The organism is Sulfitobacter sp. TBRI5 (assembly GCF_051013555.1).
In the GTDB taxonomy this organism is placed as follows: domain Bacteria; phylum Pseudomonadota; class Alphaproteobacteria; order Rhodobacterales; family Rhodobacteraceae; genus JL08.
This window is the reverse complement of sequence record NZ_CP112884.1, coordinates 2,733,114-2,790,784: the sequence shown is the minus strand read 5'-3', so window position 1 is coordinate 2,790,784 and position 57,671 is coordinate 2,733,114. Positions and strand designations below refer to the sequence as shown.

General features: G+C 58.9%; 51 protein-coding genes (2 of these 51 cut by a window edge). 24 read left to right on the top strand and 27 right to left on the bottom strand.

All coding sequences use genetic code 11. From position 1 onward, the window contains the following. On the top strand, window positions 1-602 hold the 3' portion of the coding sequence (locus OLX72_RS14050) for an OmpW/AlkL family protein (RefSeq protein ID WP_114870696.1). It extends 16 nt beyond the left edge of the window; 602 of the gene's 618 nt are visible here — the last part of the coding sequence; its start codon lies beyond the left edge, outside the window; the stop codon is at window positions 600-602. Window positions 603-652: 50 nt separating this feature from the next. Here OLX72_RS14050 and OLX72_RS14045 read toward each other — a convergent pair whose 3' ends face one another. The 3 genes from OLX72_RS14045 to OLX72_RS14035 form a co-directional block, all read right to left on the bottom strand. Further along, a complete protein-coding gene (locus OLX72_RS14045; RefSeq protein WP_433988916.1) occupies window positions 653-1,816 on the bottom strand; it encodes an isovaleryl-CoA dehydrogenase in 1,164 nt (387 codons plus the stop codon). Window positions 1,817-1,990: 174 nt separating this feature from the next. Continuing rightward, window positions 1,991-3,190, bottom strand: a complete 1,200-nt coding sequence (locus tag OLX72_RS14040; protein WP_114870698.1) for a DegT/DnrJ/EryC1/StrS family aminotransferase — start codon at window positions 3,188-3,190, stop codon at window positions 1,991-1,993. Between the two features lie 113 nt (window positions 3,191-3,303). Further along, complete coding sequence (locus OLX72_RS14035) at window positions 3,304-3,969, bottom strand: HAD-IA family hydrolase (RefSeq protein ID WP_114870699.1); 666 nt, start codon at window positions 3,967-3,969, stop codon at window positions 3,304-3,306. Window positions 3,970-4,113: 144 nt separating this feature from the next. On the opposite strand from OLX72_RS14035, the gene glmU reads away from it, so the two are divergent. From glmU to OLX72_RS14020, 3 genes are read left to right on the top strand one after another with little or no spacing between them, the layout of a single operon-like run. Then, the gene (gene glmU / locus OLX72_RS14030; protein WP_433988915.1) at window positions 4,114-5,469 is read left to right on the top strand and encodes a bifunctional UDP-N-acetylglucosamine diphosphorylase/glucosamine-1-phosphate N-acetyltransferase GlmU; all 1,356 of its coding nucleotides are present in this window, start codon (window positions 4,114-4,116) and stop codon (window positions 5,467-5,469) included. Then, on the top strand, window positions 5,469-7,292 hold the full coding sequence (glmS, locus tag OLX72_RS14025) for a glutamine--fructose-6-phosphate transaminase (isomerizing) (RefSeq protein ID WP_433988914.1): 1,824 nt from the start codon (window positions 5,469-5,471) through the stop codon (window positions 7,290-7,292). The genes glmU and glmS overlap by 1 nt, the downstream gene beginning before the upstream one ends. Further along, window positions 7,289-7,990 carry a DNA alkylation repair protein gene (locus tag OLX72_RS14020; protein WP_114870702.1) on the top strand — a complete coding sequence of 234 codons (702 nt, stop codon included), beginning with the start codon at window positions 7,289-7,291 and terminating at the stop codon, window positions 7,988-7,990. The genes glmS and OLX72_RS14020 overlap by 4 nt, the downstream gene beginning before the upstream one ends. Here OLX72_RS14020 and OLX72_RS14015 read toward each other — a convergent pair. Continuing rightward, window positions 7,987-8,460: a hypothetical protein gene (locus OLX72_RS14015; protein WP_114872315.1), complete on the bottom strand. Its 474-nt coding sequence runs from the start codon at window positions 8,458-8,460 to the stop codon at window positions 7,987-7,989. The two genes, OLX72_RS14020 and OLX72_RS14015, sit on opposite strands and share 4 nt — an antisense overlap. Window positions 8,461-8,554: 94 nt before the next feature. Here OLX72_RS14015 and moaA point away from each other — a divergent pair, with 94 nt between their 5' ends. The 3 genes from moaA to OLX72_RS14000 are packed head-to-tail and all read left to right on the top strand — an operon-like array spanning window position 8,555 to window position 11,905. Beyond that, window positions 8,555-9,562 (top strand): GTP 3',8-cyclase MoaA, encoded by a 1,008-nt coding sequence (gene moaA / locus OLX72_RS14010; RefSeq protein WP_114870703.1) that lies wholly within the window; start codon window positions 8,555-8,557, stop codon window positions 9,560-9,562. A gap of 3 nt (window positions 9,563-9,565) precedes the next feature. Beyond that, entirely contained in the window at window positions 9,566-10,852 is a 1,287-nt protein-coding gene (locus tag OLX72_RS14005; RefSeq protein ID WP_433988913.1) for a 3-deoxy-D-manno-octulosonic acid transferase, read from the top strand. A 9-nt stretch (window positions 10,853-10,861) separates the two neighbouring features. Continuing rightward, window positions 10,862-11,905, top strand: coding sequence for a glycosyltransferase family 4 protein (locus OLX72_RS14000; RefSeq protein ID WP_433988912.1), 1,044 nt, complete (start codon window positions 10,862-10,864; stop codon window positions 11,903-11,905). A 30-nt stretch (window positions 11,906-11,935) separates the two neighbouring features. On the opposite strand, the gene OLX72_RS13995 is transcribed toward OLX72_RS14000, so the two are convergent. The 4 genes from OLX72_RS13995 to OLX72_RS13980 are packed head-to-tail and all read right to left on the bottom strand — an operon-like array spanning window position 11,936 to window position 17,305. Beyond that, a complete protein-coding gene (locus tag OLX72_RS13995; protein ID WP_114870706.1) occupies window positions 11,936-13,102 on the bottom strand; it encodes a M20 aminoacylase family protein in 1,167 nt (388 codons plus the stop codon). A gap of 29 nt (window positions 13,103-13,131) precedes the next feature. Further along, complete coding sequence (locus OLX72_RS13990) at window positions 13,132-14,298, bottom strand: M20 aminoacylase family protein (RefSeq protein WP_433988911.1); 1,167 nt, start codon at window positions 14,296-14,298, stop codon at window positions 13,132-13,134. Between the two features lie 3 nt (window positions 14,299-14,301). Beyond that, window positions 14,302-15,474 carry an acetylornithine deacetylase gene (gene argE, locus OLX72_RS13985; RefSeq protein ID WP_114870708.1) on the bottom strand — a complete coding sequence of 391 codons (1,173 nt, stop codon included), beginning with the start codon at window positions 15,472-15,474 and terminating at the stop codon, window positions 14,302-14,304. A 10-nt stretch (window positions 15,475-15,484) separates the two neighbouring features. Next, entirely contained in the window at window positions 15,485-17,305 is a 1,821-nt protein-coding gene (locus OLX72_RS13980; protein ID WP_433988910.1) for an ABC transporter ATP-binding protein, read from the bottom strand. Window positions 17,306-17,578: 273 nt separating this feature from the next. Between OLX72_RS13980 and OLX72_RS13975 the strand changes: the two genes are divergently transcribed. The 3 genes from OLX72_RS13975 (at window position 17,579) to OLX72_RS13965 (ending at window position 21,375) form a co-directional block, all read left to right on the top strand. After that, the gene (locus OLX72_RS13975) at window positions 17,579-19,282 is read left to right on the top strand and encodes a peptide ABC transporter substrate-binding protein (protein ID WP_433988909.1); all 1,704 of its coding nucleotides are present in this window, start codon (window positions 17,579-17,581) and stop codon (window positions 19,280-19,282) included. Window positions 19,283-19,400: 118 nt separating this feature from the next. Then, complete coding sequence (locus tag OLX72_RS13970) at window positions 19,401-20,408, top strand: ABC transporter permease (protein ID WP_114870710.1); 1,008 nt, start codon at window positions 19,401-19,403, stop codon at window positions 20,406-20,408. Further along, window positions 20,401-21,375, top strand: a complete 975-nt coding sequence (locus OLX72_RS13965) for an ABC transporter permease (RefSeq protein WP_433988908.1) — start codon at window positions 20,401-20,403, stop codon at window positions 21,373-21,375. Before OLX72_RS13970 ends, OLX72_RS13965 begins: the two co-directional genes overlap by 8 nt. Before the next feature lie 105 nt (window positions 21,376-21,480). On the opposite strand, the gene OLX72_RS13960 is transcribed toward OLX72_RS13965, so the two are convergent. The 5 genes from OLX72_RS13960 to OLX72_RS13940 form a co-directional block, all read right to left on the bottom strand. After that, entirely contained in the window at window positions 21,481-22,764 is a 1,284-nt protein-coding gene (locus OLX72_RS13960) for a DUF3422 family protein (protein ID WP_114870712.1), read from the bottom strand. 204 nt (window positions 22,765-22,968) lie between these two features. Next, a complete protein-coding gene (locus OLX72_RS13955; RefSeq protein ID WP_433988907.1) occupies window positions 22,969-24,402 on the bottom strand; it encodes an NAD(P)(+) transhydrogenase (Re/Si-specific) subunit beta in 1,434 nt (477 codons plus the stop codon). 13 nt (window positions 24,403-24,415) lie between these two features. After that, on the bottom strand, window positions 24,416-25,990 hold the full coding sequence (locus tag OLX72_RS13950) for a Re/Si-specific NAD(P)(+) transhydrogenase subunit alpha (protein ID WP_114870714.1): 1,575 nt from the start codon (window positions 25,988-25,990) through the stop codon (window positions 24,416-24,418). A 131-nt stretch (window positions 25,991-26,121) separates the two neighbouring features. Next, window positions 26,122-26,571 carry a methyltransferase family protein gene (locus OLX72_RS13945; protein ID WP_114870715.1) on the bottom strand — a complete coding sequence of 150 codons (450 nt, stop codon included), beginning with the start codon at window positions 26,569-26,571 and terminating at the stop codon, window positions 26,122-26,124. 58 nt (window positions 26,572-26,629) lie between these two features. After that, window positions 26,630-27,577: an MBL fold metallo-hydrolase gene (locus OLX72_RS13940; RefSeq protein WP_114870716.1), complete on the bottom strand. Its 948-nt coding sequence runs from the start codon at window positions 27,575-27,577 to the stop codon at window positions 26,630-26,632. A gap of 110 nt (window positions 27,578-27,687) precedes the next feature. Between OLX72_RS13940 and OLX72_RS13935 the strand changes: the two genes are divergently transcribed. The 4 genes from OLX72_RS13935 to kynA all read left to right on the top strand — a co-directional run bounded on the left by OLX72_RS13935 (window position 27,688) and on the right by kynA (window position 31,021). Beyond that, window positions 27,688-28,440: an SDR family NAD(P)-dependent oxidoreductase gene (locus tag OLX72_RS13935; RefSeq protein WP_433988906.1), complete on the top strand. Its 753-nt coding sequence runs from the start codon at window positions 27,688-27,690 to the stop codon at window positions 28,438-28,440. Window positions 28,441-28,518: 78 nt separating this feature from the next. Continuing rightward, window positions 28,519-29,712, top strand: coding sequence for a kynureninase (gene kynU, locus OLX72_RS13930; protein WP_114870718.1), 1,194 nt, complete (start codon window positions 28,519-28,521; stop codon window positions 29,710-29,712). Continuing rightward, window positions 29,709-30,191 (top strand): N-acetyltransferase family protein, encoded by a 483-nt coding sequence (locus tag OLX72_RS13925; protein ID WP_433988905.1) that lies wholly within the window; start codon window positions 29,709-29,711, stop codon window positions 30,189-30,191. The genes kynU and OLX72_RS13925 overlap by 4 nt, the downstream gene beginning before the upstream one ends. Further along, window positions 30,188-31,021 carry a tryptophan 2,3-dioxygenase gene (gene kynA, locus OLX72_RS13920; RefSeq protein ID WP_433988904.1) on the top strand — a complete coding sequence of 278 codons (834 nt, stop codon included), beginning with the start codon at window positions 30,188-30,190 and terminating at the stop codon, window positions 31,019-31,021. The genes OLX72_RS13925 and kynA overlap by 4 nt, the downstream gene beginning before the upstream one ends. Here kynA and OLX72_RS13915 read toward each other — a convergent pair. Continuing rightward, a complete protein-coding gene (locus OLX72_RS13915) occupies window positions 30,960-31,562 on the bottom strand; it encodes a flavodoxin domain-containing protein (protein ID WP_433988903.1) in 603 nt (200 codons plus the stop codon). The genes kynA and OLX72_RS13915 overlap by 62 nt on opposite strands. A gap of 44 nt (window positions 31,563-31,606) precedes the next feature. Then, window positions 31,607-32,410, bottom strand: a complete 804-nt coding sequence (locus tag OLX72_RS13910; protein ID WP_433988902.1) for a gamma-glutamyl-gamma-aminobutyrate hydrolase family protein — start codon at window positions 32,408-32,410, stop codon at window positions 31,607-31,609. A 194-nt stretch (window positions 32,411-32,604) separates the two neighbouring features. Here OLX72_RS13910 and pepN point away from each other — a divergent pair, with 194 nt between their 5' ends. Both pepN and OLX72_RS13900 read left to right on the top strand, forming a co-directional pair. Further along, window positions 32,605-35,157 carry an aminopeptidase N gene (pepN, locus tag OLX72_RS13905; RefSeq protein ID WP_433988901.1) on the top strand — a complete coding sequence of 851 codons (2,553 nt, stop codon included), beginning with the start codon at window positions 32,605-32,607 and terminating at the stop codon, window positions 35,155-35,157. Beyond that, entirely contained in the window at window positions 35,154-35,591 is a 438-nt protein-coding gene (locus tag OLX72_RS13900) for a hypothetical protein (RefSeq protein ID WP_254684601.1), read from the top strand. Before pepN ends, OLX72_RS13900 begins: the two co-directional genes overlap by 4 nt. A 12-nt stretch (window positions 35,592-35,603) precedes the next feature. On the opposite strand, the gene OLX72_RS13895 is transcribed toward OLX72_RS13900, so the two are convergent. Continuing rightward, window positions 35,604-36,275, bottom strand: coding sequence for a transglycosylase SLT domain-containing protein (locus OLX72_RS13895; protein ID WP_114872318.1), 672 nt, complete (start codon window positions 36,273-36,275; stop codon window positions 35,604-35,606). A 235-nt stretch (window positions 36,276-36,510) separates the two neighbouring features. Here OLX72_RS13895 and OLX72_RS13890 point away from each other — a divergent pair, with 235 nt between their 5' ends. From OLX72_RS13890 to OLX72_RS13880, 3 genes are all read left to right on the top strand, one after another. Beyond that, complete coding sequence (locus OLX72_RS13890) at window positions 36,511-37,761, top strand: hypothetical protein (protein WP_433988900.1); 1,251 nt, start codon at window positions 36,511-36,513, stop codon at window positions 37,759-37,761. Window positions 37,762-37,826: 65 nt separating this feature from the next. After that, complete coding sequence (gene gatB / locus OLX72_RS13885) at window positions 37,827-39,338, top strand: Asp-tRNA(Asn)/Glu-tRNA(Gln) amidotransferase subunit GatB (protein WP_114870725.1); 1,512 nt, start codon at window positions 37,827-37,829, stop codon at window positions 39,336-39,338. A 79-nt stretch (window positions 39,339-39,417) separates the two neighbouring features. Further along, complete coding sequence (locus OLX72_RS13880; RefSeq protein ID WP_114870726.1) at window positions 39,418-39,888, top strand: DUF4177 domain-containing protein; 471 nt, start codon at window positions 39,418-39,420, stop codon at window positions 39,886-39,888. 7 nt (window positions 39,889-39,895) lie between these two features. Here OLX72_RS13880 and OLX72_RS13875 read toward each other — a convergent pair whose 3' ends face one another. After that, window positions 39,896-40,189, bottom strand: coding sequence for a BolA family protein (locus OLX72_RS13875; protein WP_114870727.1), 294 nt, complete (start codon window positions 40,187-40,189; stop codon window positions 39,896-39,898). Window positions 40,190-40,266: 77 nt separating this feature from the next. On the opposite strand from OLX72_RS13875, the gene OLX72_RS13870 reads away from it, so the two are divergent. From OLX72_RS13870 to OLX72_RS13850, 5 genes are all read left to right on the top strand, one after another. Then, a complete protein-coding gene (locus OLX72_RS13870) occupies window positions 40,267-40,893 on the top strand; it encodes a DnaJ domain-containing protein (RefSeq protein WP_114870728.1) in 627 nt (208 codons plus the stop codon). 202 nt (window positions 40,894-41,095) lie between these two features. After that, window positions 41,096-42,082, top strand: a complete 987-nt coding sequence (cobS, locus tag OLX72_RS13865; RefSeq protein WP_433988899.1) for a cobaltochelatase subunit CobS — start codon at window positions 41,096-41,098, stop codon at window positions 42,080-42,082. A 97-nt stretch (window positions 42,083-42,179) separates the two neighbouring features. Beyond that, on the top strand, window positions 42,180-44,057 hold the full coding sequence (cobT, locus tag OLX72_RS13860) for a cobaltochelatase subunit CobT (protein WP_433988898.1): 1,878 nt from the start codon (window positions 42,180-42,182) through the stop codon (window positions 44,055-44,057). 51 nt (window positions 44,058-44,108) lie between these two features. Continuing rightward, window positions 44,109-45,908, top strand: a complete 1,800-nt coding sequence (locus tag OLX72_RS13855) for an aminopeptidase P family protein (RefSeq protein ID WP_433988897.1) — start codon at window positions 44,109-44,111, stop codon at window positions 45,906-45,908. Between the two features lie 68 nt (window positions 45,909-45,976). Next, a complete protein-coding gene (locus OLX72_RS13850) occupies window positions 45,977-46,321 on the top strand; it encodes a DUF427 domain-containing protein (RefSeq protein ID WP_114870732.1) in 345 nt (114 codons plus the stop codon). Window positions 46,322-46,345: 24 nt separating this feature from the next. Here the strand turns inward: OLX72_RS13850 and OLX72_RS13845 are convergent, their stop codons facing one another. The 10 genes from OLX72_RS13845 to murB form a co-directional block, all read right to left on the bottom strand. Continuing rightward, window positions 46,346-48,034, bottom strand: coding sequence for a chloride channel protein (locus tag OLX72_RS13845; protein ID WP_433988896.1), 1,689 nt, complete (start codon window positions 48,032-48,034; stop codon window positions 46,346-46,348). 133 nt (window positions 48,035-48,167) lie between these two features. Further along, window positions 48,168-48,440, bottom strand: coding sequence for a hypothetical protein (locus tag OLX72_RS13840; RefSeq protein WP_433988895.1), 273 nt, complete (start codon window positions 48,438-48,440; stop codon window positions 48,168-48,170). A gap of 211 nt (window positions 48,441-48,651) precedes the next feature. Continuing rightward, complete coding sequence (recN, locus tag OLX72_RS13835) at window positions 48,652-50,301, bottom strand: DNA repair protein RecN (protein WP_433988894.1); 1,650 nt, start codon at window positions 50,299-50,301, stop codon at window positions 48,652-48,654. A 37-nt stretch (window positions 50,302-50,338) separates the two neighbouring features. Then, entirely contained in the window at window positions 50,339-51,190 is an 852-nt protein-coding gene (locus OLX72_RS13830) for an outer membrane protein assembly factor BamD (protein WP_433988893.1), read from the bottom strand. Between the two features lie 165 nt (window positions 51,191-51,355). Further along, complete coding sequence (gene lpxC, locus OLX72_RS13825) at window positions 51,356-52,276, bottom strand: UDP-3-O-acyl-N-acetylglucosamine deacetylase (RefSeq protein WP_433988892.1); 921 nt, start codon at window positions 52,274-52,276, stop codon at window positions 51,356-51,358. 209 nt (window positions 52,277-52,485) lie between these two features. Then, window positions 52,486-54,138, bottom strand: coding sequence for a cell division protein FtsZ (gene ftsZ, locus OLX72_RS13820; protein WP_433988891.1), 1,653 nt, complete (start codon window positions 54,136-54,138; stop codon window positions 52,486-52,488). Between the two features lie 176 nt (window positions 54,139-54,314). Continuing rightward, window positions 54,315-55,652, bottom strand: a complete 1,338-nt coding sequence (gene ftsA / locus OLX72_RS13815) for a cell division protein FtsA (protein WP_114870739.1) — start codon at window positions 55,650-55,652, stop codon at window positions 54,315-54,317. Next, window positions 55,649-56,548 carry a cell division protein FtsQ/DivIB gene (locus OLX72_RS13810; RefSeq protein WP_114870740.1) on the bottom strand — a complete coding sequence of 300 codons (900 nt, stop codon included), beginning with the start codon at window positions 56,546-56,548 and terminating at the stop codon, window positions 55,649-55,651. Before OLX72_RS13810 ends, ftsA begins: the two co-directional genes overlap by 4 nt. Further along, window positions 56,536-57,414 (bottom strand): D-alanine--D-alanine ligase, encoded by an 879-nt coding sequence (locus tag OLX72_RS13805; RefSeq protein WP_254684801.1) that lies wholly within the window; start codon window positions 57,412-57,414, stop codon window positions 56,536-56,538. Before OLX72_RS13805 ends, OLX72_RS13810 begins: the two co-directional genes overlap by 13 nt. 99 nt (window positions 57,415-57,513) lie before the next feature. Further along, window positions 57,514-57,671, bottom strand: partial view of a UDP-N-acetylmuramate dehydrogenase gene (gene murB / locus OLX72_RS13800; RefSeq protein WP_433988890.1) — the end only. 781 nt of this gene lie beyond the right edge of the window; only the last 158 of its 939 coding nucleotides appear in the window; its start codon lies off the right edge, out of view — the gene reads right to left on this strand; it ends in the stop codon at window positions 57,514-57,516.

Below are 57,671 nucleotides of genomic sequence, written 5' to 3'. Positions count from 1 at the left end.
TTCCAGTCGCTTTGGCGGCCCTGATCGCCTGCTCGGGCAGTATGGTGGCTGCGCAATCTCAGGGGGATTGGTCGTTTGGCATTGGCTTGGCCAATGTGAACCCCAAATCCGGTAACGGCACGGCTGCGGGCGGCGAACTGTCGATTGACGACGACACCCAACTCAGCCTGACGGCCGAGTATTTCATCCGCGACAATCTGGGCATCGAATTGCTGGCGGCCACTCCGTTTGAACATACGATCAGCATTGCGGGGCTTGGCACTGTGGGTTCGACCAATCACCTGCCGCCCACCCTGTCGCTGCAATACCATTTCCCGACCAACAGCAAATTCACGCCGTTTATCGGTGCCGGTGTCAACTATACCAACTTCTTTGACGAAGAAACGACCGGTGCGATTGCGGGCGGCAACCTGACACTGAAAAACAGCTGGGGGCTTGCGCTGCATGCCGGTGTTGATTTCCAGATCAACGACAATTCCGCGGTCCGTCTTGATGCGCGCTATATCAACATCGAATCCGATGTGTATCTGAACGGCGCCAAGATCGGCAAAGCCGAAATCGACCCTGTTGTTCTGGGCATTTCCTACGTGTTCAGCTTCTAAGCCGGACACACGACCATAAGGCTTGATGCCTGAAGAGGCATCAGGCCGTTTCATTTCATCGCTCCCATCAGTTCGCGACCGATCAGCATGCGGCGGATTTCGGATGTTCCTGCACCGATTTCCATCAGCTTGGCATCGCGGAATATCCGGCCCACTGGCGCATCGTTCAAAAATCCGGCCCCGCCCAGCGCCTGCACGGCCTGATGCGCCTGTTTCATCGCCTCTTCGCTGGCATAAAGGCAACACGCGGCGGCATCCTGTCGGGTCACTGTGCCGCGGTCGCAGGCTTTGGCCACCTCGTACACATAGGCGCGTGCGGAATTCATCGCGGTGTACATATCGGCAATCTTGCCCTGCATCAGCTGGAAATCCCCGATCGGTTTGCCGAATTGCTTGCGGGTGGAAATATAGGGCATCACCTCGTCCAGACAGGCGGCCATGATGCCGGTGCCGATCCCCGCCAGCACCACGCGTTCGTAATCAAGCCCGGACATCAGAACGGCCACGCCGCGCCCTTCTTCGCCCAATACGTTTTCAAACGGCACTTCGACCTCGTCAAAGATCAGTTCGGCAGTGTTTGATCCCCGCATGCCCAGCTTGTCGAAATGCGGGCTGGTGGAAAACCCGGTCATCGACTTTTCGATCAGAAACGCCGTCATTCCCTTGGCACCTGCATCGGGATCGGTTTTGGCGTAGACAACCAGAGTATCCGCGTCCGGCCCGTTGGTGATCCAGTATTTGTTGCCACTCAAACGGTAATGATCATTGCGTTTTTCCGCCCGCAGCTTCATCGAAACCACGTCTGAGCCTGCACCAGCCTCGGACATGGCCAGCGCCCCGACATGGGTGCCGGAAATCAGGCCCGGCAGGTATTTGCGTTTTTGTGCCTCTGTGCCGTTCAGTTTGATCTGGTTCACACACAGGTTTGAATGCGCCCCGTAAGACAGCGATACAGATGCACTGGCCCGCGCGATTTCCTCGACCGCGATCACATGCGCCAGATAGGAAAGACCCGCGCCACCAAATTCTTCATCCACAGTGATGCCCAGCAGGCCCAACTCACCCATTTCCTGCCAAAGTTCGGCCGGAAAGACATTGTAGCGGTCAATCTGCGCCGCCATCGGTTTGATCCGTTCCTGCGCCCAGCGATGCACCATATCGCGCAGCGCATTGACGTCTTCACCCAGATCGAATTGCAAAACCGCGTTGAACATGTTCCGGCCTTCTCTGATTTTATTGAACACTTGTTCAAATAGTAGAGCGACGGCATCATTCGGTCAAGACAATCCTGTGATTGCCAAAGCGTCGGCGCGCACGCGCCGTTGAAACGAAAAACTGGAAAGAGCGAACGGAACACAGAAAACGGACAAATGTGCCCGGCGTTGCGCCTATGGGTTTTCGGCCTGAAACACCGCACCCACTTCGGCGCGGATGATGCGCGCGATCAGATCGCAATCTTCCAGCGAAAAGGTCAGCGGCACGCGCATGTCGATTATTCCTGCCAAAATCCTGTCGCTGTCGGGCATCTTGGCACTGGGGGCATAGCGCCAACTGTCATAACGCGATGTAAAGGCAACGGGTTCCGGCGCGCCGAACCATTTCATTTCAACCCCGCGCGCCGCACATCGGCGCAGCACATCGCCAATCGCATCCGCCGCCCAGTCCAGCAGCAGAAACTGGATCGAAGACCCGACAGGGCGGGCCCGTGGATCACGTTCGATGATCCGCAACCCGGGCGTGCCGCGCAAACCTTCTTCGATCCGATCGTAACGCGCATTCCATTTCCGGCATTGTCCCGCCAGCGCCCCAAGCTGCGGGCGCAGAATGGCGGCGCGCAGATTGTCCATGCGGCCAGAAATATTGGGCGTTTCGTATTTTATCGTTTCGAACACTTCGGGTTCGGGGGCGGCCAGATGCCGTTCATACAGCATATAAGACCCCGACAACATCACCGCCTTGGCCGCCAGAACCGGATCATCCGTCACCAGAAATCCGCCTTCGCCGGAATTGATATGTTTATAGGTCTGGCACGAATAGCACCCGATAACCCCGTGCCGCCCCGAAGGCACCCCGTCATAAGACGCCCCCATTGTGTGGGCACAATCTTCGATCACGGTGATATCGTGCGCGTTGCAAATGGCCATCAGCCGGTCCATGTCGCAGATGTGGCCGCGCATGTGGGATAACAACAAAACGCCGGCCTGATCTGCCTTGGCCGCAAGATCATCCAGATCAACCGTCAGGTTTTCTGTCACGCCGACAAAGACCGGAACTGCGCCCAGCGACGCGATTGCCCCCGGCACAGGGGCCAGCGTAAACGCGTTTGACAGCACAGGATCCCCTGCCTTGACACCACAAGCCCGCAAAGCGGTGGACATGGCATAACCACCAGAGGCCACCGCCAACGCATATTTCGCACCGGTCAGCGCTGCGAATTCCTGTTCAAGCTGCGCGGTTTCGCTGATTTCGCCCGGCGATACATTATAGCGATGCAGGCGCCCATGGCGCAATACGGCCAGCGCCGCCTCGATCCCCTGTTCGGAAATCGGTTCCTGCTGGGTGAAACTGCCTTTGAAAACCTCGCTCATGGCGCGAATGTGTTGCGTGTCCGCTGCTTCGTCAATGGCCGCTTTGGATATTTCGACTTCTCAAAGGCGGCCATTCGATTTGGCAGCGAAACATCTGGCGGCTTTCACCGGTGTCAGCCGATCAATCGCCGCACCACATCGGGCAGATCGGCAAAATCATCCAGCAACGCTTCGGGTTCCAGCGCAGCCATATCCCCGCCGGCCGGGCCGAATGTGACCAGAACAGATGGCACACCCGCCGCGCGCGCCGTATTGCGATCCGTATCGCTGTCGCCGATCAGAACACAATGATCCGGATGCCCGCCCGCGCGCCGCGCGGCTTCGCGCAGCGGTTCGGGATCGGGTTTGCGCACCGGCAATGTATCGGCCCCGATCATCGACTGGAACACATCGCGCACCCCCAGCTTTTGCAGCAGAATCTCGGCCAGCGCCTGTGGCTTGTTTGTGCAGATGCCCACACCGTAGCCGTCGGATTTCAGCCGTTCGACCGCATCCATGGCACCCGGGTACATCACCGTATGCACATCAATCGCGCCCTCATAGGCAGATAACAGCAGCGGATAATACCGGTCCAGCGTGGCCGTATCGTGGACGCGGCCAAGACGGGACAGGCCCAGCATCAGCATCGCGCGGCCACCGCGCAGGGCCGTGCCCGCATCAGCCACAGGATCAAGCATCGCCCCTGCCCCCATATCGACGAAACAACAATTCGCCGCCGCGATCAGATCGCCGCTTGTGTCGGCCAATGTACCGTCCAGATCAAAAATGACCGTTTTCATGTTTCGCCCCTTGCCTGCCTGTTATCGGCGCTTTCCTGCCGCGATGTGTTGCAGGCCGCAATGTAGTTTGAACCGGCGCGGCCTTGCGCGTCTGTCGCAACCGGATAAAACGGGCGCACCCTGATTACAAAGAGAAATCGCAATATGAGTATCGCACTGGTTATTCTGGCCGCCGGTCAAGGCACCCGAATGAATTCGGATCTGCCCAAGGTTCTGCACAAGGTTGCAGGCGCCCCGCTTCTGGCACATGCGATGCATGCCGGCGCCGCGCTGGAACCGGAAAAGATCGTGATTGTCGCCGGCCACGGTGCTGATCAGGTGGCGCAAGCCGCGCATGATCAGGACGAAACCGCCCAGATCGTCATTCAATCCGAACAGCTGGGCACCGCCCACGCAGTGGCACAGGCCAAATCCGCGCTGGCCGGTTTCTTCGGCGATGTCATCGTTCTTTATGGCGACACCCCGTTTATTCGCCCCGAAACACTGGACCGCATGATTGCGGCACGTGCGGACAATGCTGTCGTGGTGCTTGGTTTTCAGGCCAAGGAACCGGGCCGCTATGGCCGTCTGGTCATGGACGGTGACAGCCTGCGCCGCATTGTCGAATTCAAGGACGCCACCGAAGTCGAACGTGCGATTACCCTGTGCAACAGCGGCGTGATTGCCTGCGATGCGCAAACCCTGTTCGATCTGATCGACGCTGTGGGCAACGACAACGCCGCCGGCGAATATTATCTGACCGACATCGTTGCGCTGGCGCGCGCCAGAGGGTTAAGCGCCACCGTCGTAACCTGTGACGAGGCCGAAACGCTGGGTGTGAACGCCCGTGCCCAACTGGCCGAGGCCGAAGCCGCTTTTCAGATCAGGGCGCGCGCGGCATTGATGGAGGATGGCGTGACACTGGCCGTTCCGGGCACTGTGTACCTGTCCTTTGACACCGTGATAGGGCGCGACACGGTGGTTGAACCGAACGTGGTTTTCGGCCCCGGCGTTACCGTAGAGTACGGCGCGCAAATCCGTGCATTCAGCCATCTGGAAGGCTGTCATGTCTCGCGCGGTGCGGTTGTCGGCCCTTACGCGCGCCTGCGCCCCGGTGCCGAACTGGCCGAAGATGCGCGCGTTGGCAATTTTGTCGAAGTCAAGAACGCACAGATCGGCGAAGGCGCCAAGATCAACCACCTGTCTTATGTCGGCGACGCCACAGTCGGCGCCCGCACAAATGTCGGCGCGGGGACGATCACCTGCAACTATGATGGCGTGATGAAGCACCACACCGATATCGGCAGCGATGTCTTTATCGGATCGAATACCATGCTGGTGGCGCCGGTTTCTGTCGGTAACAACGCGATGACAGCCAGCGGATCGGTGATCACGACGAACGTCGAAAACGATGCGCTGGCGATCGCACGCGCCCCACAGGTGAACAAACCGGGGCTGGCGGTAAAATTGTTCGAAATGTTAAAGCGAAAAAAGAAATCCAATGAAAAGGGGCACAGTTAATGTGCGGTATTGTCGGGGTTCTGGGCACCCACGAAGTTGCCCCCATTCTGGTCGAGGCGCTGAAAAGGCTGGAATATCGCGGCTATGACAGCGCCGGTATCGCCACCGTGAACGCTGGCGTTCTGGACCGCCGCCGCGCTTTGGGAAAACTGGTCAACCTGTCGGATGAGCTGGTGCATAATCCGCTGGCGGGAAAATCCGGCATCGGGCACACCCGCTGGGCCACGCATGGCGCACCATCCGTGGCCAACGCGCACCCGCACAGGGCGGGGCGTGTCGCGGTTGTGCACAACGGGATCATCGAGAATTTTCGCGACCTGCGCGCGGAACTGGCCGATCTGGGCATTCAGTTCCAGACCGAAACAGATACCGAAACCGTGGCGCTGCTGACCCAGCATTTTCTTGAAACCGGATCAACCCCGGTGCAGGCCGCCAATCAGGCGCTGGACAAGCTGGAAGGTGCCTTTGCACTGGCCTTTCTATTTGAAGGCGAAGACGATCTTCTGGTCGTGGCGCGCAAGGGCTCACCGCTGGCCATCGGCCACGGCAAAGGCGAAATGTTTGTCGGATCAGACGCCATTGCCCTGGCCCCGTTAACCAGCGAAATCACCTATCTGGAAGAAGGCGACCGCGCGGTTCTGACCCGCACCAGCGTTGAAATCCGCGATGCCAACGGAAGTCTGGCAAACCGTGCAAAGAAATCTATCCAGATCGGATCAACCCAGATCGACAAGGGTGGCCACAAACACTTCATGGCCAAAGAGATCGAAGAACAGCCCATCGTTCTTGCGCAGGCGATCCAGCATTACCTGCAAGCGGGAACGGAAACGATCGCCCTGCCCGACGGCGGTATTGATTTTGCCGATTACGACCGCGTGACCATGGTGGCCTGCGGCACGGCCTATTATGCGTGCCTGACGGCCAAATACTGGCTGGAACAACTGGCGGGCCTGCCTGTCGAAGTTGATGTGGCATCCGAGTTCCGCTATCGCGAACCGCCCATTCCACCGCGAACACTGGCGATTTTTGTCAGCCAGTCCGGTGAAACCGCCGACACGCTGGCCGCCTTGCGCTATTGCGCCGGCAAAGCCGACAAGATCGTGTCTGTCGTCAACGTTCCCGAAAGTTCCATCGCGCGGGAAAGCGACCTTGTGCTGCCCATTCTGGCAGGTGTTGAAGTCGGCGTTGCCTCGACCAAGGCGTTCACCTGTCAATTGGTGGTGCTGTATATTCTGGCACTGAAAGCCGCCAGGGATCGCAAGGCAATCGCGCCAACGGCCCTGTCAGATCATCTGTCGGCGCTGCGCGGGTTGCCGGCCACCTTCGGCGCGGCGCTGGATGCATCCGCTCCGATGAAACGTGCCGCACGCCGCATCGCCGAAGCGCGCGATGTGCTGTTTCTGGGGCGCGGGCGGATGTTTCCCCTCGCCCTTGAAGGCGCACTCAAGCTTAAGGAAATAAGTTACATTCACGCCGAAGGCTATGCCTCGGGCGAATTGAAACACGGACCAATCGCGTTGATCGACAAACACGTGCCTGTTGTCGTCATGGCCCCGCGCGATGCCCTGTTCGATAAAACCGTGTCCAACATGCAAGAGGTGATGGCGCGCAAGGGCAAGGTGGTTCTGATTTCCGACGCCGCCGGAATTAAAGAGGCCGGTGACGGTGTCTTTGCCTCGATCCAGATGCCCGAAATTTCCGAAGCGCTGACGCCGATCCTCTACGCTCTGCCCGCGCAATTGCTGGCCTATCATGCGGCTGTGGCCAAGGGGACAGATGTGGACCAGCCGCGCAATCTGGCCAAATCGGTCACGGTCGAATGACCGACCTGCCCGCGATTGGCCCCTTGGCAACAGACGCGCTGACCCAGATACGCGCCCATGCCGATCCAGATCGCGCCGCAGGGGCCAGAGCCTATCACAAGGTTGATCGCGTCTATCTGGGCGTGCCCAATCCGGTTTTGAACGATCTGACCAAAGACTGGCGCCAAAGCCTGAGCGTGGATGACCGCATAACGCTGGCCGCAGACCTGTGGCGTACCGACATTTACGAGGCCCGTCTGGCCGCCGCCAAGCTTCTGACACAGGCACGCATCAGGCCAGACACCGCCGTCTGGGATCTGATCACAAGCTGGGTGCCCGATTTTGACAGTTGGGCCATCGCGGATCATGCCTGCATGGCCGGACAAAAACGTCTGGTGGCCGATCCGGGACGGGTTGCAACTGTCGCACACTGGGCCACGTCCGACCACATGTGGACAAAGCGGGCGGCGCTGGTCATCACCCTGCCCTGGACAAAACAGAACCACCCCAAGCAGCAAGAGCGTGAAATCCGCGAAACCGTGCTGGGATGGGCGGCAACCTATGTCGATGACAAGGCATGGTTCATCCAGAAAGCGGTGGCGTGGTGGCTGCGCGACCTGAGCAAGCACGATGCTGATCGCGTACGCACCTTTCTGGACCTGCACGGCGAGCGGATGAAGCCCTTTGCCCGCAAGGAAGCTGCAAAATATCTGGCTTAGGGCAGCGCGAAGACCTGCAATTCCACCAGTGCGGTCAACGGTGCGTTGATCAGGCGGAACGCTGACAGGGACAGTTGACTGCCGGCGGTGGCCGGCCCCTCGATCGGGCGCAATTCGACCTGAGCCGATTGGCCTGTATCCGCAAACAGCACACGGCCGAATCGCACGTTCGACACCAGCGGCGTTTTCAGCCAGAAACCCGGCTCTCCGGGTGCCCCCAAAGACGCGATTGTTGTGCCCAGCGCCACTTCTGCAGCAACGGGCGCGGCGCGCGCTGCCGCTTTCTGGGCCTCTGTCGTCGTGTCGAATTCTTCCACAGTCTGTGCCTGCGCCGTCGGAACCGTGTCTTCGATCTGCAGCGGCACCGCATTAATGGCCGGTTCTTCAGGTTCGGCCCCGGGAAAGACAGAGCGCAACACCCCGCAGCCGGACAGCCCGGCACACAATACCCCGATGACACAGAACGACATAACTTTCATACCTGACCGTAACTTCTGGCTGCGGCGGCATCAATTGCTTCTTGCCCTCTTGCCGATGGGGCACTTGCGCTTTACCTATTCCCTTATGAACGCGCCTTTGATTGATCCCTTCGCCCGTGCAATCACCTACCTTCGGGTGTCGGTGACAGACCGCTGCGATTTTCGCTGCGTCTATTGCATGTCTGAAAACATGACTTTTCTGCCAAAGAAAGACCTGCTGACGCTGGAAGAACTGGACAGGATGTGCAGCACTTTTGTCGGCATGGGGGTGCAAAAGCTGCGCATTACCGGGGGCGAGCCGCTGGTACGGCGTGACATCATGACGTTTTTCCGCAGCATGACGCGCCATCTGGACAGTGGTGCGTTGCAGGAACTGACGCTGACCACCAACGGATCGCAACTGGAACGCTTTGCCCAGGACCTTTTTGATGCCGGCGTGCGCCGCGTGAACGTGTCGCTCGATACGCTGGACGAAGAGAAATTTGCCGACATAACGCGCTGGGGCCGCTTGCCCCAGGTGTTGCGCGGCATTGACGCGGCCCAAAAGGCAGGTCTGCGGGTCAAGATCAACGCCGTCGCTCTCAAGGGGTTCAATGAAGCTGAACTGCCCGCGATAACAGAATGGTGCGCCAGCCGCGACATGGACCTGACCTGGATCGAGGTCATGCCGATGGGCGACATCGGAAACGAAGACCGTTTGGGACAGTACTGGTCCCTGAAAGACGTGCGAGCGACCTATGCACAGCACTATACTGTTACCGATCTGGCAGAACGCACCGGCGGACCGGCGCGCTATGTGCGGCTGGAAGAAACCGGCCAGAAAATCGGGTTCATCACGCCGCTGACCCACAATTTCTGCGAAAGCTGCAACCGTGTACGCCTGACCTGTACCGGCGAATTGTACATGTGTCTGGGGCAGGAAGACATGGCAGATCTGCGCGCGCCGCTGCGCGATTATCCCGATGCGGTTGAACCATTGCAAAACGCCATTCGCGCCGCGATCGACCGCAAGCCAAAGGGCCATGATTTCGATTATTCCCGGCAAAAGCTGGATGGCCAGATGCCACGGCACATGAGCCATACAGGCGGCTGATCCATGCCCCGTCCAACGCTGGTGTACCGGCTATATGTCGCGATCAGCGCCCTGCTCGCTCCGCTGGCGTTTCGCCGTATTTCAACAAAGCTGGCGGCGCAGGATGTTCCCGCACCACGCATCGACGAACGTCTTGGCCGGGCAACGATACCCCGCCCCGACGGCCCCCTGATCTGGTTTCATGCCGCAAGTGTCGGTGAAAGCCTTTCGGTGCTGACGTTGATCACACGGCTTGGCACCCTGCATCCTGATCTGTCGTTTCTGATCACGTCCGGCACGGCCACCTCGGCCAAGCTGATCGCGCAACGCCTGCCCCCGCGCTGCGTTCACCAGTTTGCACCCCTCGATACGCAGGCAGCGATGAACCGGTTTCTGACCCACTGGCACCCCGATGGCGCGGTGTTCGTCGAAAGTGAACTTTGGCCCCAAATGCTGATCCGCACCAAGGCAACAGGCATTCCCATGGTGCTGCTGAATGCACGCCTTTCGGAAAAATCGGTCCGCACATGGCACAGGTTGCCCGCCACCGCCGCTTTTCTTTTGCGCGTGTTTGACAGGATATTGACCCAGAACCAGACCACGGCGGACAATCTGATCGCCTTGGGGGCCGATCCGTCACGGGTGGCTGTCGGCGAAAACCTGAAATCAACGTCGGCCCCGTTGCCGGTTGACACGGCGGCATTGAAAGACATGCAGACCCATTTGGGCAGGCGCCCCGCTTGGGTGGCCAGTTCAACCCACGCCGGAGAAGAGGAAATCGTGCTGGCTGCGCACAAGACACTGCTGATCAGCCATCCCGATCTTTGCCTGATCCTTGTGCCCCGCCATCCCGAACGCGCCGATACGGTGCGGGCTCTGCTGGAACAGGCTGATTTTCGGTTTACCCAGCGCAGCGCAGGTGACACCCTTGCGCCGGATACCCAAGTTTACTTGGCCGATACGTTGGGGGAAACGGGCCTGTGGTACACGCTGTGTCCACTGGTATTTCTGGGCGGATCGCTGTTGCCGATTGGCGGGCACAACCCGTTCGAAGTGGCACAGGCAAACGGCGCCGTGATTAGCGGCCCACATGTGACCAATTTTGCCGAAACCTTTGATGCGCTGCAGGATGCCGGCGCGGCGAAAAATGTAACCGATGCGCCCGAACTGGCGCAGACAGTGCAAAAACTGCTGGACGCGCCCGGCGAACTGGACGCCATGCGCACGGCAGCAACAGGCTTTGTCACCGCGCAAAGCGATCGGCTTGACGCCGTTGCGGCAGACCTTTCGCGCGATCTGCAACTGCGCTAGCAACATCATATGCCCGATCTTTATGTCACCAATTTCAATCGTAACTTCACCGGCGTGTCGGCAACGGCGGCGAATGTGATCCGCCAGCAGGTGAACGCGCATGATCTTCGTCTTGTCGGCCACGCCCTGCCCGGCGCGCCTGCGCCGATCAGCAAGGCGGCGGCCAAGACACTGTCGCGCACCCCGCCACCGGATCGCGATTTCGCGATCTGGCATGTGCGTCGCAACCCTGAAATGCAAACCGCCATCTGGGCGCGCGATGTATTGCGCCTGCCCATCCGGATCGTGTTCACCTCGGCGGCGCAACGGCTTCATTCGGCCTATCCCCGCTGGCTGATCCGCAAGATGGATGCGGTGATTGCCACAACGGATCGGGCGGCAGATTTTGTGCCACATGTGCGCGCCGTGGTGCCACATGGCGTGGATACGGACCTGTTCATACCCGCCGAAAGCCGGGCCAATGCCTGGGCCGCCCTGGGCTATGGCGGCACCATGGGCATTGCGACAGTGGGGCGTATCCGCCCCGAAAAAGGCACCGATCTGTTTGTCGAATCCATGCTGCATCTGTTGCCGGACATGCCCGACGCCGTTGCTCTTGTGATCGGTCGGGCGGCCAAGGAACATCAGGGGTTTCTGAACAGGCTGAAATCCAGAATTTCCGGTGCCGGTTTACAGGATCGTATGCTGTTTATCGGCGAAACCGCGCCCGATGCCCTGCCCGCGCTGATGCGCGCGCTGAGCCTTGTTGTGCAACTGCCCCGCTACGAAGGCTATGGCATGGTGCCATTGGAAGGCATGGCCTCGGGCGTGCCCTTTGTCGGATCGGACGCAGGCTACTACACAGCCTTTGGCGCGCAGGGCAAAACCGGTACGGTCGTTGCCCAAGAAGATGCAAAAGCCGCCGCCGAGGCCGCCAACGCAATCCTGTCAGATCGCGTCCGCCACGCAGCGATGGCAAAATCCGCGCGTATCGTCGCCGAAAAAAGCTTTAGCGCTGCGGCAGAAGCCGCTGGAATTGAACAAGTCTATCAGGACATGTGGGCGGGCCGATAAGCCCGCCATTCTGATCCGGACCTATTCAGATCAGACCGCAGGCATCCGCTGCTCCACAATCTCGGCCCACCAGCTGCACCCTGCCGGTATCGCCTCGTCGTTGAAATTGTATTCTGGGTGGTGCACTGCTGCCGTATCCCCGTTGCCCACCAGAATATAGGCCCCCGGGCGTTCTTCCAGCATATAGGCAAAGTCTTCGGCCCCCATGACCAGCGCGGCATTTTCATCGCATTCGCCGGACACTTTGCGCGCGACGTCGGCGGCAAAGCGGGTCTGTTCTTCGGAATTCACCATCACTGGGTAGCCCGGATGCATGATGACATTGGCGGTACCGCCGAACGTGGCGGCGGTGCCTTCACAGATCGCTTTCAACCGCGCAATGGCCAGTGTTTGAACCTCGGCACTCATCGTGCGGATTGTGCCTTTGATATGAACCCGTTGCGGGATGACATTAAACGCGCTTGACGACGTTGCGAAAGACGTCACCGACACCACGACCTGTTCCACGGGATTGGTATTGCGGCTGGCAATGGTTTGCAGCGCCAGAACGATATGGCTGGCGATTACGGTTGTATCAATCGTTTCATGCGGTTTAGCCGCGTGGCCACCGCGGCCTTCCACTTCGATTTCGAACTGGTCGGTTGATGCAAAAAACGCACCCGGACGGATCGCGAAACTGCCCACCGGATGCCCCGGCCAGTTGTGCATGCCATAGACCTCTTCAATGTTCCAGCGCTCCATCAACCCGTCTGCGCACATTTCGCGCCCGCCGCCGCCGCCTTCCTCTGCCGGCTGAAAAATAACCACGACGGTGCCGTCGAAATTGCGGGTTTCGGCCAGATATTTTGCCGCACCCAGCAGCATCGCCGTGTGCCCGTCATGGCCGCAGGCATGCATCGCATTCGGGGTCTTGCTGGCATACTCCAGCCCCGTCTGTTCGTGGATCGGCAGCGCATCCATATCGGCGCGCAGCCCGATCACCTTGCCGCTGGTGTTGGATTTGCCATGGATCACACCGACAACGCCGGTCCGTCCGATACCGGTTGTTACCTCGTCACAGCCGAAGGCCTTCAGCTTGTCAGCGACCAGTGCGCTGGTGCGGTGCGTTTCAAACAGAATTTCGGGATTTTCATGAATATCGCGTCGCCATGCGGTGATTTCATCGTGCATTTCGGCGAGTCGGTTCTTGACGGGCATGTATTTTGTTTCCTGATAGAGTAGACGGCTTACGTGGCCGGCATGCGTGTTTCAACCATTTCGGCAAACCAGCTACAACCTGCTGGGATGGCCTCGTCGTTGAAATTGTATTCGGGGTGGTGAACTGTTGCGCCACCGCCGTTGCCCAGAAAGATATAGGCACCGGGGCGCTCGTTCAACATGAACGAAAAATCTTCGGCCGCCATGATCGGGGCTGTATCGTCTTCCACATCCCCCGCCACATTGCGCGCCACGTCAGCGGCGTATTCGGTGTTGGCAGCGGCATTGACCGTAACGGGATAGCCGTCTACCCACACCACATCCGCCGTGCAGCCATAGGCCTGCGCCGTTGCCGTGGCCAATGCGATGATCCGGTCCTTGACCTGCGCGCGCACCGCTTCGTCGAGGGTGCGCACCGTGCCCCCCATGCGCACCGATTGCGGGATCACATTGGTCGCATCGTTGTCACTGTGCAGCGAACAGACCGATACAACCACATGCGCCAGCGGATCGATATTGCGGCTGGCAATGGATTGCAGCGCAATCAGAACATGCGCCGCGGCCAGATTGGGATCGATCGCCTCGTGCGGGGCGGCGGCATGGCCACCCCGGCCCGTCACGGTGATGAAAATTTCATCGGCCGAAGCCATTAACGCACCGGGCCGGATCTGAAACTGGCCCACATCCACACCGGGGGCGTTGTGCAAGCCATAAACCTCGTCGATCTTCCACCGCTCCATCATCCCGTCATTGACCATTTCACGACCACCGCCGCCACCTTCTTCGGCGGGCTGAAAGATCAGCACGACGGTGCCATCGAAATTGCGCGTCTCGGCCAGATATTTGGCCGCGCCCAGCAACATCGCCGTGTGTCCGTCGTGGCCGCAGGCATGCATTTTGCCCGGTGACTTGCTGGCATACTCCAGCCCCGTTGCTTCGGTGATGGGCAGCGCGTCCATATCGGCACGCAGACCGATCACGCGCCCCGACGTGTTTGTCTTGCCGCTGATCACACCCACAACACCGGTCTGCCCTATGCCCGGCGTGATGTCATCCACCCCGAATTCGGCCAGCTTGTTCTGGACGAAAGCCGCAGTTTCATGCACGTCGAACTGCAATTCGGGGTGCTGGTGCAGGTGATGGCGCCATCCGGTTATCTCGGCGTGCATTTCCGCAAAACGGTTCTTGATCGGCATGGTTTACCCCTCGGTTGCAAGACGCTGGACCAAACGCTCCATAAAGGCGATGCCGGCGTTGAATTGCGCCACGGTGATATATTCGTTGGGCTGATGCGCCTGCGCGATATCGCCCGGGCCACAGATCACCGCGGAATAGCCCGCTGCCTGAAATTGCCCGGCCTCGGTGCCATAGCTGACCACGTGACCGGCGTTATCGCCGGTCAGGGCGCGCACCAGCATTTCAGCCTCGCCCTGGGGTTCGGGTTGCAGCGGCGGTACAAAGAAATGTTGCTTCACATCGATGCGGGCGTCCGGATGCACGGCCTGCATTTCGGCCTCAACCTCGCGCACGCGGGCCAGATAGCGCTCGCCCCAGCCTTCCATGTTTTCCCCCGCTACGGCACGGAAATCCATATCAAACCAGCAATCCTTTGCGGTGATGTTATGCGCCGTGCCACCCTTGATCATGCCGACATGCACGGTGGTGTAGGGTGGATCGAACATCGCGGCCAGATCTGTGGGTGTGGCTGCCATATTGGCGGCGTTCATCTCGTTTGCCCATTCGATCAGCTTGGCCCCGGACATGATCGCATTCACGCCCGTATGCATCAGGGAAGAATGCACTTCGAAACCGATGACATGGGTGGCAAAGCCCTGCCCGCCCTTGTGGCCGGTGACGGCCTTCATCGTCGAAGGTTCGCCGACAATAACAGCGGATCCTTTGGGCAAGACCGGCTGCATCGCCTCGATCATCGGCGGCGCGCCGGTACAGCCGACTTCTTCATCAAAGCTGAGCGCCAGTTGCAGGGGGCGTTTGACGCCGCGGTGATGCGCCTCGACCAGGGCCCAGATGGCAAGCGCGTCAAACCCTTTCATGTCACAGGTGCCGCGCCCGTAATATTTGCCATCCTTTTCGACAACCGCAAACGGATCGGTATCCCACGGCTGGCCATCGACGGGAACAACGTCTGTATGACCGGACAACACGATCGCGCCTTCGATCATCGGGCCAACATGCGCAAACACCGCCGCCTTGTGCGGCTGGTCGGGATCAGGCCAGCGGTGGGATGTGATACCGTGGCTGTCCAGATAGGTTTGCACCCAGTCCACCAGCGGCAGGTTCGTATCACGGCTCACCGTTGGAAAGGACACCAGTCTGTCCATGATGTCTTTGGCGCTTAGACGCGTTGTCATGTTTTTATCCTCAATAACCGCTTTCGCTGGTCAGCACGAAATGCCCCGGCTCGACTTCGCTGTAGACAGACGGTTCGGGTTTGTAATCCACCGGATGGATCGGCGACGGGATCGGTTTGAAATTCAGATCGCGTTCGTCCTTGCGCTGGCGCGGGTCGGCGATTGGCACGGCCTTCATCAGCGCCTGCGTGTAGGGATGTTGCGGGTTTTCGAACACCCGGTCGCGTGGTCCGCGTTCCACGATCCGTCCCAGATACATCACACCAACCTGATGGCTGACCCGTTCGACCACGGCCATGTCGTGACTGATGAACAGATAGGACACGCCCAGTTCCGATTGCAGTTCCATCATCAGGTTCAGAACCTGCGCCTGCACCGACACGTCCAGCGCTGAAACAGCCTCGTCCGCGATGATCAGTTTGGGGTTCAGCGCAAGGGCGCGGGCAATGGCCACGCGCTGGCGCTGTCCGCCCGACAGCTCATGGGGGTAACGGCGCATGAAACTGCGCGGCAATTCCACCCGGTCAAACAGCATTTCAACCCGTTTCTGCAACGCGTCGCCGGAATGGGTTCCGAAATTCCACATCGGTTCCGCCACCTGATCGCTAAGCTGCATCTGCGGGTTCAGGGATGCGAACGGGTCCTGAAACACCATCTGCATGTCCAGCCGCGCCTCGCGCAGGCGGGACTGATCCAGTTTCATGATGTTGACACCGTCCAGATCAATTTCGCCTGACAACGGCTCGACCAGCCGCAGGATGGATCGGCCCGCCGTCGATTTTCCGCAACCGGATTCCCCGACAAGACTAAGCGTCTGGCCCTTGTTGATGGTAAACGACACGTCTTCGACGGCATGCACATTGGCCACGGTCTGCCGCAGGAAACCGCCCTTGACCTCGAACCGCGTGGTCAGGTTCTTGACGTCCAGCAACACCTTGTCGGTTCCCAGGATCGGGTCGATGTTCTGGCCTTCGCTGCCCAGCAGCTTCATCGGCGACGGAACCTTGGTGCCGGTCATTTCGCCCAGTTTCGGCACCGCCGCTAGCAAGGCCTTGGTATAGTCGTGCTGCGGGTTCTCAAAAATTTCCTGAACCGTGCCTTCTTCGACCTTGTTGCCGCGGAACATGACAACCACACGATCGGCCATTTGCGCGACAACGGCCATATCGTGGGTGATGAACATCACAGCCGTTCCGGTTTCACGCTTCAGCCGGTCCATCAGGGCCAGAATTTCGGCCTGAATGGTCACATCCAGCGCCGTTGTCGGTTCATCTGCAATCAAAAGGCGCGGCTCGCAAGCCAGCGCCATGGCAATCACAACCCGCTGGCGCATGCCACCGCTCAGTTCGTGCGGATATTGCTGCAACCGCCGCTCGGGTTCGGGGATGCGGACCTGACGCAGCAATTCAACTGCGCGCTCTTCGGCCTGATCCCTGGACATGCCCATATGCAGGCGCAACCCTTCAGTCAGTTGGCGCCCGACCGTAAACACCGGGTTCAGGGCCGTCATCGGCTCCTGAAAGATCATTCCGATTTCGTTGCCGCGAATGTGGCGCATCAGATCGGCGTCCGCACCCGCCAGATCAAGCTGCCCGCCGTCCTTGCGATCAAAAAGCAAACGGCCATTGGCAATCTTGCCACCGCCATATTCAACCAGACGCATCAGCGAAAGCGACGAGACCGATTTGCCGGAACCGGATTCCCCGACAACACAAACAGTTTCACCGGGGTTGATAAAGAACGACACATCTTCAACACCGACAACCGGGCCATCCTTCGTCTGGAATTCGACCCGTAGTCCTTCGATCTGCGCAATAGGCTGGTCCAGCACGGAATATCCCCTAACGATGCTTTGGCCCGCGAACGCTACGGCTTGCGGGCAGGCAATGTCAAACCCCGCGCACATGCTTTCGCTGCGGCAAGGCTTGCAATTTTCTCAAACTCTGTTTCGATAGCGGCATTCCGTTTAGACGGGGGGTATGACTGACGTCAGAAATCGAATCTGACAGCGGCATGAACCACGTGTTCCCAACGGCTAACGCACGCGCGTGCACAAGGCGCGCCACAAAAACGAGACACCTATGTGTCCGACAAGGAGTATGACATGAAACTTAAAACCCTATTGATGGGTGCAATTGCGTGTACCGCGATGGCCCCTGTTGCCATGGCCGAGCGCGGCTCGGATGGTGAGGTCAAGATCATCTATTGGCAGGCGCCATCGATCCTGAACCCCTATCTGTCCAGTGGTACCAAGGATATCGAATCAGCTTCGCTGGTGATCGAACCGCTGGGGCGCTACGACCAGAACGGCGATCTGGTGCCGTTCCTGGCCGAAGAAATCCCGACCGTGGAGAATGGCGGCGTCAGCGCCGATCTGACCAGTATCACATGGAAACTGAAATCCGGTCTGGTGTGGTCTGACGGATCACCTGTTACGTCGGCAGATGTGAAATTCACTGCAGATTACTGCATGCACCCCGAAGGTGGTTGCGCCCAGGGCGCGAAATTTGATGGCGTCACATCCGTCGATGTGGTGGATGATCTGACCGTCAAGGTCACGTTCAACCAGCCCAAACCGAACCCCTATGGCCCGTTCATGGGTGGCCAGTCGCCGATCATTCAGGCGGCACAGTTTGCCGATTGTCTGGGCGCACGCGCACCGGAATGTACCGATGCCAACTTTGGCCCGATCGGCACAGGCCCGTTTGTTGTGACGGATTTCCGCCCCAATGACGTGATCCAGATGGAAGCCAACCAGAACTACCGCGATCCGGCGAAACCCGCCTTTGCGACACTGACCTTCAAAGGCGGCGGCGATGCCACAGCCGCCGGTCGTGCCGTCATGGAAACCGGTGAATATGATTATGCGTGGAACATGCAGCTTGCGCCCGACGTTCTGGCCAAAATGGCCGAAGGCGGCAAAGGCGTTCCAATCGCGGCATTCGGCACGTTGGTCGAGCGTCTTGAAATGAACATGACCGACCCGTCGCCCGACCTGCCCGAAGGCGAGCGCGCAACGGTTGCACATCCGCACCCGTTCCTGAGCGATGTGCGCGTGCGCAAGGCGCTTTCGATGGCCATCGATCGCGAATTGCTGGTCGAAGTGGGCTATGGTCAGGCGGGTCGCCCGACCTGTAATCTGGTCCCTGCCCCGGCGCTTTATGCATCGGACAACACCGACTGTCTGACGCAGGACATTGCCGGTGCCAACGCGCTGATGGACGAAGCCGGCTGGGTTGACAGCGACGGTGACGGTGTCCGCGATAAGGACGGCGTGAAACTGTCGATCCTGTACCAGACATCGACCAACGCCGTGCGTCAGGACTTTCAGGCGCTGATCAAACAGTGGTGGAGCGAAATCGGTGTTGAAACCGAACTGCGCAATCTGGATGCGTCGGTCTTCTTTGGCGGCGATCCCGGATCGCCCGACACGTTCCAGAAGTTCTATGCGGACGTGGAAATGTACGCCAACAACTTTGATGGCACCGACCCCCAAGCCTATCTGGCGGCCTATCGCTGCGGCAACGAGCCAAAGCCTGACAGCCAGTGGCAGGGTGAAAACATCAACCGTTTCTGCGATCCGGCCTATGATGCGCTGATCGACGAACTGGCGCGCACAGGTTCGCTGGAAAAACGCGGTGAACTGGCCAAGAAGATGAACGACATGCTGACAAAAGACACCTACACCATCGTCCCGCTGGTCGATCGTGGTCGTGTGTCGGCCCACTCCACCACATTGGGTGGCGTTATCTTGAACACTTGGGACAGCGAATTGTGGAATGTCGCAGACTGGTATCGCATCAAGTGATGCGTTGCGCCGCGGCAGGTTATCCTGCCCCGGCCCTGCAAAGAAGCGCAGGGTGGGGTCGCACCCACCCTGTGTTTTTGCCAATAACAAGAATGACTGATTTACAAAGGCGCCGCCGATGCTGACCTTCACGATCCGACGACTGGTCTTTGCGATCCCGACGCTTTTGCTTATCAGCCTTGCCATTTTCATGCTCTTGCAGCTGGCCCCGGGCGATCCGATGGCGCAGGTGCCGCTGACGGTGCCGCCCGAAGTCAAACAGAAGATGCGCGAAGCACTGGGGATGGGGCAGCCGCTGCATATCCAGTATTTCAAATGGCTGGTCCAGTTTTTCTGGATCGAACCGCAGGTGTTGTTCGATCACTGGTTCGGCACCAGCTTTTCCGAAGGCAAGTTGCGCGTGATCAGCTGGCAAACCCGCAGCCCCGTCATGGATATCGTCGTGCAGCGTATGCCGCAAACCCTGTGGGTGGTGGGCATGTCCTACATCGTCGGCATCCTGATCGCTCTGCCCATCGGCATCTATTCGGCCTACAAACAATATTCCGTTTTCGATCAGGCCGGTACGTTCGTGTCGATGATCGGATTTTCCGTACCGCCGTTTTTCTCGGGTGTTCTGGTGATCGTAATCTTTTCCGTCAATCTGGGCTGGTTTCCATCGATCTATGACACCACCCACGAGGTGAATGACTGGGACAGCTTCATGGTGCAGCTGCGCCAGATGATCATGCCAGTCATGGTGCTGGCCCTACAAACCACGGCCCAGATCAGCCGCTACATGCGCTCGGCCATGCTGGACAACCTCAACCAGGATTATGTGCGCACTGCCCGCGCCAAGGGGCTGAGCGAAAGCGTGGTTGTCATGGTGCATGTGTTGCGCAATTCGCTGATCCCCGTGGTCACCGTGATTGCCCTTGGTATCCCTGCCATCTTTGGCGGCGCCATCATCACCGAACAGGTGTTCAAGGTGAACGGGATCGGCCAGTTGCTGATCACGGCGCTGTTTGCCAACGACCTGCCGATGGTGATGACCCTGACCTTTATCTTTGCCATCCTGATCGTGGTGTTCAACCTGATCGCGGACGTGCTCTATGGTATTCTCGACCCAAGGATCCGCTATGACTGAGCCTGCCCCACAAACTGTCATCAGTGCCTTGCAGGACAGCGAACTGGTCAAGCCACCGCGCAGCCAGTGGGTTGATGTCTGGGACCAGTTCAAACACCACAAGGGTGCGGTGCTGGGTATGGGATTTCTGGTCTTTATCACTCTGGCAGTTCTGATAGGTCCGCTGATCTGGACAATCGATCCGCAAAAACTTGATATCCGCAACAAGGACCTGCGCCCGATTTACACCCTGTTGTGGGACGGAGATGCAAAGACCGCCTGGAACCGTCCCTTTGGCACCGACAATCTGGGGCGTGACGGGCTGGCCAACATGATGGCGGGCGGTCAGGCATCGATGGCAGTGGGCTGGAGTGCGATGTTGCTGTCCCTGATCATCGGCACGACCATTGGCGTTGTAGCGGGATATTTCCGCAAGCTGGATGGCATCCTGATGCGGTTTACCGATCTTGTGCTGTCTCTGCCGATCCTGCCGCTGCTGCTGGTGGCGGTCACGTTGTTCCGCCAACCGCTGCGCGCCGCCTTCGGGCCGGAACAGGGCATGTTCATCCTGATTGTCGGCGTAATCGGCATTACAAGCTGGATGCAGACGGCCCGTATCGTGCGGGGCGAGGTTCTGGCGCTTAAGGAACGGGAATTCATTCTGGCGGCACGATCGATTGGCACGACACCGGGCAAGATCATCAGACGCCATCTGCTGCCCAACATCGTTTCACCGATCATGGTGTCGGCAACGCTGGGTCTGGCAACCGCCATCATCACCGAAAGCGCCCTGTCGTTTCTGGGTGTCGGCTTTCCTTCCGACTTTCCGACATGGGGCAAGATGCTTTCGGATTCCGTACCGCGAATGGAAGAGTTTCCCGAACGCGTGCTGCTGCCGGGGCTGGCGATTTCGCTGACCGTGCTCAGCGTGAACTACATGGGCGACGGCCTGCGCGACGCGCTGGACCCGCGTATTCGCGGCAGATAGCGGGTAGAAAAACGCAATCGGTTGTGTTCGCGCGGACCTGCGGGATTTCCGTATTTCACGCAAAAAGAAAACCGGTGCGCCGGATCAAGGCAGCATCGTACCCGGCTATTTGTTGATACGCGCCCTGATCCGGCGGACAAAGTACCAGACCAGCGCCACCACCGGCAAAGTGGACAGCGCGAGAATGTTTCCTTTGCTTAGTCCCGTCACCGCGGTCAGCGGATAAAGAAGATACCCAACCAGTGACACCGCGTAATAGCTGATTGCCACCACAGACAGGCCTTCGACCGTGTGTTGCAGGCGCAGTTGCATATCGGCGCGACTGTCCATGCTTTCCAGCAGTTTCTGGTTCTGCGCGCTGCGTTCCACATCAACGCGCGTGCGCAGCAGATCGCCCGCACGAATGGCGCGATCCGCCATGGTTTCCAGCCGTCTTTCAGTGGATTTCACGGTGCGCATTGCCGGTTCGAACCGTCGCATCATGAATTCGCCGAATGTCTGCCGACCCAGAAAACGGGTTTCGCGCAGAACCGCGATACGCTGGTTCACGATGGCATCATAGGCGCCCGTTGCGCCGAACCGGAACGAGGATTGCGCCGCCAGCGTTTCCAGTTCCGCCGAAATCGACAGCAGCGATGCCAGCGTCTGATCCGCAGGGACACGCCCCTCTGACATGTCCCCCATCAGTGCCGTCAGACGGCCATCCAGCCCGCCCAGCATCGCCGACAGTTTGCGCGCGCGTGAAAACCCCAGCATCGACATGGATTTGTAGGTTTCAATCTCGCACAGGCGCTGCACCACACGGCCCACACGCCGGCGCCCGACATCGGGCGACACAAACACGGCAAACCGCTGGTGCCCCGCTGCGTCGATCCTGAAATCACCCGCCACAACCGCCGCATGGTCCAGCACATGCGCAACCGCCACGCTTTCTGGAACGAACCAGTCGCCGATCAATGTGCTTATCTGTTCGTCCAAGGGGCGTTCCAGCACTCGCAACATGATCGATGTGATACGCTGCCCCGGTGCGCGCGCCAGCCAGTCTTCGGGGAACACCTCAAAATCGGCAGGATTGAACGGCCGGTCGCTGACGCCGTCCACGAAGGCTGTATAGGTCACGAATTCGGTGTGCTGTTCCCATTTCAGCATGTGGCGCCCGATCTTGCCGGAATAATGCGTCGCGCCGGGTTGGGGATGGGGCGCGCCGAACCGGTCCAGCAGGTCAACCAGATGATCCATATCCCTGGCACGGTCCCGGTGTGCGGCATCGTCGGGTTGTTTGATGGCGATATAGACTGCCGTACACGGCACGCTGGTGGCGGGAAACGGGCGCGCGTGCAGTTCGTTGGCAAGCGGATAGCGCAGCGGATGGTCCTGGATCGGGGGCATGAAACCTGTCCTAGATGTCGACATGGCCTTTTTACAGGTCGGGCGCATAAATGAAAGTTATTTTTGTTAATTTTCAGTAAGTTAGCAGGATACGATGGTATGCAATGCAATCTGGAACGGCAAAACCGGACGGCTTGAACGGAAAATGCCCCGCACATATCGTGCGAGGCATCCATAATTCAGGTGTCGTGCAGGCGGTACGCCCTACTCGATCATGGGCAAAAGCTTGTCCAGTGACGCCTTGGCGTCGCCGTAGAACATCCGCGTATTTTCCTTGAAAAACAACGGGTTTTCGATACCGGAATAGCCTGTGCCCTGGCCGCGTTTTGAAACAAACACCTGCTTGGCCTTCCAGCATTCCAGAACCGGCATACCGGCAATGGGGCTGTTAGGATCATCCTGTGCCGCGGGATTCACGATATCGTTGGACCCGATCACGATCGCCACATCCGTATCCGGAAAATCGTCGTTGATTTCGTCCATTTCCATCACGATGTCATAAGGCACACGCGCCTCGGCCAGCAGAACGTTCATGTGGCCGGGCAACCGCCCTGCCACGGGGTGAATGGCAAAACGCACATTCTTGCCCTTGGCGCGCAGTTTGCGCACCAGTTCGGCAACGCCCTGCTGGGCCTGCGCGACCGCCATGCCGTATCCCGGAATGATGATCACGCTGTCGGCTTCGTTCAGGGCGGTGGCAACGCCTTCGGCCTCGATGGCGATCTGTTCGCCCTCGACCGCCATCTGTTCGCCCGCAGGGCCGCCAAAGCCACCCAGAATAACGCTGATAAACGACCGGTTCATCGCCTTGCACATGATGTAGGACAGGATCGCACCGCTTGAGCCGACCAATGCGCCGACCACGATCAGCAGATCATTGCCAAGGCTGAAGCCGATCGCCGCCGCCGCCCAGCCCGAATAGCTGTTCAGCATCGAGACAACGACAGGCATGTCCGCCCCGCCGATGCCCATGATCAGGTGATAGCCGATGAACAACGCCGCAAGCGTCATCACGAACAGGGGCAGAAACCCGCCCGTGTTGAAATACCAGATCAGGCACAACACCGAGATTGCGGCCGCAGTCGCATTCAGCATATGCCCGCCCGGAAGTTTCTTGGCCGCCGTGTCAACCTTGCCCGCCAGTTTGCCATAGGCAATGACAGAGCCGGTGAACGTCACCGCACCGATGAACACGCCAAGGAACAATTCAACCCGCAGGATCGACACCTCGGTTGCGTCTTTCTTGGCCAGCAGGGCGGCAAACCCTTCCAGAGATTTGCGCGCGGTATCGTCCATGGCCAGCACCCGGCCCAGTTCGATATGCGCGATGAAGCCGACGAAAACCGCCGCCAGACCCACAAGGCTGTGCATGGCCGCGACCAGTTCGGGCATCTGCGTCATCTGCACGCGGGTCGCCAGCTGATAGCCGATGGCTCCGCCCAGCGCGATAAGCACGATTGATGCCAGCCACAGGCCCGATCCCGGGCCGATCAGGGTGGCAAAAACCGCCAACCCCATACCCATGATGCCATACCAGACCGCGCGCTTGGCGCTTTCCTGTCCGGACAGACCGCCAAGGCTGAGGATGAAAAGAACTGCTGCAACCACATATGCTGCTGTTGTGAAACCGTATTCCATGTCGCGGGCCCCCTTAGGATTTCTGGAACATGGCGAGCATGCGCCGTGTCACGAGGAAACCCCCGAAGATGTTAATTCCGGCCATAAAGACCGATAGAGCCGCCAGCAGGATCACGAGAAATGATCCTGATCCGATCTGCATGAGCGCACCCAGAATAATGATCGACGAGATTGCGTTGGTGATGGCCATCAGCGGGGTATGCAGACTGTGCGCAACCCCCCAGATCACCTGAAAACCGACAAAGACCGCCAGGACGAAAACGATGAAATGCTGCATAAAGCTGGCCGGAGCGACCAGCCCGACAGCCAGCACCAGGGCTCCGCCGACAGCCAGCAATGTGACCTGATTGCGGGTCTGCTGCTTGAACGCGGCAAGTTCGGCCGCGCGCTTTTCTTCGGCGGTCGGTTCCTTGACCTTTTCCTTGGGTTTGGCCGCAATCGCCTGCACCTTGGGCGGCGGGGGCGGGAACGTCACCTCTTTGGCGTGGGTCACGGTGGCCCCGCGGATCACATCATCTTCCATGTCGTGATTGATCACACCGTCTTTTTCCGGTGTCAGATCGGCCATCATGTGGCGGACATTGGTCGCATAAAGTGTCGAGCTTTGCGCCGCCATCCGGCTGGGAAAGTCGGTGTAGCCGATGATCGTGACACCGTTGTCGGTCACAACCTTTTCATCTGCCACGGTCAGTTCGCAATTGCCGCCCCGCTCTGCCGCCAGATCGACAATGACCGACCCGGGCTTCATCGCTTCGACCATATCCTTGGTCCACAGGATCGGCGCGGCGCGGTTGGGGATCAGTGCCGTGGTGATCACGATATCGATATCGGGGGCCAGTTCGCGGAATTTCTCAAGCTGTTTGGCCTGAAATTCAGGGCTGGACGGGGGCGCATACCCGCCTGTCGCCGCGCCATCCGGCAGTTCGCTGGCGTCAAATTCCAGAAACACGAACTCTGCGCCCATGCTTTCGATCTGTTCGGCCACTTCGGGGCGCACATCAAACGCATAGGTGATCGCACCCAGCGATGTGGCGGTGCCGATGGCGGCCAATCCGGCCACACCGGCGCCCACAACCAGAACCTTGGCCGGGGGCACCTTGCCTGCGGCAGTCACCTGCCCGGTGAAAAAGCGCCCGAAATTGTTACCGGCCTCGATCACGGCGCGGTAGCCTGCGATATTCGCCATCGAGCTGAGCGCATCCATTTTCTGCGCACGGCTGATGCGTGGCACCATATCCATCGCGATCACGGTGGCGCCCTTGGACGCAGCCAGATCCATCAGTTTTTCATTGGACCCGGGGTAAAAGAACGAAATCAGGGTTTGCCCGTCGGTCAGGCGCTTGGCTTCTGTTTCGGTGGGGGGGCGGACTTTGGCCACCACGTCAGAGCCTTTGAACAGGGCCGCCGCGGTCTTTGCAATCTTGACGCCGGCCGCCTTGTAGGCCGCATCGGAAAACCCGGCAGCGACACCGGCGCCCGATTCAACCAGACACTCATGGCCCAGCTTTTGCAATTGAACGGCACTGTCGGGGGTCATGGCCACGCGTGCCTCGCCCTCAAAGACTTCTTTGGGTGTTCCGATCTTCAACTTGAATTCCCCCGTCTGGTAGATTTCATTTTGCCGCAGGGCAGCATGCGGCGTCAGGTTAGTTCCCTAGCGCGCGCAATATAGTTGCGCAAGCAATAGAGGCGATTGAAATAGAATTTTTCGCAATTGATCTAAACCCAGCGGCGCACCTTGCCTTCGTAGCGGGCAAAATCCATCCGGAAGGTGCGCCGCATCCGGTTTTCTTCGGGGATGATGAACCGCTTTTCCAGAACCCAGACGAAAACCGGCACCAGCGCCAGCGACGGCACCGCATCCCAGCGCAGGATCAAACCTGCCAGAATAAGAACGTCGCCCAGATAGATCGGGTTTCGCGATTTGCTGAATATGCCAGACTGGATCAGCCGTTCAGGTGTCTGGTGCGGTACGATTGTTGTCTTATGACGGCGGAATTCAACAAAAGCCATCAGCGCCAGGATTATTCCGCCACCGATCAGAATGCCCGCCGCAAATCCGGCCCACGCTCCGCCAAAATCCAGCCCGAATGAAAAATAGGACGACTGCACCCACGCCAGCGCAACAAATCCGGCCAGCCAGACAGGGGGCGTATCCAGCCATTTCATCGCGGACAGGTTCCGCGTTGCAAACCGAACCGGTCGCCCCCCATGCAGCAGATTTGCACTATTCCCACTCCATCTCTTCGAACACGCGGCCTGCATTTTTTGTAGCAAGCTCTTCAAACGTATCAAGCCCGGCCCAGTTTGACTGATCCACATAATAGGCGCCGGCCAGATCGCCGCCATGATCGATATAAGCACCGATTTTGGCGCGCAAATCCACCAGATAATCCAATGTGTACCGGCGGACCTGATCAAAATTGGTCGGGTGGCCATGTCCGGGGATCACATATGTCGGTGCTAGGGGTTCCAGTGCCGTTTCCCATGTTTCTATCCAGCACGAGGTGCAGGTATGTGCGAAAATCGGCAGCATCCGTTCGTGAAACGCGATGTCACCCGTAATCATGATGTTCCATTGCGGTATCCAGATCTGCGCGTCGCCGGGATCATGGGCAGGCCCCAGATGCAGCACCTGTATGTCTACGCCCCCCAAAGTCAGGTCATACCGGTCCTCGAACGACAGGTTGGCATGGACCACATCAGTTCCTTCGGCCTTGTCACGGTTATACCGCTGCATGCCTTGAAGGATGAAATCACCGTTTTCCATCGTTTCGGCAATCGCGTCCTGATGGGCCAGAATATCTACACCCTGTTCCGCCCAATAGCCGTTGCCCAGCATCGCATGGCCCTGCCCGTTTTCATTGATCACCAGAACCACAGGTTGGTCTGTGACCGCCCTGATCTCATCATGCAATGCGGCGGCCAGACGATAGGACGCACCCGAATTTATCACCACAACCCCTTCATCCGTCAAGATAAATGACAGGTTGTTGTTGTGGCCCGCGTTTTCATAGGTCGGCGGTGCCGTGGCCCCGATTGCGGAATACACATGCGGTATGAATTCAACGGGTTTGGAATACAGCTCTGATTGCGGATACTGGTCGGCGATCTCTTCGCTGGCCTGCGCAATGCCGGCTGTCAGGATCAGAATGGCACCCAAAAAATACTTCATGGCAGCTCCTTTCGCTCACATCACATTCACAGATACGAATGGGTAAGTAAAGCCGTTGCTTGCCCCCCGGCCATACCCCGCTAAGCTGCGTGAAAAGAGGAGAATTGCAGATGCAGTTAAGCGGGAAACATGCCTTTGTCACCGGCGGGGGATCGGGCATCGGGCTGGCAATCGCACAGGCGCTGGCCGATAACGGGGCCCACGTCACGATCACCGGGCGCCGCCAACAGGTACTGGATCGGGTGGCCACAGATCAGATCACAGGTCTGGCAATGGATGTCCGCGACGAAAGCGATGTCAGACAGGTCATGTCGCAGGCCGTGCAAGCCCATGGCCCGATCCAGATTTGTGTTGCAAATGCCGGCATCGCCGAAGGGCGCGCCTTGCACAAGACAGACATGGCATTCTGGCGCAACATCATGGCCACCAATCTGGACGGCGCCTTTCTGACCATCCGCGAGGCGATGAACAGCATGGTGCAAACCGACTGGGGCCGCGTGATCACTGTATCGTCCATTGCGGGGGTGCGCGGGTTGAAAGGTGCGTCGGCCTATACCGCATCCAAACACGGGCTGATCGGGCTGACCCGCGCCCTGAGCGAGGATTACATGGGCAAACCCTATACGTTCAACGCGTTGTGCCCGGGTTATGTGGATACGAACATCGTGGCGCAAAACACCACCAGCATTGCCGAACGCACGGGCATTTCAACCGATGAGGCCCGAAACCTTATGATCAAGGCCAACCGGCACCAGCGTCTGATCGCGCCCGACGAAGTTGCCACCGCAGCGTTGTGGCTGTGTTTGCCCGGATCGCAAAGCGTGAACGGTCAATCTATCGAAATCGCTGGCGGTCAGATTTAGGCCACGGCTTTACACACAGCGTTTCGGGGCGTATGCCCGCAGATATACTTTAAGCCTAAAATACCTGATGAGGGCCAGATGACCGATTTCGCCGCCACCAAAGCCATGTTCGATCTGCCCGAAGGCATGATATATCTGGATGGCAATTCGCTTGGCCCCCTGCCTAAATCAGCCCCTGCCCGACTGGACGGGATGCTGCGGGACGAATGGGGCAAAATGCTGATCACCGGCTGGAACAAGGCCGGCTGGATGGCGCAACCGATGACAATCGGCGACCGTGTCGGCGCAATGATCGGCGCCGAAGCCGGCCATGTGGTCATGGGCGATACCCTGACCATCAAGGTGTTTCAGGCGCTGGCCGCTGCACTTGATCTGGCGCAGGACCGCAAGGTGATCCTGTCTGACAACGGCAATTTCCCGACCGATCTGTATATGGCGCAAGGGTTGCTGAACACGCTGGATCGCGGTCACGAATTGCGCATCGTCGATCCAGAAGATGTTGCCGATGCGATCAATGATGATGTGGCCGTTATGATGCTGACCGAGGTGGATTACCGCACGGGCCGGATGCACGATATGGCCGCCCTGACCAAAAAGGCGCATGACCACGGCATTCTAACGGTCTGGGATCTGGCCCATTCCGCAGGCGCGATCCCGGTGGATGTCGCAGCAGCGGGCGCGGATTTCGCGGTGGGGTGCAGTTACAAATACCTGAATGGCGGCCCCGGCGCGCCAGCGTTCATCTATGTCGCGCCGCGCCACGCCTATCACATCAAACCGGCCCTGTCAGGCTGGCTGGGCCATGCCGCCCCTTTCGCCTTTGATCTGGACTATCGCCCGGGGCAAGGCATCGAACGGATGCGCGTGGGCACACCGCCGGTCCTGCAGATGACCGCGCTGGAATGCGCGCTTGATATCTGGGACATGGCCGATATGACAGATGTGCGCGCCAAATCAATGGAACTGACGGACCTGTTTGTGGAACTGGTCGAACGCAAATGCCCGCAACTGACACTGGCCAGCCCGCGAGATGCTGCGCGGCGCGGTTCGCAGGTATCGTTCCGCTTTGAACAGGGATACGCGGCGATGCAGGCGTTAATCGCACGCGGAGTGATCGGCGATTTCCGGATGCCGGATGTGATGCGATTTGGCTTTACACCGCTGTACATCGACGTGAACGATGTACGCCAAGCTGTTGATATCATGGCTGACGTGATGGAAAACAAACTGTGGGACCGCGACGAATACAAGGTTCGCGCCGCAGTCACATGACACCGCTGATCCGCCCCTATCACCCGCAGGATCGCGCAGCATGCGCTGCGGTTTTCTACCGGGCCGTGCGCGAAGGCGCCGCAGAATATTACAGCACAGACCAGCGCGCCGCTTGGGCCCTTGCAAGCGCGCCGGATGATGCCACACCCGACCGCCTGCTGAACCAGCATTGCCGGGTTGCCGAACAGGATGGGCAAATCATCGGGTTCATGTCTTTGACCGCCGAGGGCTATCTGGACATGGCCTTTGTTCTGCCCGAGGCCAAAGGCACAGGCGTGGCCGATGCGCTGTATCGCGCGCTGATGAAACGTGCAAAGCAAGACAATATGACCACCCTGACCGTGCATGCCAGCCTTGGCGCACGGAAATTCTTTGAAAAGAACGGCTGGCAGATTGACTGCAGGGAGCAGCATCCCGTCAACGGACAGACATTAGAACGCTTTCATATGTCACTGATGCAAAAGGATATTGCAACATGACCGATCCCTACGACCCCGCCAAAGAAGGCGCGCAAATGTCCTTTGACGGGCGTATGTCCTATGGCGATTATCTGAGCCTGTCAGCCCTGCTGGACGCACAGCATCCGGTGTCAGACGCGCATGACGAAATGCTGTTCATCATCCAGCACCAGACATCGGAATTATGGATGCGGCTGGCGATACACGAACTGACAGCGGCGCGCGCGACGCTGCAAACGGGTGACCGCCGCCCTGCGTTCAAGATGCTGGCGCGCGTCTCGCGCATTTTCGAACAGCTGAACAATGCATGGGATGTTCTGCGCACCATGACGCCCAGCGATTACACCGCCTTTCGCGACTCACTTGGCCAGTCTTCGGGCTTTCAATCGCATCAGTACCGTCAGATCAAATTCGTTCTGGGCAATCGCAACCCCGCGATGCTGCGCCCGCATGCACACCGCCCGGACATAACGGCCCTGTTGCAGGCCGAACTGGCGACTCCGTCACTCTATGATGTGGCATTGCAGGCGCTACATGCCTCGATTCCCCTGCCGGAGGAGGCACTGCACCGCGATATCGCCATGCCGCATACCCCCAGCGATGCCATCATCGCCGCCTGGAGCAAGGTCTATCGCGCGCCGCAAACCCATTGGGAACTTTATGAACTGGCGGAAAAGCTGGTCGATCTTGAAGATTACTTTCGCCGCTGGCGGTTCAATCATGTGACCACGGTGGAACGTGTCATCGGCTTCAAACGCGGCACCGGCGGGACCGGCGGCGTCAGTTACCTCAGGAAGATGCTTGAGGTCGAACTGTTTCCGGAGCTTTGGCATCTGCGGACCGGCCTTTGAAGCTGACGAAATCCTTTACGATGTCAGCCAGTTTGGCCCAATCCGTGTATTCCCGATCCGCGTGCGGATCGACGTCCTGATCCATCTTTGCCGCGATATAGCGCATCGCCCACGATTTGAAGAAATCGTACTGCGTGAAACGAAACGCACCGGCAACCTGGTGGATCGACAACGGGCGCAATCCGGCCTTGTCGCAGAATTCGGCCGCAATCCGGTCCAGATCGGCCAGTTCCTTTTCATCGCCTCCGGCAATGGCCAATGAAACCTGCAAAAGCAGCGTCGGCCTTTCGTTCAGTTCGCCCACATGAGCGGTGGCAAAATCGGCCAGTTCCTTTTGCAAACGGCCCATATGGACCGATCCGGCCAGAATGACCGCATCCGCCTGCCCCAAAGTACCGCCATCATCATCGGCAGCGCGCAACATTTCGACCGAATGGCCCATGGCCATCAATCTGTCAGCGCAATACCGCGCGATTTTTCGGGTCTGCCCCTCGGTCGAGGCGTAAACGATAAGTATTTTCCGGGCGTCAGAATGTGTCATGCGGCCAAAGTAAATCGTGTGATTTGCGTTTGTATTGCTTTGCGTTAAAGCTGCGCGGCTATTTTTGAAATTTCCGATGTGTCGTCATGCGCCGCCCAGTCCCTGACTGCTGCGCCGAACGCCTCGAACAGGGGGCGCGATACGGGATCGTTGCAGGCGTCCCATTCCGGATGCCACTGAACCGACAGGGTAAAGCCCTTGGCACCTCGTATATAGATCGCCTCGGGCGTGCCATCAGGCGCGTATCCGTCGATTACGATATCCTTGCCCGGTGTCTTGATACCCTGCCCGTGCAAGGTGTTTGTCATCACTTCGGTGGCGCCCATAACACCGTGGAATACACCGTTTTCTGTAAACCGCACCTTGTGGCGCAGTTCGAATTTTTCTTCCAACGTGCCATCGGGCGGCATGCGGTGGTTCATTCGCCCCGGCAAATCCCGGATTTCCGGATAAAGCGTTCCCCCCATCGCGACATTCACCTCTTGAAAACCGCGGCACACACCCAGAAACGGCTGCCCGCGCGCCACACAGGCGCGCACCAGTGGCAGCACAATAGCATCACGCGCGCGATCAAACGTACCATGTGCTTCGGTTTCCGCCTCGCCATATTCCTCGGGATGCACGTTCGGGCGTCCACCTGTCAGCATGAAACCGTCGCATACGTCCAAAAGCTCATCCACCGATACAAACCGGGGATCGGCCGGGATCAGCATGGGCAGACAGCCGGACACATCGGCAATCGCAGCCGAATTCATCGTCCCGCCCGCGTGGGCCGGATACTGGTCATTCAGCAGATACTGATTTGAAATAATGCCGACAATCGGGCGCTGCGGGCTGCGACGGACCATGATTTTCCCTGTTATGGACTTCACGCGTTTATAAAATGCCTTTTAACCCTATGCCAGTGGCTTCGTGCGCACACGCGCGTGTGCCCAATTGCACAATGGCGGGTTCCAACCCGGTTAAAGCTCGGCCAAACCCTGCTTGCAGCGGATGCGCAATCTTTCTACCGTCTGCGCGTTCCCAGCCCGAAAGGTTCCCCATGAAAGACGCTGCCCCAGAAACAATTTACCTGAGCGATTATGAACCTTTCGGATATCTTGTGGATGCGGTTCACCTGACCTTTGATCTGTCGCCTCATGCCACCAAAGTAGCCAGCCGGATCCAGTTTCGCCCCAATCCCGATGCAAAGGACCGCACGTTCTTCCTGCACGGCGAAGACCTCACGCTGATCCGCGCCAGCATTGACGGCACCAAAGTCGATCCCGAATGCACGGACGACGGGCTGAGATGCCCCGTTCCGGACGCCCCGTTTATCTGGGAAGCCGAGGTCGAGATTGATCCGGCCTCAAACACGGCACTGGAGGGCCTTTATCAATCCAGCGGCATGTATTGCACCCAGTGCGAGGCGCAGGGGTTTCGCAAGATCACCTACTATCCGGATCGCCCCGACGTGATGTCCGTGTTTACCGTACGCATAAATGGCCCCCACCCCGTTCTGCTGTCCAACGGCAACCCTGTCGGGGCCGGCGACGGATGGGCCGAATGGCATGATCCGTGGCCCAAACCCGCCTATCTTTTTGCTTTGGTTGCCGGTGATCTGGTGAACCATCCCGATACGTTTACAACGATGACTGGAAAAAAGGTCGCGCTGAACATCTGGGTGCGTGCCGATGATCTGCACAAATGTGCGTTTGGCATGGAAGCCCTGAAAAAATCCATGAAGTGGGACGAAGACGTTTACGGCCGCGAATATGATCTGGACGTATTCAACATCGTGGCGGTGGACGATTTCAACATGGGGGCGATGGAGAACAAGGGGCTGAACATCTTCAACTCCTCAGCCGTTCTGGCCAGCCCGGAAACATCGACCGACACAAATTTCGAACGGATCGAAGCGATCATCGCCCATGAATATTTCCACAACTGGACGGGCAACCGCATCACCTGCCGCGACTGGTTCCAACTGTGCTTGAAAGAAGGATTGACGGTATACCGCGACGCCCAGTTCACGTCCGATGTACGCAGTGCTCCGGTAAAACGCATCACCGATGTGATTGATCTGCGCGCGCGCCAGTTTCCCGAAGATAACGGTCCGCTGGCGCATCCGGTACGCCCGGAAAGCTTTCAGGAAATCAACAACTTCTATACCGCAACTGTATACGAAAAAGGCGCCGAGGTGATCGGCATGCTGAAAACACTGGTCGGGGATGAGGCCTATGGCAAGGCGCTTGATCTTTATTTCAAACGCCATGACGGTGACGCCGCCACGATCGAGGATTGGCTGAAAGTGTTCGAAGATGTCACAGGTCGCGACCTGTCACAGTTCAAACGCTGGTATTCACAGGCCGGAACACCGCGCCTGTCCGTCGAAGAAGATTTCAAAGACGGGGTTTTTACCCTTACCTTTCAACAGGATACAAAGCCAAGTTCTACTACGCCCGACCCGCAGCCACAGGTTATTCCCATTGCTGTCGGTCTGCTGGGCCAGAACGGTGACGAGGTACAGGAAACACAGGTTCTGGAAATGACGCAGGCGCGCCAGTCCTTTTCCTTCAAAGGGCTTGCCACGCGCCCCGTTGCATCGATCTTGCGCGGCTTTTCGGCGCCGGTCATCCTGTCCCACCCCGAGGGCGAGGCGCAACGCGGTTTCCTGCTGGCCCATGACACCGACCCATTCAACCGGTGGGAAGCGGGACGCGCCTTGGCGCGCGCCGCCCTGAGCGACATGATTCTGAAAGACGCGCCCCCCGACACCACCTTTCTTGCCGGGATGGCGGCCGTGTTGCGCGACGACAGTGTTGACCCGGCAACCCGTGCCCTGATGCTGGGACTGCCCAGCCAGTCCGATATGGCCACCAGTCTGCACGACACCGGGCATGTGCCTGACCCGCAAGCGATCTGGGCAGCCAGCGAAACGATGAAGCAGGCTATCTCGCAATATAATCAGGATCTTCTGCCACGACTCTACAGTGAAATGCATATTGACGCCCCCTATTCGCCGGATGCCGATCAGGTCGGCAAACGCGCGTTGCAGGGGGCTGTTCTTGCACTGATGTCGCGCCTTGACGGTGGCGCGCAGGCGGCGCGGCAGTTCGAATCCGCGGATAATATGACTCAACAATTGTCGGCTCTTGCCTGTTTGCTGAATTCCGGAAAAGGGATCGCGGAAACACAAGCGTTCTACGACCAGTGGAAACACGACCGTCTGGTGATCGACAAATGGTTCAGCCTGCAAATCATCCAGTCCACGCCGCACCAGACCGTGGAAATCACGAAGAACCTGACGAAACATGCTGATTTCAATTGGAAAAACCCCAACAGGTTCCGTGCCACACTGGGTGCTTTGTCAATGCATCACGCAGGGTTTCATCAACAGGACGGCAGCGGGTATGCGCTGCTGGCCGACTGGCTGATCAAACTGGATGCGGTCAATCCGCAGACAACCGCCCGCATGACCAGCGCGTTCCAGACATGGCGCCGCTATGACAGCAAACGTCAGGATCATGTGCGCGCCCAGCTTGACCGAATCGCGGCAACGCCCGATCTGTCGCGCGACACACATGAAATGATCAGCCGGATCAGGGGGGCATGACACAACCCGCCCCCTTCCGGCATGTCAATTACGGGCGCAACCACCGCACCGCAACAATCGTGATTGCGATCTATTTCGTCCTGATTGCAGCCGTAATTCTGGTGGATGCGGCATGGTGGCTAATGGCCATTCTGGCGGCCTTTACTCTGCCGGCGCTGTGGGATCTGTTCACCAACCGCGCGGCGGGTGTCGAACTCGACGAGACAACCCTGTCCTGGTTCACCGGAAAGCGCAGGGCCGATATGGCGCTGCAGGATATCGACCACATGCGCTTTGACACAAGGCTGGATTTTTCAGTGCGCGTCAGCGCAGTGACGCCGGCACGCAAAAAGATCAGACTGCCTTATGAAAGCCTGCCACCACACCAGATATTCGAACAGGCGCTGAGCGCACAGGGGGTGCGGGTCGAACGACATCACTTCTCTCTGATGTGAATGCCCGGCAGATCAGCGATCGCCACCCGTGCCCGTGCGTTCACGCGGACGCACGGACTGAAGCGGGCGGCAATAGGTTTGTTTGCCGAGCCATGCCTGCATGTCAGCGCGCTTGTTGGCATTGCGCATCGGCCCCCAATCGGCAGCGACACCGCCCCAGCGCCCGCCTTTGGTTGCAACGACACCGTCACGCGGCACCGTCACGGCCATGATCCGAACCGCGCAACTGACATTGGATGCGCCGTCTTTCAGGTCCTGCCCCGAACGGGCAGCGCAACCATATCCCCGCGCGGTCGATGGCTGGATTTGCAGCAATCCGAACCAGCGCCCGCCGCCGCCCACGGCATAGGGCCTGTAGGTGCTTTCATGTTTCGCCAGCGCAGACAGAAACCCGACCCAGAATGCCTGCCGCTGGGCCAGATCCGCCTCCGGATAGGCGGGGCACCAGTCTTTGATATCAACGGGTTCCGATTGCGCGAGCGCCGCACCATGCGTTCTAAGCGCCGCCAGCGCGCCCCGTGTCCAGATATCTGACCCTTGTTGGTATTCCCAACGGGTCCGCGGTAGATTCGCTTCACGTACCAGCGGGCGCACCAACCCATCCTCTGTCGACGCCAGCAACGGCGCTGTCGATGCCAGCCCCAAAGCACCGGCAATGACCAGATAAAGAACGCGTTCAATCATCAACGCCAGTATTCCCTTGTCCGCAGGGCAGCGCAATTGAAAACCCGGGCAGGCCAACCGCCCTTTCAATTGCCAGATATCACCCCAGTTGCGCCTTTTTTAGGCCTGATTGCACAGGCAAAACCCTGCCCTGTACCCAGTTAAGATTATCAATGAGTTGGATGTTACCGAAATGCGCGATCTAAGGCTTAGTTTTTCTGTTTTGCGCAATGCAATTGCGCCGGTTTCCGCTTGTATGGAAACTGCAAAAGCCGCGATGCCCGCCCGAAACCGGGCGGCACAACCTGTTTGCCACAGTGCAGAACCCATCGACTTTCAGGTCAAGCGCAACATTGCCGATCATCTGAACATTCCCGTTGTCGAAGCAACATCGGAACATGCCGAACGCACGGCGTTTCAGAACAAGGGCCAGAAACTGGCGCGACAGGAAGACTGGGAAACGCTGTCGCAGCTGATTTTCGATGCCGATCAGACCCGTGCGAAAACACGCGGCGGCATGCCGGTTGCCGATCTGTTGATGTACGGGGCGCGGGCCGATGTTGTTCTTGCCGCCGAACATGCCTTGTTTGACGGGAAACCCGCCAGCGGCGCACCTATTCTTGATGGCATCGAAGCGCTGGAACAGGTGCTGGACGAACATCCAGACAATTATCCGGTCGCCCTGATTGTCGCGCACGCACATTTGGATATGGGGTGGGCGTGGCGCGGTACAGGCTGGCTGACCGAACTCAAACCGCAAAACCGCGAGGCGTTCGCCGCCCATTTTGACCGCGCAACCGGAATTCTGAACCAGTTTTCCGGTCTGGAACCGCTTAGCCCCGCGCTTGCTGCGGCGCGCTGTGCGTTGCTGGCAGGCTATCCCAATTCCCGCACCCGCGTCGCGGACGATTACGAAGCGCTGATTGATCTTGATCCGAAAAACCCGCACCACATGCGTGCCATGGGCAACCATCTGCTGCCCCGCTGGTTCGGATCACTGGCCCAGCTGGAACTTGAGGCCCGTCGCACCGCGTCGCGCACCATCGATATCTGGGGCGCTGGCGCCTATACGTGGTCGTATTTCGATGCTGTCGTGATCGACGATGCCGCTTGCGCACAGGTCGAGGTGGAATTCTTCATTGAAGGGCTGCATGACATTCTGGCCCACGCCCCCGACCAGCACACCGTGAACCTGCTGGCCGCCTATTGCGCGGTTGCCGTTCGCGCCAGATGCGGCAGCGCGGACGAGGCGGACCTGGTGCGTCATCAACTGATCGATTGCGCCGATTGGATCATTCGCGACCATATGACAGAAATCCATCCACTGGTCTGGGCTCATGCCACCACCGGCTTTGACAACTCGGCACGGGTGCGTTCCATGCGCAATTTTGCCGAACACGGACGCCGCAACGCGCTGGACGTGATTGCCACATTGTTCCGCGATGATATCGCCCGCGGGCATCAGGTGACCTTTACACCCTCTGGTCCGATGGTCAGCGCCGCCTGACCGCTCTTGCCCTGATGCGCGCCCTGCCCTAGAACCCACATCGTTGCGAGATGATGAGGCAGACCATGCTGGACCACACCTACGAGGCCCCGACCCCCAAACGGATAGCCGGTGCCAAACACGACTGGGAACTGGTGATCGGGATGGAGGTGCACGCCCAGGTCACCTCGAACGCGAAACTGTTTTCCGGCGCGTCCACCAAATTCGGGGCGGAACCCAATGCCAATGTGGCCTTTGTGGATGCCGCGATGCCGGGCATGCTGCCGGTGATCAACCGATTCTGTGTCGAACAGGCGGTGCGCACCGGGTTGGGCCTGAACGCGCATATCAACCTGAATTCAGCCTTTGACCGCAAGAACTACTTTTATCCCGATCTGCCGCAGGGCTATCAGATTTCGCAATTGTATCACCCCATCGTAGGCGAGGGCGAAGTGCTGGTGGAAATGGGCGAAGGCAAGGCGCGTCTGGTCCGGGTAGAGCGCATCCATCTGGAACAGGATGCCGGAAAATCGATCCACGACATGGATCCGAACATGTCTTTCGTCGATCTGAACCGCACCGGCGTGGCGCTGATGGAAATCGTCAGCCGGCCCGATATTCGCGGCCCCGAAGAGGCCGCAGCCTATATCACCAAACTGCGCCAGATCCTGCGCTATCTGGGAACGTGTAACGGAGATATGCAATCGGGCGCGATGCGTGCGGACGTGAACGTATCGATTTGCCTGCCCGGCCAATACGAAAAATACATGGAAACACAGGATTTTTCGCATCTGGGCACGCGTTGTGAAATCAAGAACATGAACTCGATGCGGTTTATCCAACAAGCCATCGAAGTCGAGGCCCGCCGGCAGATCGCCATCGTCGAAGCCGGTGGCAAGGTCGATCAGGAAACCCGCCTTTATGATCCGGACAAGGGCGAAACCCGTTCAATGCGGTCCAAGGAAGAGGCGCATGATTATCGCTACTTCCCCGACCCCGACCTGTTGCCTTTGGACATCGAACAAAGCTGGGTGGACGAAATCAAGGCGGGCCTGCCCGAACTGCCCGATGCGAAGAAGGCAAGGTTCATCACTGAATTCGGCCTGTCCGATTACGATGCATCGGTTCTGACCGCCGATGTCGAAGCCGCGGCCTTTTTCGAAAAAACCGCAGACGGGCGCGACGGGAAAATGGCCGCGAACTGGGTCATCAACGAACTGTTCGGTCGGTTGAAAAAAGATGACCGCGACATTGACGCAAGCCCTGTCAGCCCGGATCAGCTGGGCGGCATTATCACGCTGATTTCCAAGGGCGACATCAGCGGCAAGATCGCCAAGGAAGTCTTTGAAATCGCCTACACGACAGGTCGCGATCCGGTCGAGATCGTCGAGACGGAAGGGATGAAGCAGGTCACGGACACAGGCGCCATCGAAGCGGCTGTGGATGCCGTGATTGCCGATAACCCTGCGCAGGTCGAAAAGGCCAAGGCCAATCCGAAACTTGCAGGCTGGTTCGTGGGTCAGGTGATGAAGGCAACCGGCGGCAAAGCCAATCCGGCGGCGGTGAACAAACTGGTCAGCGAAAAACTGGGCCTGTGATCGGACAGGGCACCGCAAACACTTGGCGCATGCAGCACCGTTTGCTATGACGCCGTTCTATCCCTTCAAGGCTTAACCCATGCCCCACTACGAGTACAAAGTTGTTCCTGCCCCGACCAAAGGCCTTAAGGCGCGCGGGTTGAAAACGCCTGAATCGCGGTTTGCAAATGCGTTGCAGCACCTGATGAACGACATGGGCAGCGACGGATGGGAATTTCAGCGGGCCGAAACCCTGCCCAGCCGCGAACGCAGTGGATTGACCAGCTCTGTCACGACCTATCGCAACGTGCTGGTGTTTCGTCGTGCGCGTTCCGGTGATCTGGAAGAGTTCAAACCGGTTGTGCTGAAAATGGCTGACGACGCGGAAGTCGCGGCGCCAGAACCCGTGACGCCCGCAGAGCCCGAGGTTGCACAAGACCCGGAAAGGCCGGCAGGACAGCCGGGCGCTACCAAGATGCTAAGCGACAATGGCGTCGAAGAACTGTCGGAAGTCGCGGGCATGACCGAAGCCCTGAAAAAACGCGCCGGTCAGAAAAAACCTGCTGAATAAAGCCTGTCTAGACGCCGATATCCAACGCCAGTGCGTGAATACGCGCAATAAGCGCAGGCCCAAGCGCGGCATGAACCGCCCGGTGACGCGCCACCCGCGATTGCCCCTTGAATGCGTCGGCGCGGATCATCACATTGAAATGGCTCTGCCCGCCTTCCTGATATCCACTGTGGCCGCGATGCGCCTCGCTGTCATCCACAACCTCAAGCGCGGTGGGCGAAAAGGTCTGTTCAAGGCGATCGTGGATTTCATCCCGCACCAGAACCGGCACAACGCCCGCTGCATCCAATTTATCTGTCATTTTTTGAACCTGACCCCTTCAATCTGACTGTGTTTACTTTAAACTCTCTGGGCCGAGTCGGAAAGAGGACCACGAAAATGAACAAGAACGATCCGTTTGGATTTGACATGTCTGTGTCTTCGGCCAAGAAGAAAAATCCGCGGGGCCGCCGCGGAATGTCGGGTGCCTCTGAAACATCGGTCCGTCTGTGCGAACATGAAGGCTGCGAAGAACCGGGAAAATACCGTGCGCCCAAAGCACCGGATGTTCTCGACGATTATTTCTGGTTCTGCCAACAGCACGTGCGCGAATACAATCTGAAATGGAATTTCTTCCACGGCACGACCGAGGCTGAAATCAACGCGCAGCAATCCAAGGACAAGGTTTGGGAACGTGAAACCAAACCGATGAAAGACCCCGAAGCGCGCGCCTGGGCACGTTTGGGCATTGAAGACCCGCATCAGGTGCTGGGTGCGAATGCCACGCAAAACCCCGGCAAAGGGGTCAGCAACAGCCGCAAACTGCCGCCCACCGAACGCCGCGCCGTCGAAATTCTGGAAGCCAAGGATCACTGGACAAAGACCGAGGTTCGCAAAGCCTACAAGGCGCTGATCAAGGTCTTGCACCCGGATATGAACGGGGGCGATCGCAGCCAGGAAGAACAGTTGCAGGAAGTCGTCTGGGCATGGGATCAGCTAAAGGTTAGCCGTAACTTCAAGGACTGATAACCGGCCTGTGCCCACAGGGCCTTTGGCTGACCTGTACAGTTCCGGATCGTCACACTACGGCGATCCTTATGGGGCACCCCTTGCGGGGACAGCGTTATTTTCCACCCCCCTTCCCCTTGCCCTGCTTCGCGATATGTTGCACCACGGAAACTGCACAAATGACGCCCCGTTCCGGGGATATTTTACAAGGATAAGACAGATGGCGGACGGCTCGATCGATATCAATGCAAAACCGACCGAGACGATTTCGGTGCGCGATGTATTCGGCATCGACACTGACATGATCGTCAAAGGGTTTTCGGATACATCTGATCGGGTTCCGCTTCTGGACAGCACCTATAAATTCGATCCAGATACCACGCTGGCCATTCTGGCGGGGTTTTCGCACAACCGGCGTGTGATGATCCAAGGCTATCACGGCACAGGAAAATCCACCCATATCGAACAGGTCGCCGCGCGCCTGAACTGGCCCACGGTACGGGTGAATCTGGATAGCCACATCAGCCGGATCGATCTGATCGGCAAAGACGCGATCAAACTGCGCGACGGCGTTCAGGTGACGGAATTTCAGGAAGGCATCCTGCCATGGGCGCTGCGTACGCCAACGGCCATCGTGTTTGATGAATATGATGCCGGCCGCGCGGACGTGATGTTCGTGATCCAGCGCGTGCTGGAAGTTGACGGAAAACTGACCCTGCTGGACCAGAACAAGGTGCTGGACCCGCACCCCTATTTCCGCCTGTTTGCCACCGCCAACACTGTTGGTCTGGGCGATACAACCGGGCTTTATCATGGCACACAACAGATCAACCAGGGCCAGATGGACCGCTGGTCACTGGTGGCAACGCTGAATTATCTGAGCATCGAGGCCGAAACCGCCATCGTTCTGGCCAAGAACCCGCATTACAACAGCGACAAGGGTCGCAAGACGATCAAACAGATGGTCACAGTGGCCGATCTGACGCGCACCGCCTTCATGTCGGGCGATCTGAGCACGGTCATGTCACCGCGCACTGTGATTGCCTGGGCGCAGAATGCCGAAATTTTCCGCAATGTCGGCTATGCGTTCCGCCTGTCGTTCCTGAACAAATGCGACGAGCTGGAACGCCAGACCGTGGCCGAGTTCTACCAGCGCCTGTTCGACGAGGAACTGCCCGAAAGCGCGGCCAGCGCGAGCCTGGGATGACGCGATTTGTGCGCATGATACCAGCGCTGCCGCGCACCGTCATTGACGCATCGGGGCCCGTAACGACGGGTGCCCGTTTTACATACCGGCCCGGAAGATGAGCAAACCAACCGACAACCCTGCCGATCCGTTCAAGAAAGCGCTGGCCGAGGCGACCAAGGTCATGGCGCATGATCCGGAATTGAGCGTCAGCTATACGGTTGATCCATCTGGCCTGTCGGGCGATGCGATGCGCCTGCCACAAGTCAGCCGCCGGATGACACGCGACGAGGTGCTTCTGGCACGCGGCACAGCCGACGCGCTGGCACTGAACCGGCGCTATCACAATGACAGCACCCACGCGCGCTACGCCCCGCCCGGAGAAATGGCGCGCGAACTTTACGAAGCGATGGAAACTGCCCGCTGCGAAGCGATGGGCGCGCGCGATATGCCCGGCACCGCAGGCAATATCGACGCCAAGATCGCCCATGAGGCGACGCGCAAGGGCTATGAGGACTGCAAGCAGCCATCAGACGCGCCGCTTTCCGTGGCCGCCGGTTACCTGATCCGCCATCTGGCGACCGGGCGCACATTGCCCGCCGGCGCGCAGAACGTGATGGAACTGTGGCGTGGCTTTATCGAAGAACAGGCCGGCGGCACGCTGGACAACCTGCAAGACACCCTGTCGGATCAGGCATCCTTTGCCAAGTTCGCGCGGCAGGTGATTTCCGATCTGGGCTATGGTGACCAGCTGGGCGACGACCCCGACCAACTGGATGATGAAAACGAAAACGAAGCCGAAGACGGCGGCGAAGAAGAACAGGATCCCGACAGCACCGGCGATCAGGACGACGACGATCAGGACGCCGAAGCCAGCGCCGAGCAAAGCCAGGAAGACCAGCAGGACGCGTCACAGGCGCAGGTCAGCATGGACGAAATGGCCGACGAAGAGATGGGCGAAGAAGCGGAAATGCCCGAAGGCGAAGCCCCGCTGGAGCCGCCCGCCCCGCAACCGATTTCAGACGCCGACCCCAATTATACCGTGTATCTGAGCGATCACGACGAAGAAATCGCCGCCGAGGATCTGGCCGAACCGGTCGAACTGGAACGGCTGCGCGCCTATCTGGATCAGCAACTGGAACCCCTGAAAGGCGCGGTGTCGCGGCTGGCCAACAAATTGCAGCGACGCCTTCAGGCGCAACAGAACCGGTCTTGGGAATTTGATCGCGAAGAAGGCATTCTGGATGCCGGTCGTCTGGCCCGTGTCGTGGCAAGCCCGACAACGCCCCTGTCCTTCAAGGTCGAAAAAGACACCGAGTTCCGCGATACCGTGGTGACCCTTTTGCTGGACAATTCCGGATCGATGCGCGGCCGCCCGATTTCGATTGCCGCGATCTGCGCCGATGTTCTGGCCCGGACACTGGAACGCTGCAACGTCAAGGTGGAGATCCTCGGCTTTACCACCCGCGCATGGAAAGGCGGGCAGGCCCGCGAAGCGTGGCTGGCCAATGGCCGCCCCGGACAACCCGGCCGCCTGAACGATCTGCGCCACATCATCTACAAATCCGCCGATGCCCCCTGGCGGCGCACACGGCCCAATCTGGGCCTGATGATGAAGGAAGGTTTGCTGAAGGAAAACATTGACGGCGAAGCGCTGGAATGGGCCCACCGCAGGATGCTGGGGCGTGCGGAATCGCGCAAGATCCTGATGGTAATCTCGGATGGCGCGCCGGTCGATGATTCCACCCTGTCGGTCAACCCGGCCAACTATCTGGAAAAACACCTGCGCGATGTGATCGCGATGGTAGAGCGTCGCCGTGCGGTCGAGCTTTTGGCGATCGGCATCGGCCACGATGTCACCCGCTATTATGACCGGGCCGTGACAATCACCGATGTTGAACAGCTTGCCGGGGCCATGACGGAACAACTGGCCGCCCTGTTTGACAATGATCCTCGGGCGCGGGCGCGCGTCATGGGTATCCGGCGCGCGGGCTGATGACGCCGGAGCCTCCGGCGGAAGTATTTTTGAAAAGATGAAGGGGTTGGGATGTTTCAAAGTTTTGAGGTAACCGCCCGGCCCGAACAGGGGCCACCCCGACTGGCCGACTTGCGTGCAGAAATGCAAAAAGCGGGGCTGGACGGCTTTCTGGTGCCACGCGCAGATGCGCATCAGGGCGAATACGTGGCCCCGCATGACGAGCGGCTGGCCTGGCTGACCGGGTTTACCGGATCTGCCGGATTTTGCGCCGTTCTTGCAAAGAACGCCGGTGTGTTCATCGACGGGCGCTATCGCACTCAGGTCAAGGCGCAGGTGGCCGATGTGTTCACGCCGGTACCATGGCCGGAAACGAGCCTTGCCGACTGGCTGAAAGACACCCTGCCCGACGCCGGCAAGGTCGGGTTTGATCCCTGGCTTCACACCGTGAACCAGATCAAACAAAGTACAGAGGCGCTGGTGGGCAGCGGTATCGCTTTGTTCCCCTGCGAAAATCTGGTGGACCGGATCTGGCCGGATCAGCCGGCGCCGCCGATGAACCCTGTCAAACCGCAACCGCTGGAATATGCGGGCGAACGCCACGGGGACAAGATCGCGCGGCTGGCGGCATCCCTTAAGGACAAGGGCTGCAAGGCTGCCGTGATCACGCTGCCAGATTCGATCATGTGGCTTTTGAACATTCGCGGCAGTGACATTCCCCGCAATCCGGTGGCGCATGGCTTTGCGGTTCTGCATGAAGACACGCGCGTTGACTTCTTTGTGCATGAAGACAAACGCGGAAACATTGCCGATCATCTGGGCCCTGCCGTGCGCCTGATGGATCCGGACCGGTTTCTGGCCCATATCGCCACCCTGGACGGCCCTGTTCTGCTTGATGCGGGCAGCGCGCCAGTGGCGGTGGAACAGACATTGCAGAATGCAAAGATCGATATCGTGCCGGGGGATGATCCCTGCGCGCTGCCCAAGGCCCGCAAGAACGCCACCGAAATCGCCGGCAGTGCCGAAGCCCATCTGCGCGATGCGGTTGCGATGGTCGAGCTGCTTGCCTGGCTGGATGCGCAACCGCCCGGCACATTGCGGGAAACCGATGTTGTGACCCGTCTGGAACAGGCGCGCCGCGCCAGCAATGCCTTGCAGGATATCAGTTTCGAAACCATTGCCGGCACCGGCGCAAACGGCGCGATCATGCATTACCGCGTCACGACCGAAACCGACAGCGTTCTGAAAGACGGCAATTTTCTGGTGCTGGACAGTGGCGGCCAGTATCTGGATGGCACAACAGACATCACCCGAACCATACCGATCGGAACTGTAGAGGAAGAACCAAGGCGCTGCTTTACACGCGTCTTGCAGGGGATGATCGCAATGTCGCGACTGCGCTGGCCCAAAGGCCTGGCCGGTCGCGATATCGAGGCTGTCGGGCGTTTGCCGTTGTGGCAGGCAGGGCAGGATTTTGATCACGGTCTTGGGCACGGGGTTGGTGTGTATCTGAGCGTACATGAAGGGCCGCAGCGCCTGAGCCGCGTCAGCCACGTGCCCCTTGAACCCGGCATGATCCTGTCGAACGAGCCGGGTTATTACCGCGAAGGCGCGTTTGGTATCCGGATCGAGAACCTGTTGGTGGTGGAAACAGCCCCCGACATGCCGGGTGCGGACACGCACCGCAAAATGCTGCACTGGCAGACCCTGACCTATGTGCCCATAGACCGCCGCGCGATCATTGCCGAGATGCTGAGCGAAGCCGAACGCGACTGGCTGAACAGCTACCACCGCAGCGTTGCGGAAAAAGTGGGGCCGCGTCTGGGCAAGTCCGCGAAAACATGGTTGGATGCCGCAACGGCCCCGATCTGACATCGTAATGTCGCATCACAGGGCCACTATCTGAGAGATTGAAGTCTGCAAGAAAGGTTCTGACCGTTATGGCTGATCACATAAGAATTCGCAAAGCACCGGGGCGCTGGTCGGTCCGCGCAGGTGGTGCCGTTCTGGCAGAAAGCGCAAATGCCCTTGAACTGTCCGAGGGCGATTACCCGCCTGTGATCTATTTTCCAAAATCCGATATCGCCATGGCGATGCTGGACCAGTCCGATCATAGCACCCATTGCCCGCACAAAGGTGATGCGACCTATTACGCCATCGCCAGCCGCAGCGCGACATACAAGAATGCCGCTTGGTCTTATGATGCGCCCATGGAAGATGTGGCGCGCATCAAGGACCATATTGCGTTTTACAATAATGACGACGTCACCGTGGAACAGATCTGAATCGCGCCACGGCGTGCACCCTGGTCAGGAATGTTCTTCGGCCGCTGTGGCGGCAAGCGCCCTGTTATAGGCCTTCAGCGCATCGACATGGAACAACGCCCCGCTCAATTCCGGCGGGGCATCTTCACCCTGCAACGTGACCACCGGAATGAAAGCGGCGCCTGATTTTTCGAACACCGGCATCGCGGCCTCAAGCGTGGCATTTCCATCGACATAGATGCCATCCCTGATCATGTCCCAGCACTGGCTTTCATCAATGCCGCGTTCGTCTTGCATGTTGCGCATCACCGTTGCGACACGGAACATCGCCAGAAGATAGGCTTGCGGACCGGCAGCCAGATGGATGTTGCGCCGTTCCAGCTGGGTCAGGAAAAACGACCGGTCGACCAGACGGGACGCCAGCGCCGTGGACAGCGACACCGACACCATAACTGCAATTCCGGTTTGCCAGTCACCGGTCAGTTCAAACACGATCAGCGTTGTTGATATCGGCGCCCCCAGAACCGCAGCTGCCACGGCCCCGGTGCCCGCCAGCGCATAAAGCGTGGTCGACCCCGACACATCGGGCAAAATGCCCGTGGCAACCAGACCAAAAGCCAGACCTGTCAGCGCACCCACCATAAGAGATGGCGAAAACACCCCGCCCCCCATGCGCCCGGCCATGGTCACTGCCACCGCGATGGTTTTCAGAACCGCGAATACCACCGCCTCGTGAAAGGCAAGTTCTCCGTTCAGGGCCAGCGATGTCGTTTCGTATCCGACGCCGATGATGTGGGGAAACCAGATGGCCAGCGCGCCAAGCAACGCCCCCGCGACAGCCGGGCGCAGCCAGCGCGGCAATCCTGTCTTGTTCTGAATATGGGTGCCAACGTCTTCGGCCCAGAAAACGGCTTTCATCAGGGCAACGGCCACCAGCCCGCACAACAGCCCCAAAAGCAGGAACGCCGGCAATTCGACGTAAAACTGCAATGCGCCTTCCAGCGGGCGGGCGAATTCGGTGACGTTGCCAAACTCAAGCCGGTTGATCACGGTACCGGCGACAGAGGCGATGACAATTGGCGCGAAGGCATGGACCGCAAAATGGCGCAACACAACCTCGAGCGCGAACAGGGTTCCCGCAATGGGCGCGTTGAAACTGGCTGACACCGCTGCCGCGACGGCGCAGCCCAGCAAATCGCGCCCGGTGATGCCGTCGGCCTGAATCCGGTTGCTGACCCATGTCGATATGACGCCGGCCATGTGAACAACCGGACCTTCCCGCCCCGTTGATCCACCCGAACTAAGCGTCACGAGAGAGGCAAAGGCCGATGCGATCCCGGCTTTGGTTTCAACCCTGCCGTCCTGCATCGCAGCACCTTCGATCACGTCGGCGACAGACCTGACACGCCCGTCCGGCGTAAACCGGTGCAGGACAAGCCCGACAATCAAGCCGCCGACAATCGGAATAATCAGCACCCAGTACCATGGCAGGCCCGACGCAAAGCTGTGCAAATGCTGCACATCGTCCGTCCCGTATAGCAGCGCCTGAAGGCTTTCGATGGCTTTGCGAAACGTCAGCGCCGCAAAACCGGCCCCGATCCCGATCAGCAAGGCAATGAACCAGAACTGTATCTGGCTGGGTCCGCGATCCAGCATGATCCGCCACACGTCCTTGCTTGCCTTTTTTGCCTGGTCCATCTGCTGGGACAAAAAAGAACGCGCTGGATCAGACATCTGGAGCTTACATCAGGAAACCTGTGCCAAGACTAAGCAAATATGAACGGGGCGCGATAGCCCCGTTGGCTCTAATATCGTGAAACTGCGGCCAAAATCGCACCTTTGATCCGGCCACAGCTATATTGCAGGTTCAGCGCGTTTCACACCGGTTGATTGACACACCGTAACAATCCTGGCTTTGCACTTGTGCGGCCGCCCCGTTCAGGTCGATGAAGCCGAACTGGCCCACGATATCCCGTGGAATCTGTTCATCATCCGGTGCGCCCTGATCATCACGACCGGCAGGTTCATTGGCAGATGGGCCGGCAGACGGACCGGCAGATGGTCCCGCCGGATCATTGGACGGACCAGTGTCACCGGGCGAATCATCGGCGCCGATAAACGCGCCAGAGGCGGTCGCCAAGCATGCAAAAACAATGACATAGGGGATGGTACCGGTGGCGGACAGTATCCGCAGTGGTACTGATACAAACTTTACAAAACTCGCTTACAAACACAAAAAAACTAGTACACTCTTAACGGTAGTCCCCGCGATGGCCTTTGGTCAACCCAATATTTTGACACAATCGGTGCACATTTCTGACACAATCGGCGCCGAACACATCCGCCAGGCGTTATCCGGCCAGCAGAACCCGCGCCGCGCCGCGTGCCTCATCCGTGATGGAATCACCGGCCAGCATACGCGCGATCTCGTCAACACGCGCGTCCTGGGGCAAGGCAACAACTGTTGATGTCGTCATGCCGCCCTTGACCTGTTTTTCAACCCGCCAGTGATGCGCGCCCAGGGCCGCAACCTGCGGTGAATGCGTGACAACCAGAACCTGCCCGTCCTCGGCCAACGCTGATAGCCGCCGTCCGACCGCATCTGCGGTCGCGCCGCCAACGCCACGGTCGATTTCATCGAAAATCATCGTCACGCCACTGTTCTGGCCGGTCAGGCAAACCTTTAGCGCCAACAGAAACCGGCTGAGTTCCCCACCCGAAGCAATGCGCGCCAGTGGGCCAGCCGGGGCACCGGGGTTTGTGGCGACGGAAAAAGCGACAAGATCAATACCGTCCGGCCCCGGATCGGCCGGACTGACCTGCGTTTCAAACACGGCCCTGTCCATTTTCAGCGGTGCCAGTTCGGACATGACCGCCTTGTCCAGCTTCCCGGCCGCTTTCTTGCGCGCGCCGCTCAGGCGTTCGGCGGCTTGGGTATAATCAGATTGCGCACTTGATAGATCCTTTTTCAACGCTGCCAGATCGGCATCACCCGCATCCAGCGCAGTAAGTTTCTGGCGCAGCGTGTCCCCGAACAATCCCAGATCATCCGGCAATATATCGTGTTTGCGCGCCAGTGCGCGGATCGCAAACAACCGTTCTTCGGTTTCCTCCAGATCGACCGGGTTGAAAGACAAAACATCCAGAGTACGGGCAATCCCGTCTGTCGCTTCATCCAATTCAACCATCGCGCGGCCCAATGCCGAAAGCGGTGCATCCAGATGGCCTTCGGCTTTGTCCGCGACGCCGTCCAGCCAGCGCATCGCATTGCCGACAGCGCCTTCTGCGCCGTCATGTCCCAGAGCATCATGGGCGCGCTGGACGTCTTCGCGGATTTTTTCCGCGCCCTGCATCAACCGGCGCGCAGCATCAAGTGCCGTGTCTTCGCCTGCCTGCGGATCAAGCGCGTCCAGTTCTGCCATTGCGTGGCGCAGATATTCTTCTTCATCGCGTGCGGCTGCCAGCGCGGCTTCGGCCAGCTCAACCGCCTTGCGCGCCTTGCCCAGCACAGACCACAGAGATCGCAATCTGGCGCGTTCGTCTTCCAGCCCGGCGAAACTGTCCAGCAGATCGCGGTGCCCCCGCGGGTTCAACAGGCCGCGATCATCATGCTGGCCATGCAATTCCACCAGCGTTTCCGACAACAGGCGCAACACATCACCCGAACAGCGCCGGTCATTGACCCATGCGGTCTTGCGCCCGTCCGATGTATTCACACGCCGCAGGATCAGTTCCGGCCCCGCCGGCAATCCCGCCTCTTGCAGAACGGCGTGCGCGGCGTGGCCCTCCGGCAGATCGAACCACGCAGTCACTTCGCCCTGTTCGGCCCCCTGACGCACAAGTTCGGCGCGCCCGCGCCACCCAAGGACAAAGCCCAGCGAATCCAGCAGAATGGATTTTCCCGCGCCGGTTTCGCCGGTCAGCACGTTCAGGCCCGGCTGGAAGGCAAGTTCCAGACGGTCGATGATCAGCATATCCCTGATATCAAGGCCGCGCAGCATGGTGTTTATCGATTATCCAAAGACGGCATCACCGCCATCAAATCCATTCGCCTTTGATTGTCTGGCGATAGACCTGCGACAACCAGTTGTTGCCGCGCGCATTGGGCGAAAGCCCCTGCCCTGTCAGCAGGTTGTAGCTGTCCTGATACCATTCCGTCGATTGGTAGTTATAGCCCAGAATGGCGCCTGCGGATTGTGCTTCATCCGTCAGACCAAGCGCCAGATAGGCTTCGACCAGACGATGCAACGCCTCGGCGGTGTGGCTTGTTGTCTGGAAATCCTCGACCACAACACGGAACCGGTTGATCGCGGCGGTATAGTGATCCCGACGCAGATAATAGCGCCCGATTTCCATTTCCTTGGCCGCCAGATGGTCAAACGCAAGATCGAATTTCAGAATCGCCGCTGTTGCATATTCACTGTCGGGATACCGTTCGATCACAGCGCGCAAGGATTGCAGCGCCTGAAAGGTTAGCCCCTGATCGCGTCCGATTTCGTCGATCTGGTCATAATAGCTGAGCGCAAGAAGATATTGCGCATAGGCAGCATCATCATCGGCGGGATAGAAATCGATAAACCGTTGTGCTGCGGACCGGCTGTTGGGGTAATCCTGTTCCTGATGGTAGGAAAACGCCTGCATGATCAATGCACGTTTGGCCCAGTCGGAATACGGGTACAGCCGTTCGATTTCGGAAAAATAGAACGCCGCCTGTTCGCCGCGGTTCCGGCTAAGTTCGTATTCGCCGCGACCGAAAATCTGTTCGGGGGTGTAGTTTTCCAGCGGCACATCATCATTGCGCAGCAACCTAAAACCGTCACCGCCACAGGCAGTTAGGACCACGGTCAAAAGCACCGCACCGATCACCTTTGTCCGGGATCCGCCTGTCATGCCTGTTTCCTTACCGCCATTGCTATTAATTGTTCAGCCTTTGGTCTTACGCGTCCTAGCACATAAAATTCCGTTGCAAAACGCCTTAGACTCAAATGTTATACGTGTGTCGGACAAAGGTCGCAATTGCTGTCTGGGGTTTGGAAAAAAGGCTGTTTGCCAAAATCAGGCAACGGCGGGAATTTCGTCCCAAACAACGCCGACGCCGGGCAGTTTCGCCGTCATTTCGGGATCACATTCCATCAGACGCACGGCGCCGGGCGTTTCAAAAAGCGCTCGCAGCAATGTGTTGGTCAGCGAGTGGCCCGCGCGGACACCCTGATAATGGCCAAGAATCGGTGTTCCGGCCAGCGCCAGATCACCAAGTGCATCCAGCATCTTGTGGCGCACGGCCTCGTCCGCGTGGCGAAAACCACCTGGCGACAAAACTTCGGCACCATCGACAACAACCGCGTTTTGCAGTGTTCCGCCAAGGGCAAGCCCGTTGGCGTGCATCACATCCACATCGGCCTGCCGGCAGAACGTACGGCTGTCGCACAGTTCGCGGACAAACGATCCGTTTGCCATATTCATCGACTTGACCTGACGTCCTATCGCCTGATCAACGAAATCGATTTCAAAATCGATTTTAAGCGCATTGGCGGGTGACAGCGTTGCGCGGGCATCCCCCTGCTGAACACACACGGGTTTCAACACCTGCAAAGCGCGAACCGGTGCCGATTGGCGTTGCAGACCACGGCCGATGAACCCCCGCACAAACAATGCCGACGACCCGTCAAGGATCGGCACTTCGGGGCCATTCAACTCGATCAGGGCATTGTGGATACCACAGCCGGCCAACGCCGCCATCAGGTGTTCAACCGTCGAAACGGACACTCCGGAAGCGTTTTCCAGTTTGGTACACAAGGGAGAGCGGTTTACCGCATCCCACAACGCAGGGATCATCCGGTCGCCCAAGGCGATATCCGTGCGGCGGAACCAGATACCGTGATTGGCGAATGCGGGCTTTACCACCATACGCACATTGCGGCCGGTATGCAGGCCAACGCCTTCAAAGATCACTTCGGATTTTAACGTGTTTTGCACTTAATGCCCCTGGCACAGATACGCCGCTGCTTCTTGTTGTTAAAGGTAACTAAGCAGGCAACCCGAAAGCCTCAACTCAATCTTTGTAACGGACTGAAACATGCGCGTCAGGCTTCGGCAGTTCCCTGCCTACATCATTCTAAATCTTTGTTTTTAATAGGAAAAGGGCCACCAAGCGGCGGCCCCTTGAAACAGAATTGTGACAAAAATCAGTTGGCTTGACGCCGCAAGAACGCCGGAATCTCGATCCGTTCCTGATCCTGATCAGCCGCTTCCTGTGCCTGTTGCGACGGGCGCGGCTGGTGCGCTTGCGCCTGCTGAACTGGCGGTTGGGTCCGCATCGGCTGACCGCCGCGTTCGCCGGACTGCTCGTGCGCGTGACCTGTCATGCGGTTGATTAGCGAATTAATTCCAAAGCGCGGGCGCTCGGCTTCGCCACCTGCCGCACGGGGTTCCTGACGCTGGGCAACTTCCTGCGGGGCACAGTGGCCAGAAGGACGTTTCTGCACAGCATCGCGCAACCGTTTCATCGCTTCGGGCGATGGCGTGCCCGGCGCGGGTGCGCGCGGCGCTACGAACGATTCCATATCGTCATGCATCGTTTCCTGCTGCGGTTCGAACTCGGCCACTTTCGGCTGATAGGCCGGCATTGGCAGACCGTCATCTGTGGCTTCTTCAGCTTCCTGGGCAACAAATGCGTCGGCCTGCTCTTCCTCGGCGGCATGGGTGTTGTAATCGTCGAACAGTTGCGGTTCTTCGGTGGTTTCGGCCGCCACGGCGACTTCGGGCTGTTCAACGACCTGTTCCGGCGCGTCCTGTGCCTTTTCGACAGGGGCAGACGGACGCAGCGGCGCCGACATCGGCCGGCGCGGTACCGGCACTTCGGTGTGCACATCAACGGCATCGATGCCTGTCGCAACAACAGACACGCGCATGATGCCTTCCATTGCTGTATCCAATGTCGAACCGACAATGATATTGGCCTCGGAATCCACTTCTTCGCGGATGCGGTTCGCGGCTTCGTCCAGTTCGAACAACGTCAGATCATGGCTGCCGGTGATATTGATCAGCACGCCTTTCGCGCCACGCAGGCTGATTTCGTCCAGCAGCGGGTTGGCAATGGCCTTTTCGGCGGCCTGAATGGCGCGATCTTCGCCTTCCGCCTCGCCGGTACCCATCATCGCCTTGCCCATCTCGTCCATCACGGCGCGGACATCGGCAAAATCAAGGTTGATCAGACCGGGACGCACCATCAGATCGGTCACGCCCTTCACGCCCTGATACAAGACATCATCTGCCATGCTGAACGCTTCGGTAAAGGTTGTTTTTTCATTGGCCAGACGGAACAGGTTCTGGTTCGGAATGATGATCAGCGTGTCAACGACCTTTTGCAGCGCCTCAACGCCATCTTCGGCCTGACGCATCCGTTTGCCACCTTCGAACTGGAACGGTTTGGTCACGACACCGACAGTCAGAACACCCAGCTCGCGCGCAGCCTGCGCAATAATCGGTGCCGCCCCGGTTCCGGTACCGCCGCCCATGCCAGCCGTGATAAAGCACATATGCGCGCCGGCAAGATGATCGACAATCTGTTCGATGCTTTCTTCTGCAGCGGCAGCACCCACTGAAGCACGTGCACCGGCGCCCAGACCTTCGGTCACTTTGATCCCAAGCTGGACCCGGCTGGTTGCATTGCTTTGCTGCAAGGCCTGCGCATCAGTGTTGGCAACAACGAAATCAACCCCGTCCAGCTGCTTTTCGATCATGTTGTTGACCGCATTGCCACCTGCCCCACCAACGCCAAAAACGGTAATCCGTGGCTTGAGGTCTTCTTGTCCGGGCATTGAAAGGTTGAGTGTCATGGTTACTGTCCGCCTGTGCTGCTGACCCGCAATTACGGGTGTTTTTTTACCTAAATCGCCCTGATCTTATCGTGCAAGGGCCGTAACGTCACCTAAAAAACGCAAAAATGACACAAAATATGGGCGATTTTTTGCCGGTAAATCCATGATTTCGAAGTTTGCGCCATATCTTGCGTCTACCAGTTGTCGCGGAACCATTTTACCGCGCGTTTCAAAGACCGGGCCGGATATCGATCAACCGGAATGTCAAAATCCCACCACTCGTCCTGTGGGTGTGCTGCAAACAGGCACAGGCCCACGGCGCTGGCGAATCCGGGGCCGGTTGCCGCCTGTGGCAACCCGTGCACCCGAAGTGGCCGGCCCAGCCGTACCTGCTGCCCGAGTATTTTGCTGGCCAATCCGTCAAGCCCGGGTATCTGGCTGCCCCCGCCCGTCAGCACGATCTGCTGGCTGGGCAGATGATCAAAGCCCGCCGCATCCAGCCGCGCGCGCACCTCTTCCAGAATTTCTTCGACGCGGGGGCGCATGATCCCGATCAGCTCTGCCCTGCTGACGGTGCGCCTATCATGTTCCCAATCACCGGTTTCGCCGCCGATCTCGATCATTTCACGATCATCCATACCGGTGGCATGGACACCGCCATAAAAGGTTTTCAACCGCTCGGCATTTGTTGTCGGAATTTGCAGACCCATCGAAATATCCGATGTCACATGATCCCCGCCCATGCGGACCGCATCGGAATAGATCATGTGTTTCTTGATAAAGATCGAAACACCCGTGGCCCCGCCCCCCATATCAATACAGGCGGCCCCCAGTTCCTGTTCGTCTTCAACCAGTGATGAAATGCCCGACACGTAAGCCGACGATGCAATCCCCGCCAGTTCCAGATCACAGCGGCTGACGCAATGGGCCAGATTCTGGATCGCTGCGGCATCAACCGTCAGCATATGCATATCCACAGACAGGGTTTGCCCCAGTTGTCCGCGCGGATCCGACAGGCCCGAACGGTGATCCAGCGCAAAGTTCACCGGCTGCGCGTGCAGCACCTCGCGCCCTTCGCCGTATTCCGGCAGATCGCAATCGGCCAGCACCCGCGCGACATCCTGCTCGGTGACGATCTGCCCTTCCAGTTCAAGCTGCGCATCCAGCCCGTAAGACCGCGGTTCAGCCCCCGAAAAACAGGCGATCACGTGATCAACACGGATGTTCGCCATTTTTTGCGCCGCTTGCAGCGCCGTACGTATGGCGCGCTCGGTTTCCTGCATCGCGACAACTTCGCCGAATTGCACACCGCGCGACCGCGTCGTTGCCGCCCCGATCACCCGAAACCCGGACTGGCCCGCCAATGATCCGATCCCGCCCGCTTCGTCCAAGGGGCCGGACGTGCCGTCAAACCGCAGCACGAGACAGGCAATCTTGGAACTGCCGACATCCAGAATGGCGACGACCCCGCGCTGCATTGCAAGTTTGCGCATGTGACGCATTGCACGTTGGGATTGGTAAAGGTCGATCATTGAGAGAGTCCATCGTTACTGAGTTGTCGGATGCGCCACCATTCCGAAACGGCAGCCTTGTTCATGCGCAGCGTCGGGCGGGCGGCAATACGCATATCCACCGCGGCCAGATCACGCTCCAGAATGTCCTGCGCCTCGCTTAAGGCGATGACGCGTTCCAGCGCCTGAACCGGCGCGTTTTCGGGCAACAGGATGCGCTGGTCACGATCCAGAACGACATCCCAGCGCCGTTCACCCACACGCACCAGCCCGCGCAACCGGCCCGCCAATGGCTGGGCCGCGCGAAACAGCCGCATGGCCTCTTCCACATGTGCATCGGCATTTTCGCCTGCGATCAGCGGCAGGTCTGCATATTCGGAACGCGAAGCCGCCTGCGTCACAAGCACGCCCGCGTCGTCCAGCACCTGCAGCCCCTCTCGGGTCCGCCACATAACGGCCGGCATGCGCTCGATCACATCCACTTGCAACACGCCGCCCGGGCGGATGCGCACCGTTGCCTCCCTGACGGGATCAAGATCCGAAATAGTCTTGCGGATTTCTTTCAGGTCCAGATCAAAGGAGCTGACCGGAAAACTGATTGGCACAACTTCGCGGATTTCGCCCGCCACCTTGTAACCGGCACCGTCGACAGCCATCAGCTGCACCATGAACTCGGGGCGGGTTTCCACGCTGTTGCGCGCCTCAGCCACCGAAGCGGCAATGCGATCGCGGCGGGTTTCATCAGAAAAGTAAAATCCGGCAGCCCCCAGCGCCAGCAGGAACGGCATCCCGACACGAAACATCAGCCGGACGCCGGGTGTCAGGATCAGGCGCTGATAGCGATAGGACCAGCGCGACGGCGCCGGATCGCAGGGAATGCTTTCTGATCTTTTGCGCAAAGCTGTTAACGGTTGCATGAGGCATCCTCGACCATCCAGCGGCACAGCTCTCCAAAGCTTACTCCGCACGCCTGCGCCTGCTCGGGGCTGAGCGACGTGTCGGTCATGCCCGGCTGCGTGTTGGTTTCCAGAAGAACAAGACCATCCGCGCCGCGCGTTTCATCCCAGCGGAAATCGGTTCGGCTGACACCGCGACACCCCAGTGCACTGTGCGCTCGCACTGCAAAATCAAGGCACATGCCGAAGATGTCGGCAGGCAGATCCGCCGGAACCACATGGCGCGACCCGCCGGGCTTGTATTTCGCGTCATAATCGTACCAGCCGTCGGTCAGGATATCGGTGACGGTCAGCGCTTTGCCGTCCATCACCGTGGTTGTCAGTTCCCGCCCCGGCGCGAACGCCTCGACCATCACGTGTTCCGGCATGGTGTCGGCCAGTTGCGGCGGACCGTTGGCAGCCTCGTGCACCAGATAGACACCCACGCTTGAGCCTTCGGCGTTCGGCTTGACCACATAGGGGGGCTGCATCACGTGCGAACGGCGTACATCGCATGCAGACGCAATGATGCTGTCCACCACCGGCAACCCGACTGTCTTGTAAACCTGTTTGGTGCGCTGCTTGTCCATCGCCAGCGCGGATGCCAGCACACCTGAATGCGTGTAAGGCAACCCAAGCCATTCCAGCAGACCCTGAACACATCCGTCTTCGCCCCAACGGCCATGCAGGGCGTTAAAGACAACATCGGGATTGTGCGATTGCAAAACGGAACACAGGTCGCGGCCGGCATCGACCTCGATCACCTGATATCCCTGGTCCCGCAACGCAGCGGCGCATGCACGCCCTGAAGACAGGGACACTTCGCGCTCTGCCGAAGGGCCACCCATCAAAACTGCCACTGTCGGGGACGTCCTGCTCGACTGACCCACTTTCGTGCCTCTATGTCCGGGCCTTAAGACCCTGTTATTGCGCCGCTCCCTTTTGGGTTATCCGGCTCCGCCTTTTGGGATCGCATCACCGATCCGCATAATTTCCCATTCTAACGTGATCCCACTGGAATCGTAAACCTTTTTTCGCACGTCTTCGCCCAATCCTTCCAGATCGGCGGCTGTCGCGCCGCCGGTGTTGATCAGAAAGTTCGGGT

What these genes read in the sequence shown, in the direction of transcription:
- OLX72_RS14045 (WP_433988916.1), bottom strand. Translation starts at nt 1,816, where the DNA reads ATGTTCAACGCGGTTTTGCAATTCGATCTGGGTGAAGACGTCAATGCG.
- OLX72_RS14040 (WP_114870698.1), bottom strand. Translation starts at nt 3,190, where the DNA reads ATGAGCGAGGTTTTCAAAGGCAGTTTCACCCAGCAGGAACCGATTTCC.
- OLX72_RS14035 (WP_114870699.1), bottom strand. Translation starts at nt 3,969, where the DNA reads ATGAAAACGGTCATTTTTGATCTGGACGGTACATTGGCCGACACAAGC.
- glmU (WP_433988915.1), top strand. Translation starts at nt 4,114, where the DNA reads ATGAGTATCGCACTGGTTATTCTGGCCGCCGGTCAAGGCACCCGAATG.
- glmS (WP_433988914.1), top strand. Translation starts at nt 5,469, where the DNA reads ATGTGCGGTATTGTCGGGGTTCTGGGCACCCACGAAGTTGCCCCCATT.
- OLX72_RS14020 (WP_114870702.1), top strand. Translation starts at nt 7,289, where the DNA reads ATGACCGACCTGCCCGCGATTGGCCCCTTGGCAACAGACGCGCTGACC.
- OLX72_RS14015 (WP_114872315.1), bottom strand. Translation starts at nt 8,460, where the DNA reads ATGTCGTTCTGTGTCATCGGGGTATTGTGTGCCGGGCTGTCCGGCTGC.
- moaA (WP_114870703.1), top strand. Translation starts at nt 8,555, where the DNA reads ATGAACGCGCCTTTGATTGATCCCTTCGCCCGTGCAATCACCTACCTT.
- OLX72_RS14005 (WP_433988913.1), top strand. Translation starts at nt 9,566, where the DNA reads ATGCCCCGTCCAACGCTGGTGTACCGGCTATATGTCGCGATCAGCGCC.
- OLX72_RS14000 (WP_433988912.1), top strand. Translation starts at nt 10,862, where the DNA reads ATGCCCGATCTTTATGTCACCAATTTCAATCGTAACTTCACCGGCGTG.
- OLX72_RS13995 (WP_114870706.1), bottom strand. Translation starts at nt 13,102, where the DNA reads ATGCCCGTCAAGAACCGACTCGCCGAAATGCACGATGAAATCACCGCA.
- OLX72_RS13990 (WP_433988911.1), bottom strand. Translation starts at nt 14,298, where the DNA reads ATGCCGATCAAGAACCGTTTTGCGGAAATGCACGCCGAGATAACCGGA.
- argE (WP_114870708.1), bottom strand. Translation starts at nt 15,474, where the DNA reads ATGACAACGCGTCTAAGCGCCAAAGACATCATGGACAGACTGGTGTCC.
- OLX72_RS13975 (WP_433988909.1), top strand. Translation starts at nt 17,579, where the DNA reads ATGAAACTTAAAACCCTATTGATGGGTGCAATTGCGTGTACCGCGATG.
- OLX72_RS13970 (WP_114870710.1), top strand. Translation starts at nt 19,401, where the DNA reads ATGCTGACCTTCACGATCCGACGACTGGTCTTTGCGATCCCGACGCTT.
- OLX72_RS13965 (WP_433988908.1), top strand. Translation starts at nt 20,401, where the DNA reads ATGACTGAGCCTGCCCCACAAACTGTCATCAGTGCCTTGCAGGACAGC.
- OLX72_RS13960 (WP_114870712.1), bottom strand. Translation starts at nt 22,764, where the DNA reads ATGCCCCCGATCCAGGACCATCCGCTGCGCTATCCGCTTGCCAACGAA.
- OLX72_RS13955 (WP_433988907.1), bottom strand. Translation starts at nt 24,402, where the DNA reads ATGGAATACGGTTTCACAACAGCAGCATATGTGGTTGCAGCAGTTCTT.
- OLX72_RS13945 (WP_114870715.1), bottom strand. Translation starts at nt 26,571, where the DNA reads ATGAAATGGCTGGATACGCCCCCTGTCTGGCTGGCCGGATTTGTTGCG.
- OLX72_RS13940 (WP_114870716.1), bottom strand. Translation starts at nt 27,577, where the DNA reads ATGAAGTATTTTTTGGGTGCCATTCTGATCCTGACAGCCGGCATTGCG.
- OLX72_RS13935 (WP_433988906.1), top strand. Translation starts at nt 27,688, where the DNA reads ATGCAGTTAAGCGGGAAACATGCCTTTGTCACCGGCGGGGGATCGGGC.
- kynU (WP_114870718.1), top strand. Translation starts at nt 28,519, where the DNA reads ATGACCGATTTCGCCGCCACCAAAGCCATGTTCGATCTGCCCGAAGGC.
- OLX72_RS13925 (WP_433988905.1), top strand. Translation starts at nt 29,709, where the DNA reads ATGACACCGCTGATCCGCCCCTATCACCCGCAGGATCGCGCAGCATGC.
- kynA (WP_433988904.1), top strand. Translation starts at nt 30,188, where the DNA reads ATGACCGATCCCTACGACCCCGCCAAAGAAGGCGCGCAAATGTCCTTT.
- OLX72_RS13915 (WP_433988903.1), bottom strand. Translation starts at nt 31,562, where the DNA reads ATGACACATTCTGACGCCCGGAAAATACTTATCGTTTACGCCTCGACC.
- OLX72_RS13910 (WP_433988902.1), bottom strand. Translation starts at nt 32,410, where the DNA reads ATGGTCCGTCGCAGCCCGCAGCGCCCGATTGTCGGCATTATTTCAAAT.
- pepN (WP_433988901.1), top strand. Translation starts at nt 32,605, where the DNA reads ATGAAAGACGCTGCCCCAGAAACAATTTACCTGAGCGATTATGAACCT.
- OLX72_RS13900 (WP_254684601.1), top strand. Translation starts at nt 35,154, where the DNA reads ATGACACAACCCGCCCCCTTCCGGCATGTCAATTACGGGCGCAACCAC.
- OLX72_RS13895 (WP_114872318.1), bottom strand. Translation starts at nt 36,275, where the DNA reads ATGATTGAACGCGTTCTTTATCTGGTCATTGCCGGTGCTTTGGGGCTG.
- OLX72_RS13890 (WP_433988900.1), top strand. Translation starts at nt 36,511, where the DNA reads ATGGAAACTGCAAAAGCCGCGATGCCCGCCCGAAACCGGGCGGCACAA.
- gatB (WP_114870725.1), top strand. Translation starts at nt 37,827, where the DNA reads ATGCTGGACCACACCTACGAGGCCCCGACCCCCAAACGGATAGCCGGT.
- OLX72_RS13880 (WP_114870726.1), top strand. Translation starts at nt 39,418, where the DNA reads ATGCCCCACTACGAGTACAAAGTTGTTCCTGCCCCGACCAAAGGCCTT.
- OLX72_RS13875 (WP_114870727.1), bottom strand. Translation starts at nt 40,189, where the DNA reads ATGACAGATAAATTGGATGCAGCGGGCGTTGTGCCGGTTCTGGTGCGG.
- OLX72_RS13870 (WP_114870728.1), top strand. Translation starts at nt 40,267, where the DNA reads ATGAACAAGAACGATCCGTTTGGATTTGACATGTCTGTGTCTTCGGCC.
- cobS (WP_433988899.1), top strand. Translation starts at nt 41,096, where the DNA reads ATGGCGGACGGCTCGATCGATATCAATGCAAAACCGACCGAGACGATT.
- cobT (WP_433988898.1), top strand. Translation starts at nt 42,180, where the DNA reads ATGAGCAAACCAACCGACAACCCTGCCGATCCGTTCAAGAAAGCGCTG.
- OLX72_RS13855 (WP_433988897.1), top strand. Translation starts at nt 44,109, where the DNA reads ATGTTTCAAAGTTTTGAGGTAACCGCCCGGCCCGAACAGGGGCCACCC.
- OLX72_RS13850 (WP_114870732.1), top strand. Translation starts at nt 45,977, where the DNA reads ATGGCTGATCACATAAGAATTCGCAAAGCACCGGGGCGCTGGTCGGTC.
- OLX72_RS13845 (WP_433988896.1), bottom strand. Translation starts at nt 48,034, where the DNA reads ATGTCTGATCCAGCGCGTTCTTTTTTGTCCCAGCAGATGGACCAGGCA.
- recN (WP_433988894.1), bottom strand. Translation starts at nt 50,301, where the DNA reads ATGCTGCGCGGCCTTGATATCAGGGATATGCTGATCATCGACCGTCTG.
- OLX72_RS13830 (WP_433988893.1), bottom strand. Translation starts at nt 51,190, where the DNA reads ATGACAGGCGGATCCCGGACAAAGGTGATCGGTGCGGTGCTTTTGACC.
- ftsZ (WP_433988891.1), bottom strand. Translation starts at nt 54,138, where the DNA reads ATGACACTCAACCTTTCAATGCCCGGACAAGAAGACCTCAAGCCACGG.
- ftsA (WP_114870739.1), bottom strand. Translation starts at nt 55,652, where the DNA reads ATGATCGACCTTTACCAATCCCAACGTGCAATGCGTCACATGCGCAAA.
- OLX72_RS13810 (WP_114870740.1), bottom strand. Translation starts at nt 56,548, where the DNA reads ATGCAACCGTTAACAGCTTTGCGCAAAAGATCAGAAAGCATTCCCTGC.
- OLX72_RS13805 (WP_254684801.1), bottom strand. Translation starts at nt 57,414, where the DNA reads ATGGGTGGCCCTTCGGCAGAGCGCGAAGTGTCCCTGTCTTCAGGGCGT.